53 protein-coding genes, 5 tRNA genes and 2 pseudogenes (1 of these 60 running past the window's edge) are annotated in these 57671 nt (G+C 67.9%); 53 read left to right on the top strand and 7 right to left on the bottom strand.

Annotation, left to right across the window (positions count from 1 at the left end; genetic code table 11):
• The 5 genes from EAD89_RS21580 to EAD89_RS21560 all read left to right on the top strand — a co-directional run.
• Positions 1-599, top strand: the final stretch of a protein-coding gene (locus EAD89_RS21580) for an NADH-quinone oxidoreductase subunit L (protein WP_121676987.1). It extends 1339 nt beyond the left edge of the window; only the last 599 of its 1938 coding nucleotides appear in the window; its start codon lies off the left edge, out of view; the stop codon is at positions 597-599.
• Positions 596-2104 (top strand): NuoM family protein, encoded by a 1509-nt coding sequence (locus EAD89_RS21575; RefSeq protein WP_121676986.1) that lies wholly within the window; start codon positions 596-598, stop codon positions 2102-2104. Before EAD89_RS21580 ends, EAD89_RS21575 begins: the two co-directional genes overlap by 4 nt.
• Positions 2101-3591, top strand: a complete 1491-nt coding sequence (locus EAD89_RS21570) for an NADH-quinone oxidoreductase subunit N (RefSeq protein WP_121676985.1) — start codon at positions 2101-2103, stop codon at positions 3589-3591. Before EAD89_RS21575 ends, EAD89_RS21570 begins: the two co-directional genes overlap by 4 nt.
• A gap of 135 nt (positions 3592-3726) precedes the next feature.
• Positions 3727-4602, top strand: a complete 876-nt coding sequence (gene htpX / locus EAD89_RS21565) for a zinc metalloprotease HtpX (RefSeq protein ID WP_121655420.1) — start codon at positions 3727-3729, stop codon at positions 4600-4602.
• Positions 4603-4744: 142 nt separating this feature from the next.
• A complete protein-coding gene (locus EAD89_RS21560) occupies positions 4745-6004 on the top strand; it encodes an MFS transporter (protein WP_121655414.1) in 1260 nt (419 codons plus the stop codon).
• A gap of 53 nt (positions 6005-6057) precedes the next feature.
• Here EAD89_RS21560 and EAD89_RS31130 read toward each other — a convergent pair whose 3' ends face one another.
• The gene (locus EAD89_RS31130; RefSeq protein WP_233578902.1) at positions 6058-6819 is read right to left on the bottom strand and encodes a MerR family transcriptional regulator; all 762 of its coding nucleotides are present in this window, start codon (positions 6817-6819) and stop codon (positions 6058-6060) included.
• 95 nt (positions 6820-6914) lie between these two features.
• Here EAD89_RS31130 and EAD89_RS21545 point away from each other — a divergent pair, with 95 nt between their 5' ends.
• Entirely contained in the window at positions 6915-7442 is a 528-nt protein-coding gene (locus EAD89_RS21545) for a dihydrofolate reductase family protein (protein ID WP_121676984.1), read from the top strand.
• Here EAD89_RS21545 and EAD89_RS21540 read toward each other — a convergent pair.
• A complete protein-coding gene (locus EAD89_RS21540) occupies positions 7436-8077 on the bottom strand; it encodes an SAM-dependent methyltransferase (RefSeq protein ID WP_121676983.1) in 642 nt (213 codons plus the stop codon). The two genes, EAD89_RS21545 and EAD89_RS21540, sit on opposite strands and share 7 nt — an antisense overlap.
• 111 nt (positions 8078-8188) lie before the next feature.
• Positions 8189-8683 (bottom strand): YajQ family cyclic di-GMP-binding protein, encoded by a 495-nt coding sequence (locus EAD89_RS21535; protein ID WP_121676982.1) that lies wholly within the window; start codon positions 8681-8683, stop codon positions 8189-8191.
• A 147-nt stretch (positions 8684-8830) separates the two neighbouring features.
• Here EAD89_RS21535 and EAD89_RS21530 point away from each other — a divergent pair.
• The 5 genes from EAD89_RS21530 (at position 8831) to EAD89_RS30285 (ending at position 14429) form a co-directional block, all read left to right on the top strand.
• Positions 8831-8914: transfer RNA gene (locus tag EAD89_RS21530), tRNA-Tyr, on the top strand.
• A 766-nt stretch (positions 8915-9680) separates the two neighbouring features.
• Positions 9681-11174: an Eco57I restriction-modification methylase domain-containing protein gene (locus tag EAD89_RS21525; protein WP_121676981.1), complete on the top strand. Its 1494-nt coding sequence runs from the start codon at positions 9681-9683 to the stop codon at positions 11172-11174.
• Positions 11149-12186, top strand: a complete 1038-nt coding sequence (locus tag EAD89_RS21520; protein ID WP_121676980.1) for a BsuBI/PstI family type II restriction endonuclease — start codon at positions 11149-11151, stop codon at positions 12184-12186. The genes EAD89_RS21525 and EAD89_RS21520 overlap by 26 nt, the downstream gene beginning before the upstream one ends.
• 227 nt (positions 12187-12413) lie before the next feature.
• Positions 12414-13487, top strand: a complete 1074-nt coding sequence (locus EAD89_RS21515) for a DUF262 domain-containing protein (protein WP_199733584.1) — start codon at positions 12414-12416, stop codon at positions 13485-13487.
• A gap of 3 nt (positions 13488-13490) precedes the next feature.
• Positions 13491-14429, top strand: coding sequence for a HEPN domain-containing protein (locus tag EAD89_RS30285; protein WP_158610764.1), 939 nt, complete (start codon positions 13491-13493; stop codon positions 14427-14429).
• Between the two features lie 83 nt (positions 14430-14512).
• Here EAD89_RS30285 and EAD89_RS31375 read toward each other — a convergent pair whose 3' ends face one another.
• Positions 14513-15004 carry a GntR family transcriptional regulator gene (locus EAD89_RS31375; RefSeq protein WP_158610763.1) on the bottom strand — a complete coding sequence of 164 codons (492 nt, stop codon included), beginning with the start codon at positions 15002-15004 and terminating at the stop codon, positions 14513-14515.
• 880 nt (positions 15005-15884) lie between these two features.
• Between EAD89_RS31375 and EAD89_RS31125 the strand changes: the two genes are divergently transcribed.
• The 3 genes from EAD89_RS31125 to EAD89_RS21490 all read left to right on the top strand — a co-directional run bounded on the left by EAD89_RS31125 (position 15885) and on the right by EAD89_RS21490 (position 17964).
• The gene (locus EAD89_RS31125; RefSeq protein WP_233578900.1) at positions 15885-16229 is read left to right on the top strand and encodes a precorrin-4 C11-methyltransferase; all 345 of its coding nucleotides are present in this window, start codon (positions 15885-15887) and stop codon (positions 16227-16229) included.
• A 149-nt stretch (positions 16230-16378) separates the two neighbouring features.
• On the top strand, positions 16379-17200 hold the full coding sequence (locus tag EAD89_RS21495) for a GntR family transcriptional regulator (RefSeq protein WP_121676978.1): 822 nt from the start codon (positions 16379-16381) through the stop codon (positions 17198-17200).
• Positions 17188-17964 carry a glycosyltransferase gene (locus EAD89_RS21490; RefSeq protein WP_233578898.1) on the top strand — a complete coding sequence of 259 codons (777 nt, stop codon included), beginning with the start codon at positions 17188-17190 and terminating at the stop codon, positions 17962-17964. Before EAD89_RS21495 ends, EAD89_RS21490 begins: the two co-directional genes overlap by 13 nt.
• Here EAD89_RS21490 and EAD89_RS21485 read toward each other — a convergent pair.
• On the bottom strand, positions 17954-18397 hold the full coding sequence (locus EAD89_RS21485) for a hypothetical protein (RefSeq protein ID WP_121676976.1): 444 nt from the start codon (positions 18395-18397) through the stop codon (positions 17954-17956). The genes EAD89_RS21490 and EAD89_RS21485 overlap by 11 nt on opposite strands.
• A 985-nt stretch (positions 18398-19382) precedes the next feature.
• Between EAD89_RS21485 and EAD89_RS21480 the strand changes: the two genes are divergently transcribed.
• The 18 genes and pseudogenes from EAD89_RS21480 (at position 19383) to EAD89_RS30530 (ending at position 35047) form a co-directional block, all read left to right on the top strand.
• Positions 19383-19778 (top strand): transcriptional regulator, encoded by a 396-nt coding sequence (locus tag EAD89_RS21480; RefSeq protein ID WP_121676975.1) that lies wholly within the window; start codon positions 19383-19385, stop codon positions 19776-19778.
• Between the two features lie 175 nt (positions 19779-19953).
• On the top strand, positions 19954-21549 hold the full coding sequence (locus tag EAD89_RS21475) for an FtsK/SpoIIIE domain-containing protein (RefSeq protein WP_121676991.1): 1596 nt from the start codon (positions 19954-19956) through the stop codon (positions 21547-21549).
• Positions 21546-21812, top strand: coding sequence for a hypothetical protein (locus tag EAD89_RS21470; RefSeq protein WP_121676974.1), 267 nt, complete (start codon positions 21546-21548; stop codon positions 21810-21812). The genes EAD89_RS21475 and EAD89_RS21470 overlap by 4 nt, the downstream gene beginning before the upstream one ends.
• A gap of 3 nt (positions 21813-21815) precedes the next feature.
• Positions 21816-22004, top strand: coding sequence for a hypothetical protein (locus tag EAD89_RS21465; RefSeq protein WP_121676973.1), 189 nt, complete (start codon positions 21816-21818; stop codon positions 22002-22004).
• Positions 22001-22543: a DUF2637 domain-containing protein gene (locus tag EAD89_RS21460; protein ID WP_121676972.1), complete on the top strand. Its 543-nt coding sequence runs from the start codon at positions 22001-22003 to the stop codon at positions 22541-22543. The genes EAD89_RS21465 and EAD89_RS21460 overlap by 4 nt, the downstream gene beginning before the upstream one ends.
• Positions 22540-24294: a replication initiator gene (locus EAD89_RS21455; RefSeq protein ID WP_121676971.1), complete on the top strand. Its 1755-nt coding sequence runs from the start codon at positions 22540-22542 to the stop codon at positions 24292-24294. Before EAD89_RS21460 ends, EAD89_RS21455 begins: the two co-directional genes overlap by 4 nt.
• Positions 24291-24476, top strand: a complete 186-nt coding sequence (locus tag EAD89_RS21450; RefSeq protein WP_030329852.1) for an AlpA family transcriptional regulator — start codon at positions 24291-24293, stop codon at positions 24474-24476. Before EAD89_RS21455 ends, EAD89_RS21450 begins: the two co-directional genes overlap by 4 nt.
• Entirely contained in the window at positions 24473-25108 is a 636-nt protein-coding gene (locus tag EAD89_RS31120) for a hypothetical protein (RefSeq protein WP_233578896.1), read from the top strand. The genes EAD89_RS21450 and EAD89_RS31120 overlap by 4 nt, the downstream gene beginning before the upstream one ends.
• Positions 25078-25908 carry a tyrosine-type recombinase/integrase gene (locus tag EAD89_RS31115; RefSeq protein WP_233578894.1) on the top strand — a complete coding sequence of 277 codons (831 nt, stop codon included), beginning with the start codon at positions 25078-25080 and terminating at the stop codon, positions 25906-25908. The genes EAD89_RS31120 and EAD89_RS31115 overlap by 31 nt, the downstream gene beginning before the upstream one ends.
• Before the next feature lie 125 nt (positions 25909-26033).
• Positions 26034-27674 carry a pentapeptide repeat-containing protein gene (locus tag EAD89_RS30280; protein WP_147458849.1) on the top strand — a complete coding sequence of 547 codons (1641 nt, stop codon included), beginning with the start codon at positions 26034-26036 and terminating at the stop codon, positions 27672-27674.
• Positions 27675-27944: 270 nt separating this feature from the next.
• On the top strand, positions 27945-28109 hold the full coding sequence (locus tag EAD89_RS30535; protein ID WP_158610762.1) for a hypothetical protein: 165 nt from the start codon (positions 27945-27947) through the stop codon (positions 28107-28109).
• A 13-nt stretch (positions 28110-28122) separates the two neighbouring features.
• Entirely contained in the window at positions 28123-28896 is a 774-nt protein-coding gene (locus EAD89_RS21440) for a DUF6338 family protein (protein WP_121676970.1), read from the top strand.
• Between the two features lie 490 nt (positions 28897-29386).
• Positions 29387-30223: an IS481 family transposase gene (locus tag EAD89_RS30805; protein WP_199733583.1), complete on the top strand. Its 837-nt coding sequence runs from the start codon at positions 29387-29389 to the stop codon at positions 30221-30223.
• Between the two features lie 182 nt (positions 30224-30405).
• Positions 30406-31026, top strand: a complete 621-nt coding sequence (locus EAD89_RS30800; RefSeq protein WP_199733582.1) for a hypothetical protein — start codon at positions 30406-30408, stop codon at positions 31024-31026.
• Positions 31027-32773: 1747 nt separating this feature from the next.
• A pseudogene (locus EAD89_RS31110) lies at positions 32774-32980 on the top strand (site-specific integrase); the annotation flags it as partial.
• A gap of 170 nt (positions 32981-33150) precedes the next feature.
• Positions 33151-34488, top strand: coding sequence for a hypothetical protein (locus EAD89_RS21425; RefSeq protein ID WP_121676969.1), 1338 nt, complete (start codon positions 33151-33153; stop codon positions 34486-34488).
• Entirely contained in the window at positions 34475-34846 is a 372-nt protein-coding gene (locus EAD89_RS21420; RefSeq protein ID WP_121676968.1) for a hypothetical protein, read from the top strand. The genes EAD89_RS21425 and EAD89_RS21420 overlap by 14 nt, the downstream gene beginning before the upstream one ends.
• A gap of 96 nt (positions 34847-34942) precedes the next feature.
• Positions 34943-35047, top strand: a tRNA-OTHER gene (locus EAD89_RS30530).
• Between the two features lie 157 nt (positions 35048-35204).
• Here EAD89_RS30530 and EAD89_RS21415 read toward each other — a convergent pair.
• Positions 35205-35678, bottom strand: coding sequence for a hypothetical protein (locus EAD89_RS21415; protein ID WP_199733581.1), 474 nt, complete (start codon positions 35676-35678; stop codon positions 35205-35207).
• 197 nt (positions 35679-35875) lie between these two features.
• Positions 35876-36196, bottom strand: a complete 321-nt coding sequence (locus tag EAD89_RS21410; protein WP_121676967.1) for a hypothetical protein — start codon at positions 36194-36196, stop codon at positions 35876-35878.
• A 214-nt stretch (positions 36197-36410) separates the two neighbouring features.
• Between EAD89_RS21410 and EAD89_RS21405 the strand changes: the two genes are divergently transcribed.
• From EAD89_RS21405 to EAD89_RS21310, 21 genes and pseudogenes are all read left to right on the top strand, one after another.
• On the top strand, positions 36411-37601 hold the full coding sequence (locus EAD89_RS21405; RefSeq protein WP_121676966.1) for an epoxide hydrolase family protein: 1191 nt from the start codon (positions 36411-36413) through the stop codon (positions 37599-37601).
• Positions 37602-38295: 694 nt separating this feature from the next.
• Positions 38296-38424, top strand: a complete 129-nt coding sequence (locus tag EAD89_RS31245; RefSeq protein ID WP_255421233.1) for a hypothetical protein — start codon at positions 38296-38298, stop codon at positions 38422-38424.
• Positions 38425-38485: 61 nt separating this feature from the next.
• The gene (locus EAD89_RS21400; protein WP_121655385.1) at positions 38486-41014 is read left to right on the top strand and encodes a bifunctional diguanylate cyclase/phosphodiesterase; all 2529 of its coding nucleotides are present in this window, start codon (positions 38486-38488) and stop codon (positions 41012-41014) included.
• 93 nt (positions 41015-41107) lie between these two features.
• Positions 41108-41180: transfer RNA gene (locus EAD89_RS21395), tRNA-Thr, on the top strand.
• A 24-nt stretch (positions 41181-41204) separates the two neighbouring features.
• A tRNA-Met gene (locus tag EAD89_RS21390) sits at positions 41205-41277 on the top strand.
• A gap of 132 nt (positions 41278-41409) precedes the next feature.
• The gene (gene rpmG / locus EAD89_RS21385) at positions 41410-41577 is read left to right on the top strand and encodes a 50S ribosomal protein L33 (protein WP_007073056.1); all 168 of its coding nucleotides are present in this window, start codon (positions 41410-41412) and stop codon (positions 41575-41577) included.
• Positions 41578-41703: 126 nt separating this feature from the next.
• Positions 41704-42150 (top strand): MaoC family dehydratase N-terminal domain-containing protein, encoded by a 447-nt coding sequence (locus EAD89_RS21380; RefSeq protein WP_121676965.1) that lies wholly within the window; start codon positions 41704-41706, stop codon positions 42148-42150.
• A 1-nt stretch (position 42151) separates the two neighbouring features.
• Entirely contained in the window at positions 42152-42544 is a 393-nt protein-coding gene (locus EAD89_RS21375) for a MaoC family dehydratase (RefSeq protein WP_121676964.1), read from the top strand.
• A 128-nt stretch (positions 42545-42672) separates the two neighbouring features.
• Positions 42673-42745, top strand: a tRNA-Trp gene (locus tag EAD89_RS21370).
• Positions 42746-42956: 211 nt separating this feature from the next.
• Positions 42957-43349, top strand: coding sequence for a preprotein translocase subunit SecE (secE, locus tag EAD89_RS21365; RefSeq protein WP_121676963.1), 393 nt, complete (start codon positions 42957-42959; stop codon positions 43347-43349).
• Between the two features lie 41 nt (positions 43350-43390).
• On the top strand, positions 43391-44113 hold the full coding sequence (gene nusG, locus EAD89_RS21360; RefSeq protein WP_121676962.1) for a transcription termination/antitermination protein NusG: 723 nt from the start codon (positions 43391-43393) through the stop codon (positions 44111-44113).
• A gap of 188 nt (positions 44114-44301) precedes the next feature.
• Positions 44302-44733, top strand: coding sequence for a 50S ribosomal protein L11 (gene rplK, locus EAD89_RS21355; protein ID WP_053653970.1), 432 nt, complete (start codon positions 44302-44304; stop codon positions 44731-44733).
• Positions 44734-44810: 77 nt separating this feature from the next.
• On the top strand, positions 44811-45527 hold the full coding sequence (gene rplA / locus EAD89_RS21350) for a 50S ribosomal protein L1 (RefSeq protein WP_121655380.1): 717 nt from the start codon (positions 44811-44813) through the stop codon (positions 45525-45527).
• An 85-nt stretch (positions 45528-45612) separates the two neighbouring features.
• The gene (locus EAD89_RS21345; RefSeq protein ID WP_121676961.1) at positions 45613-46458 is read left to right on the top strand and encodes an ABC transporter ATP-binding protein; all 846 of its coding nucleotides are present in this window, start codon (positions 45613-45615) and stop codon (positions 46456-46458) included.
• Positions 46455-47144, top strand: coding sequence for a hypothetical protein (locus EAD89_RS21340; RefSeq protein WP_121676960.1), 690 nt, complete (start codon positions 46455-46457; stop codon positions 47142-47144). The genes EAD89_RS21345 and EAD89_RS21340 overlap by 4 nt, the downstream gene beginning before the upstream one ends.
• 344 nt (positions 47145-47488) lie before the next feature.
• Positions 47489-48034 (top strand): 50S ribosomal protein L10, encoded by a 546-nt coding sequence (rplJ, locus tag EAD89_RS21335; protein ID WP_074314622.1) that lies wholly within the window; start codon positions 47489-47491, stop codon positions 48032-48034.
• 55 nt (positions 48035-48089) lie between these two features.
• Positions 48090-48473 carry a 50S ribosomal protein L7/L12 gene (gene rplL, locus EAD89_RS21330; RefSeq protein WP_007465324.1) on the top strand — a complete coding sequence of 128 codons (384 nt, stop codon included), beginning with the start codon at positions 48090-48092 and terminating at the stop codon, positions 48471-48473.
• Between the two features lie 571 nt (positions 48474-49044).
• Positions 49045-52476: a DNA-directed RNA polymerase subunit beta gene (locus tag EAD89_RS21325; RefSeq protein WP_121655377.1), complete on the top strand. Its 3432-nt coding sequence runs from the start codon at positions 49045-49047 to the stop codon at positions 52474-52476.
• Positions 52477-52556: 80 nt separating this feature from the next.
• The gene (locus tag EAD89_RS21320; protein WP_121676959.1) at positions 52557-56447 is read left to right on the top strand and encodes a DNA-directed RNA polymerase subunit beta'; all 3891 of its coding nucleotides are present in this window, start codon (positions 52557-52559) and stop codon (positions 56445-56447) included.
• A gap of 94 nt (positions 56448-56541) precedes the next feature.
• The gene (locus EAD89_RS21315; RefSeq protein WP_121655375.1) at positions 56542-56910 is read left to right on the top strand and encodes a hypothetical protein; all 369 of its coding nucleotides are present in this window, start codon (positions 56542-56544) and stop codon (positions 56908-56910) included.
• A 557-nt stretch (positions 56911-57467) separates the two neighbouring features.
• Positions 57468-57671, top strand: a pseudogene (locus EAD89_RS21310) (hypothetical protein); the annotation flags it as partial.

The following is a 57671-nucleotide window of genomic DNA, read 5'->3' as shown; positions in this document are numbered from 1 at the left end:
CCTGGTACGCGGGCCGACTGCTGCTGCGGGCCTTCTTCGGCGAGCCGCGGCTGCCGCTGGTCCGGCCGCACGACCCGCCGGCGGTGCTGCGCTGGCCGGTGCTGCTCCTGGCCGTGCCGGCCGCGCTGCTCGGCCTGGCCGGGTTCCTCGGGGCGTTCGCCGACCGGCTGCGGTTCGCCACCGTGCCGGTGGCGGGCGCGGAGGACGGCCTGGTCCACCTCGGGCCGGGGCTGCTGCTGCCGCTCGTGCTGCTCCTGGTCGGCGCGGGGCTGGTGCTGCTGGGCTGGCGCCGGGACACCGCCGCCGACCCGGCGGCCGCGCTGGGCCCGCTGCGGCCGCTCTTCGCCCGCGCGTTCCGGCTCGACGACGTCCAGCACGCCCTGGTGGTACGCCCGTTCCGGGCACTTGCCCGGGCCGCGCGCACCGGCGACGAGGTGGTCGTGGACGGCGCGGTCGAGGGCAGCGGTCGGGCCGCGTCCGGCCTGGGCGCCGGGCTCGCCGCGCTGCACCGGGCGGCACTGCCGCGCGCCGCGGCCGGGGTGCTGGCCGGTGCGCTGTTGATCGGGCTGGCAGCCGCCCTGATCGGAGGAAACCGATGAGCTTCGGGCAGGTGCTGCTGGTCGCTGTGCTGGTGCTGCCGGCGCTCGGCGCGGTCGCGGTGGCGGCGACACCGCGGGACCGGGCTGCCCGGCTGGTCGGCACGGTCGCGGCGGCGCTGACCCTGCTGGCCGCGGTGCCGCTGGTGTTCGGGGGCCGGAGCTGGTTCGCCTGGTCGGCAGGGGCGCCGGCGGTGCGGCCCTGGCACGAACTGGACCTGCCGTGGGTGCCCGGCCTGGATCTGCGCTTTCACCTCGGCGTCGACGGCATCTCCTGGCCGCTGGTGGTGCTGACCGCGCTGCTCACGCTGCTGTGCTGCGCGTACACGCTGTGGCGGGTGCCGGGCGGCGGCAGCGGTCGGGCGCTGGTGGCGCTGCTGCTGGTGGTCGAGGTGGGCATCCTGGGCACCTTCCTCGCCCTGGACCTGGTGCTGTTCTTCCTCTTCTTCGAGGTCGTCCTGCTGCCGATGTACGCGATCATCGCCGGCTGGGGCGGCGCGGACCGGCGTCGGGCGGCCCGCAAGTTCGCGCTCTACACCCTGCTCGGCTCGGTGCTGCTGCTCGTCGGCGTGTACGTCGTGGTCGCCGCCGCGGGCACCGCCGACGTGGTGGCGCTGACCGGTGGCGGCGGGTTGTCCCGAGGCACCCAGATCGCCGCGTTCACCCTGCTCGCGCTCGCGTTCGCGGTGAAGAGCCCGCTCTGGCCGTTGCACTCCTGGCTGCCCGACGCGCACACCCAGGCACCCACGGTGGGCAGTGTCGTGCTGGCCGGGGTGCTGCTCAAGATGGGCACGTACGGCCTGATCCGGGTGGCGGTGGGGGTGGCGCCGGAGGGCGCCCGCTGGGCGGCGCCGGTGCTCGGCGTGCTGGCCGTGGCCGCGATCCTGATCGGCTCGCTGGTCTGCCTCGCGCAGGACGAGATCAAGCGGCTGATCGCGTACTCCAGTGTCGGTCACATGGGCTTCGTGCTGCTGGGCGTGGCCACGCTGACCACGACCGGCATCCAGGCGGCGCTGATCGGCAACGTCGCGCACGGCGTGATCACCGGCCTGCTGTTCTTCCTGGCCGGCGCGGTGAAGGACCGTACCGGCACGGGCAGCCTGGCCGAGCTGTCCGGGCTGCGGGAGACCGCGCCCCGGCTGGCCGGCCTGCTCGCGTTCGCGGCTGTCGCGTCGCTCGGCCTGCCCGGGTTGGCCGGCTTCTGGGGGGAGGCGTTCGCGGTGATCGCGGCGATCCAGGTGGGTGGCCCGCTCTGGACCACCCTCGGGGTGCTGGCCGCGTTCGGTGGCGCGCTCACCGCCGCGTACTTCCTGCGGCTGCTGCGCCGCGTCACCCATGGCCGGCCGAGCACCGCCGTCGGCCGGGTCGGTCCCGCCCTCGCGGGGGCGGAGCTGACCGCGTGGGCGCCGCTGGTGCTGCTCGCGCTGGCCATCGGGCTGGCCCCGGCGTTGGTCCTCGGGGTCGCCGAGGCCCCGGTCAACGCCCTGGTGGGGGTGATCCTCCCGTGAACGTCGTGCAGAGCGTGGACAGCGTGGCGCTGCTGCCGGCCTATCTGGCGGCCGGCACCGCCGTGCTCGTGCTCATCACGGACCTGCTGCTGGCCCGACCGCGGGCCACGGTCGTCGTGGCCGCGCTCGGCGCGCTCGGCACCGCCGTCGGTGCCGCCCTGGTCGGTGCGGGTGGGGAGCGGCGGACGTTCTGCGTCGGCGCCGACTGTTCCTGGATCTTCGGCGGCCGGGCCGCCCTGGTCGGCGCGGTGGTGGCGCTGCTCACCCTGGGCGTGCTCGGGTTGTCCGTGCCGGCGCTGCGGGCCGGCCGGTCGCCGGTGGGGGAGTTCTGCTTCCTGCTCGCCTGCTCGATGACCGGCGGCGTGGTGCTCGGTGCGGCCGGTGACCTGATCACCCTGATCGTCGCCCTGGAGACGCTGACCCTGCCGCTGTACGTGCTGGTCGGTCTGCGGCGGGGGAGCCTGGCCAGCGCCGAGGCGGCGGTCACCTTCTTCGTGGTCAGCGTGGTGGCCACCACGCTGAGCCTGCTCGGCGCCGCGCTGCTGTACGCGGTGACCGGCGGGCTGCACCTGGACCGGCTGGGCGCGCTGCTCGCCGAACGGGCGGAGCTGCGGGACCTGCCGCTGACCACCGCCGCGGTGGCGTTGCTGCTGCTCGGGCTGGCCTTCAAGGTGGCGGCGGTGCCGTTCCACGCCTGGGCGCCGGCCACCTACGACGGCGCTCCGCTGCCGGTGGCCGCGTACCTGTCCACGGCGTCGAAGCTCGGCGGGGTGGCGGCGCTGCTCGCCGTGGTGCAGCGCGCGTTGCCGGCCGACCAGACCGGTCCGGTGCTCGCGCTGCTCGCGGTGCTCACCATGACCGTCGGCAACCTGGTCGCCCTGCGCCAGCGGCGTACCGTCCGGCTGCTCGCCTGGTCATCGGTCGCGCAGGCCGGCTACATCCTCGCCCCGCTGGGCGCGCTGGCGCTGGCCGCCGGTCGTACCGTCGAGGCCCGGGATGCCGCGTACGCCGCCGCCGTGGCGTACACCGTGTTCTTCGTGGTCCTGGAGCTGGCCGCGTTCGCGGGGGTGACCGCGTTGCGCCCGGCGGGTGCGGACGGCGGCACGCTGGACGACCTGCGCGGCGCTGCCCGCCGGCACCCGTGGCGGGCGGCGGCGCTGGGTCTCGCGCTGGTCGGCCTGGCCGGTCTGCCTCCCGGGCTGGCCGGGCTGTTCGCGAAGGTGACCGTGGTCCGGGCGCTGCTGGACGGCGACGCCGCCTGGTTGGCGCTGGTGGTGGCGGTGAACGCGGTGATCGGGCTGGCCTACTACCTGCGCGTGACCGCGGCCCTGTGGGCGCCGACGCCGGCGCCGGCCCCGACGCTGCCCGGTGGCGCGGCGGCCGTACCCCTGGTGGGGGTGGTGGGCGTGGTGCTGGCGGTGGCCACGGTGGCCGCCGTGGTGCTCGGTGTCGCCCCGCAACTGGTGCTGGACCTGGCCGGCCGCTGACCCCCGCCGGCCCGCTCCGGCGGCTCGACCGGGCGGATCTCAGCCAACTCTCAGCGTTGAGACGGATGGTTGGCGGGTACCGGGTTGTTGCACCGGTCAGCGGATCCCGGCGATCCGTGCACCGAAGGAGTGATCGTGCACCACAACCGTCTGAAGACCGCCGCGCTGCTCGGCCTGCTCACCGCCCTGATCCTGGCGGTGGGCTACGGGTTCGGCGGCAGTGGCGGCCTGGTCATCGCCGTCCTCGTGTCGTTGGTCATGAACGGCGTTTCCTACTTCTACTCCGACAAGCTCGCGCTGCGCTCGATGCGGGCGCAACCGGTCAGCGAGGCGGAGTTCCCCGAGCTGTACCGGATGGTTCGGGAACTGGCGACCGAGGCGCAGAAGCCGATGCCACGGCTCTACGTGAGCCCGACCGCGCAGCCCAACGCGTTCGCCACGGGTCGCAACCCGGAGCACGCGGCGGTCTGCGTGACCCAGGGCATCACCGAGATCCTCGACTACCGCGAGCTGCGCGGTGTGATCGGGCACGAGCTGTCACACGTCTACAACCGGGACATCCTGATCTCCAGCGTGGCGGCCGGTCTGGCCGGCATCATCACGTTCCTGGCGAACATCGCCTTCTTCATCCCGCTGGGCGGTGGGGACGACGAGGACCGGCCGAACCCGGCCGTGCTGCTGTTGACCCTGATCCTGGGGCCGATCGCGGCCACCGTCATCCAGTTGGCGATCAGCCGGAGCCGCGAGTTCCAGGCGGACGCCTCGGGCGCTGAGTTGAGTCGTGACCCGCTGGCCCTCGCGAGCGCGCTTCGCAAGATCGATGCGGTGGCCCGACGGCGGCCGCTGCCGGCACAGGGACAGCTCACCAGCACCGCGCACCTCATGATCGCCAACCCGTTCCGGGGCGGCGGTGTGGCCGCGCTCTTCTCCACCCACCCCAAGATGGAGGACCGGGTCGCCCGGCTGGAGCAGATGGCCGCCAACGCGGGGCCGGTGCAGTTCCAGCGCTGACCCGCTGATTGCCCACCTCCGCCCGCACCCGCTCTGGGTGCGGGCGGAGTGCTGTGTCGACCGCGATATCCGGTACCTCTCGACCATCGCCGGCGTTAGGGTCGTAACGGCTCACGCTCATTACATTCCTCGGAGGTTCACGGTGTCCGCACTGCGCCAGTATCTGGGTGTCTGGCGGATCCCCGGCGCGCCGATGCTGCTGGTCACCGGCATCATCGGCCGGCTCGGGATCGGTATGACCCCGCTGGCGCTGCTGCTGGTGGTCGAGCAGGTGACCGGGCGATACTCGCTCGCCGCCGTGGCCGGCGGGATCTACGCCGTCGCCGGTGCCGCGCTCAGCCCGGTGGCCGGTCGGATCGCCGACCGGGTCGGCCCGAGCCCGGTTCTGCTGGTCACCGCCGTGGCCCACCCGCTGGCGCTGATCGGGCTGCTGCTGGCCAGCCGGTCGGGCGACGACGCCCTTGCCGCCATCTACCTGGCCGCCGGCGTCGCCGGGGCGACCTACCCGCCGCTCACCGCCGCGATCCGTGGCGCGTGGAACGACCTGACCGGCCCCGGCTCCGACCGGTTCCACCTGCGCAACACCGCCCTGGCCGCGGAGACCTCGTTGTTCGAGATCGTCTTCGTGCTCGGCCCGCTGCTCGTCGCCGGGTTCGTGCTGTTCGCCGACGCGGCAGCCGCGCTCATCGGAGCGGCCGTGGTCACCCTGGTCGGCACCACCGCCGTGGCCCTCGGCCGGGTGATGCGCGGCTGGCGTCCGCACTCGCGCGAGCACCACGCTCGTGGGCTCGGCCCGCTGCGGGTGGGTGGCTTCCCGGCCCTGCTGGTCTGCGTGGCCAGCCTCGGCATCGCGTTCGGCGCCGCCGGCGTGATCGTTCCGGCGTACGCCGGCAACTACACCGCCGACGACCCGGAGAGCCTGGCCGGGATCCTGCTGGCGGTCTGGGGGATCGGCAGCGCGATCGGCGGATTCTGGTTCGGTGTTCGCCGGCCGTCACCGAACATGACCCGGCAGTTCGCCATGCTGCTCGCCGCGCTCGCCGGCACCTTCGTGGTGTTCGCGGTCATGCCCACGCCACTGGCGCTGGGCGTCGCCCTGGTCGTCGGCGGGGCCACCATCGCACCCGCCCTGACCCTGGAGAACACCCTGGTCGGCCGGATCGCGCCGGCCAGCATGCTGAACGAGGCGTACACCTGGGTGGTGACCATGTCGGTGGCGGCGAGCGCCGCCGGCGGCGCGGTGGCCGGCCTGATCGTGGACCACGCCGGCGGTGTGCCGTGGGCGTTCCTGTTCGCGGGGGCGTCGGTCGCCGTCGGGGCCGCGGTCGCCGCGCTGCCCGCCGGGCCCATCGCCCGCGCGGAAATCTCGACGGTACGCACCGACGAGCCCGTCGCCGCCTGACCCACCTGCCTGCCCGTCACCGCCTGACCCCCCTGCCTGCCTGCCTCGTGCGGTCAGGCCTGCTCGAACGGCAGCGGGCAGCAGGAGCTGCCGGCGCATTCGACCAGGTCGTCACAGCCCGCCGAGATCGCCGCCCGCAGGGAGTCCCGGACGGCCGTGAGGTCGGCCAGCCGTTGTTCCACCTCGGCCAGCTTCACGGCGGCCTGAGCCGGCAGTCCGCCGTTGCTCGGGCGGCGCTGGCGCTGACCGGCGTGGAGCAGGTCGGCGACCTCGCCGAGGGTGAAGCCGAGCCGCTGCGCGGTCTTGATGATCCGCAGCCGGGTGACCGCCTCCACCGGGTACAGCCGGTGCCCACCGGGCGAGCGCCGTGGTGCCGCCAGCAGGCCGCGACGTTCGTAGTAGCGCAGCGTCTGCGGGTTCACACCCGCGGCGCTGGCCAGCTGACCGCTGCGCAACCAGGACCCGGGCACCCCGGCGGGGCGCGCCCGCTCCGCGAGGGCGTCGAGGACACCCACATGCGAGGCCGGCACCCGTACGTCGAGCGTCAGCGCGTCCGGGCCGGACCGGGTGACGTCGAAGGTGAAGAACGAGCAGCACGCCGACTCGCGGGCGGACAGATCCCGGGCGCTGCGCTCGGCCTCCGCCGTGCCGACCAGATGCAGCCGCAGGAGCTGCGCGGACGGCCGGTCGAGCCGTCGGACGACGTCGGCGAAGAAGCGGTCGAACTCGGCGAGGCGGACGGGTTGCTCGGCCGCGGGCAGGCGGCAGGAGTCGGGAACCCACGTATCGTCCGTTCCGGGGTGTCGGTCGCTCACCACTCGACGGTAAGCCCGTACCCGGGTACCGGATGCAAGCCCGCACCCGGTGCGGCTCCAGACGGTCTACCGGACCGACCGGTGGAAGGAGACCCATGGCGAAGCTGCTGTACTCCGCGACGGCGTCGCTCGACGGCTACATCGCCGGCCCCGGCGGTGACATGTCCTGGCTGACCGAGCACCTCGTCGGCGAGAACCCGACGGCGGACCACCTGTTGGCCAACGTCGGCGCGATCCTGGCCGGCAACAACACCTTCGGCGGCGACGACCCGAACCGCGGCACCGACAGCGAGGGGGCCTTCGGCGGCCAGTACCACGGACCGGTCGTCGTGCTCACCCACCGGCCGCCGGCCGAGCCCGTCCCGGACGTCACGTTCGCCGGCGACCTGCACACCGCCGTCGCGCAGGCCAAGGATGCCGCCGGAGACAAGTATGTGAACGTGCTCGGCGCGAACGTCGCCAAACAGTGCATCGAGGCCGGGCTGCTCGACGAGATCCTGATGTTCTTCGCCCCGGTGCTGCTCGGTGACGGGGTGCGCATGTTCGACCAGCCGGGAGGGACCACGGTGCGGCTGGCGCCGATTCCCGGCGAGACCGCGCACTGGTACCGCGTCACCTACTGAGCCGGGAACGTGAAGACGGCTCCCGGCGGGTCCAGCGGCCGCGGAGGACCTTCGAACCGGTGGACGCCGACAGCGAACCGAACGTCGTCCGGAGCGTGGAACGCCTGCTCCACGAAGCCGGCATCCCGAAGCCACTCCCGTACTGCTGGGGTCAGGTCCGGGTCTCGCCGCGTCCTGGTCCAGATCACGGTGGCGCCCTCAGCACACAGCCGGGGCAGGGCGGCAATGGTTTGCTCGACGTCGGCGTCCGAGATGTTGCCGAAGACCCCGACCATGAGCACCAGATCAGCCGGAACCGCCCCCGCATACGAAGACAGCTGGCCCGCGTCCGCCTGCCTGATCACCATCTTGGAGAGCCCGGCCTGATCAGCGGCGGCCCGAGCGGCAGTCACATTGCCGGCGTCGTACTCAAGCAGGGTCCCGTGTACGCGCTGAGCATCAGACCTTGACGCGAGGACACCGATGAGGTCATGACCCTGCCCCGCACACGCGCTCACCACAGTCAGCCGCCCGTCGGGACGCCCATCAAGCCACGAGGCGATGTGCTGCTGGACCAGCCGCAGCCGACGCGACAGCGGAGAGCTCGCGTCGGCGTAGGGCTCATGCCACGCCTGCCAGTGCGTCTGGGCGGTCATCCGGGCTACCTAGCCAGAGCGAAGCTCACACCGATGCCCCGCCGGGGGACCCGATGCGTGCCCAGGTCACAAGGCATGGTCGATCCGTCCAACCGGCCGGCTGTCGCCGTCCTACCGGTAGTTAGTGAACTGGAGCGCGACGCCGAAGTCCTCGCCCTTGAGCAGCGAGATGACCGCCTGGAGGTCGTCCCTCTTCTTGCCGGTGACGCGGAGTTGGTCGCCCTGGATCTGGGCCTGGACGCCCTTGGGGCCCTCGTCGCGGATCTTCTTGCTGATCGCCTTGGCCTTGTCCGTCTCGATGCCCTGGATCACCTTGCAGTCGATCTTGAACACCTTGCCCGACGGGCGCGCATCGCCAGCATCCAGCGACTTCAGCGAGATGTTCCGCTTGACCAGCTTCTCCTTGAACACGTCCAGCGCGGCGCGTACCCGCTCCTCGGTCTCCGCCTGGAGGCCGATCGCCTCCTCGCCCGACCAGGAGATCTCCGCACCGGTGCCGCGGAAGTCGAACCGCGTCGAGAGCTCCTTCTCCGCCTGGCGGAGGGCGTTGTCAACCTCCTGGCGGTCGACCTTGCTCACGATGTCGAACGACGGGTTCGCTGCCATGCTCTGCTCCTGCTGTCCGGCGGTCTGGGCCTGCCGTCGGCCGCCCTACCGGCGGCACGACCCCCTGACCGTACCCGGTTGCGTCGGTGCCGGGTGGAGCCGCTATCCTTGCTTCCGCCGCCGCGTTGCGACGCGGTGGGGTGCCCTGGCGGGTTGCCCGAGCGGCCAATGGGAGCGGACTGTAAATCCGTCGCGAAAGCTACAGAGGTTCGAATCCTCTACCCGCCACCAGGTGCAGATGCGGCCCCTGACCAGCAGAGATGCTGATCAGGGGCCGTTGTCGTTGGTCTGGCCGGGTCCGGCTGAGTCCAGCCGTTGACGACTGGTTGTGGGCAGATCGTGGGCAGGTCGATCTTGCCCTTCAGGGCTCCTCTGGGGCTGCGAACGCTCGTGCTCCGAGGAGTTGCCGGCCCGGTGCAAACCACGCCTGGAGCGACCGGCTGAGGCTGCCATGAGGCTTACCTGGCCTCGGAGGTAGCCCGGGGGCAAGCCAGTCCTGGGGTTGGACTGGCGCGGCAGTCGGAAGCCCTGGCCGTCGATCAGGTCGACCTGCCGGCTTCCGTGCCGCCTGGCCGTGGTCGTCCTGTGTCTGGGTCAGTGGAGTTCGGGGCGGCGGTCCGGCGGCAGTCGGTGGCTCTCCGCGCCGGCGCCGGAGGCGGCCGGGGCGGCTTGCCGCCGGCCGGCTCACCGCCCGCGCCGCGCGAAGCGCGGCGCCTTGATCCATAACAGGCGAAATCGGCAGTGCTGGTTCCTTGGATCCAAGATTCCTGTCACGCGGCTTCCAGCGAGAGCGCGAGGACCGCGCGATCCAGGCAACCTGGGTCCAGCTAGTGCCGCCTTTGCTCGAACAAGTTTGACGCGCCGTCAGGCTGCTGTCTGTTCCTTGTCCGCTGCTGACGCCAGTCGTGCCGCTCGCCGGCCGTGTCGGGCCGAGACACACGCAACTTCGCTCCGGCCCTATCTCGCTCCTGCCGCTACGACCCGGCAGACTTGAGGCATGACGACCACGCCCAACGACCTGATCGTGCGCGCAGAGACACGCCGACTGGCATGTGGTGCGAAGCTCAGCGCGACACGTACGAAGCTCGGGCAGTTCTTCACACCCGCGCCGATCGCCGACCTGATCGTTGGTCTTGCCGACATCCCCGACAAGGGAAGCATCCGCAACCTCGACGCGGGCGCTGGTACGGGCTCGCTGACCGCAGCCCTAGTCGCCCGCGCCGCCCGTCAGGCACCAGATTTAAAGCTGAACCTGACTACTTTCGAGGTGGACCCTGACGTCAACGCTAGCTTGACCGCCACGCTGGGGGACTGCGCTGATGTTCACCCCGTCACCATTGATCAGCGTACTGACGACTTCCTCGTCTGGGCCGCCGAACAACTGCGAACCGGCTCGGACCCCCAATTCGATCTTGCGATTTTGAATCCGCCCTACCGCAAGATCCGCGCCAATGGTCCCGAGCGGGCCGTCTTAGACCCAGTAGGGGTAGAGACGACGAACCTCTATACAGCTTTTGTCCTCCTAGCGTTGCGCTTACTCGCGCCTGGTGGCCAGCTTATCGCCATTACGCCGCGGAGCTTTGCGAACGGCACCTACTTCTACAAGTTCCGCCAAGAGTTGCTGAGCAGGGCAGGGCTGCGCAATCTGCATGTCTTTGACAAGCGGAACACTGTATTTGCGGACAGCGATGTCCTTCAGGAGAATGTAATCTTCCGCGCCGTCGTCGGACACACGCCGAGCACTGTGCGGATCTCGACTAGCCAAGGGAATATCGATGAACCGGTCTCGCATGAGGTGCCATACGGGCAGGTGGTAAGCCCCAGCGACCCCAAATCTTTCATCCGTATTACAACAGACGTGGCAGGGCTCAACCTGGCTGAACGGATGGGTGCGCTACCCGCCTCGCTCGCGGACCTTCAGCTCAAAGTCAGCACGGGACGTGTGGTCGACTTCCGGACCCGGGAGAACCTGCGGGCTGAGTATGAAGCGGACACGGTGCCGCTGCTCTATCCGGGGCATCTGAGCGCGGGGCGCATCAGCTGGCCAATGCGGGCTGGCCGGAAACCAAACGCCTTGGTCGAAAACGCCGATACCGCACCATTGCTGCTTCCATCGGGTGCGTATGTACTCGTAAAGCGGTTCAGCGCAAAAGAGGAGCCGAGGCGCGTCAGCGCAGCGCTACTTATGTCGAGCGATACCCCAGGTGCGCTCGTCGCGATCGAAAACCACCTGAACGTCTTCCATGCGGACAATGCCGGGATCGACCTCGAGGTAGCGGCTGGTCTAGTCGCCTTCCTGAACAGCACACCGGTCGACCAGTTCGTACGACTGTTCAGCGGGCATACGCAGATAAATGCGGGCGATTTGCGTAGCCTTCGGTATCCATCCCTCGAGCAATTGCGCCAGATCGGCGCGACGGCTGGGCAGTCTGTCGGCGTTGGCAAAGTGGACTCAGTGGTGCAGGATGTGCTACCAGACCTGTACCCATGATCTTGGAGTTCTTTTGTCGGTGGGAGATCAGCAAAATGCCCGAGTCGACGAGGCGCGGACCGCGCTAAAGCACTTGGGGCTACCTGCGCAGCAGCAGAACGTTCGCACGGCCCTGGTGCTCTTGAGCATGCTGGACCTGGACCCGGACGAACCCTGGTCGACAGCACGACAGACAACACGGGGAATCACCGAGAGCATGACCTGGATGGCAGAGCGCTATCCGTTTGTCAAGAAGGGCCGGAAGGACCCTGTCCGATACGCCCCGAATAGCCGTGAGAGTGTCCGCAAGCAGAGCGTCCACCAGCTCATGGCTGCGGGCATCCTCGAGGCAAATAGCGACGCGCCGGACCGCGCTGTGAACAGCGGCGACTATTCATACCGTCCGACGGAGATCGCGCTTACTGCGCTACGGACCTTCGGCACGCCTGATTGGTCGTCTGCTCAAGCCACCTTCATGCAAGAGCTCGGGTCACTCCGGCACCGTTGGGCAGCAGAAAGGGAGCGGCACCGGGTTCCGGTGCGGTTGCCGGACGAGTCCAAGGTGACGCTTAGCGCTGGCAAGCACAGCGCTTTGATCGCAGCCGTCGTAGAGGATTTTGCTGCCTACTACACCCCGGGCGCTAAGGTCGTCTATCTGGGTGACACGGGGGCCAAGTGGGTTGTGAACGAGGATGCGTATCTAGCGGACCTCGGCATCAAAGTTGACCCGCACGGCAAGATGCCAGATGTTCTCCTGCATGACATCGAGCGAGACTGGCTGGTGTGCGTGGAGGCATACCAGTCGGTTGGGCCAGTGGATGCGAAGAGGGTTGGCGAGCTGCGCACGCTGCTTGCGGGATGCCGTGCCGGCTTGGTCTTCGTGACTGCTTTTCCAGACAGGGCAACCTTCCGGGCTGCATCCGCCGACATCGCCTGGGAGACAGAGGTTTGGATCCGGGATGCGCCCACTCACTTGATCCACTTCAACGGCGAGCGGTTTCTTGGTCCCTACGAGACATCCCCGGGAACGTAGAAGTCGTCTCTGCCCGCGGCGCAACACCTTCTTTAGGTTCGGCGGCCAAGCTCGCTGCATGACTACTTCGCCCATCGACCTTGACGCAAAGCCAGCGAGACTTTGCTCGGCGTCCGGCTCGCGCTCTGCCGTCCCGTCCGCTTACTCGCCGCACCCTAGACTCGGACACTCTTCGTCGGTACGGTGGTCTGTCTAACATGCTGATGCGCGATGTCCATAGGAGTACGATGCGCACTGACGGTGACGTCACGCGGAGGTTCGAACTGGCGCAAGATGCGCTGGTTCTTCAGGCTTCTGACCTGTCTCTTGAAACTGTGGCCTCGATGGTTGAGAGTGAAGCTATCGATGTGCGCCCTCAATTTCAACGTCGCGAAAGATGGGATCCCGCTAAACAGTCGGCTCTAATCGAGTCTTTCCTGCTTAACATTCCCGTGCCTCCTGTGTACCTGGCCGAGGATGATTTCGGAAGCTATTCTGTTATTGACGGAAAGCAGCGACTTACAGCGATTCATGAGTTCATGAGAAACCGCTTAACACTCTCGCTGCTCGGCAGGTTCGATGAGCTCAACGGTTACCGATTCCGGGACCTTCCACCCCCGCTCAAGAACGCACTTCTTGTCCGCCCGTATATTCGGGCGGTGACACTTCTGCGTCAAAGTGACCCTGCAACTAAATATGAGGTTTTCCATCGCCTCAACTCAGGGGGTCAACCGCTCAACGCTCAAGAGATTCGTAACGTCATATACCGAGGCACCCTTAACGACCTGCTCGTGAAGCTATCCGAGAATGCCTTCCTTCGCCACCAGCTGAAGATTCGTGATACAAAGTCTCCGGCTTACAGGGCCATGCTGGATGTCGAATATGTTTTGAGATACTTCACCCTGATGGACGCTTGGCAGCAATTTTCGGGCGACTTCCGCTGGTCCATGGACGTTTACATGCAGAGGAATCAAGACCCTGATCCGAAGTCGCTGAAGAGCCTATCATCTAGCTTCGTGAATGCAATAAACGGGTGCGAGCGGCTCTGGGGAGTGAATGCGTTCAAGCGACCCGATCGAGGCGCGTGGCGAGATCAAGCTCTAGCCGGGATGTACGACAGTCAGATGATCGCCGTCAGCCTTGTTCCCGCTGCCGTGATTGAAAAACTGGGACGCAAGAGGGGGCGTGCGGAACAAGTAACGCGAGAGCTTTTCGAGGACGAAAATTTTGAGGATGCGGTCCGCGTCGCGACCAATACACCGTCCAAGGTGAGATACAGAGTGAGTCAGATGGCGGATGCGCTGCGCGAGGCGGCTGGATAGCTTATGTCGGTAACGCGCCGCAATTTCCTGGACAGAGTCGTTGCCGTACAGGATGCACTTGGCCAATCACTTCTAATTGACCAATCGCTTACTGATATCTCCCACAACAACCGAGCTCGAATTCTACGCAACGGCTTGATGGTCGTGACATTCAGTGCGCTCGAAGACTTTATACGCGAGCGATCGGCAGAGGTATTAAGCTACATCAGCCGAACCGCGCTCGCTTTTTCCGATCTTCCCCGCGACTTAATCCTTGCGGCAACTGAGGAGGTCATGCGAGCAGCTCACGCTCACGCGAAGATGGCTAGCCGCCAAGGTGATGACCCGGTGCCTCTGCTCCAGCAGGCCGCGTCCGAAGTGGCGAGCACTCTCAGCGGTCCGCTGCACATATCGAAGTTCTCATTGGGTTACAACGGTTCAAACGTGGGTGCCGAAGAAGTGAGCAATATTCTAAGGACACTGCACGCTGCGGATCCCTGGAATGAAATGACAAGACTCGGATCTCGGGTAGGTCTGGGTGGAGTGCCTCTCAGGGACGCATACGCCCAAGGGCTGAGACTGCGCAACCGGGCAGCGCACAAGGCAGATTCCAATATTCAGCCAAGCGAGTTGCTGACCTTCTGTCAGCAGGCTAAGGCAATTGCTCTTGGATTCGATCTCCTTGCGAGCAGGGCGGCACGTGTGATTCACGACAGCGGCACTAGTTTCGCACAAGCTTCACGTCCGAAGCTGACGGACGCTATTTCCATTGTTTTTGTCGACTTCGATGGAAGGCGGTACGTCTGCAAGAAAGAGAACGCCCGCCGAGCGCTGAAGACCGAACCCGACAGAGATGCTGCCTGGTTGTATGCAATGTCGAAGGCTAGGCCCAGTTACGACGCTGTCGTGGAACGAGATAAGAGCGGAACGGCAATCCGTTGGGAGAGCACAGACTGCGCTTGAGCGAACGGGCTCGAATTGCACCTGGCAGGCGGCTGGCGCCGCGTCGCCACTCGTAGCGTGGGCCACGTGAGGGTGTGCCGGCATTACGACTGCTGCGCGAGCCCTTCGCTGATCAAGGAATTGTCGCTAGCTCCCACCTCATTGTGGTCACTCCAATGGTCGGTCGATCTGAGCCGATAGACTCGGGCGACCCTCTCAACTCCCCTATCTCTCCGTGTAACGCTCTCGTCTTCGATCAAGGTTGCCCCGACCTCAATGCCGAATAGGGACGCTAGCTCTGCATCCGCAGCGACCTCACGACGCTTCGTTTCTGAGCCGCTGCACCTATCCGGATCATGATCGTAGGAGTAGGCCCGAACGAAAGTTCCCCTGCCATGCTCGGTATGCGCCAGGCCCTCCTTTCGAAGAGCATCTATGGCTTTGCGGACTGTGCCGCGGCTCGCCCGGAACTCGCTGGTTAGTGCGCTCTCGGCTGGCAAGAGGGCTCCGGGTGGAATCACGCCGCTCTCGATGCGTTCTCTCAGCTTGTCCGCGATGACGCGGTACCGGGGCTGTCCGTGGTGCGGGGTGGGCACGTGCTCACCGTACCTGGCACTTGTCTTGCCAAGTGCCAACCAAGTGAGCTGTTTGATGCCTAGACAACTCGTCCACTTGTAGATACGTTTCTTGGTGTGCAGTCGGGGTGACGGCTCGTGTCAGCGGTGGGCGCGCGCCGACCTTGGTCGCACCTGATGCGCGGCGTTTTGTCGGACCGGTTGCGGTAGCCGCGCGCACAAGTTGGCTCGGCGATACCCGACCCGTCTGCGTCGTCGGACGGTGCGCCGTGCCTTCATCCGGGCCGGTGGCCGGCCGCATTCCCCCGTGGTTGGCCACCGGTCCCCGCCTACCTGTGGAGGTGCGATGTCCGGCTCTCAACGTCGGCACCGTTGGTGCTCGTCCTGGTGGTCTCGGAGGCGCCCATCTGCCCGGCGTGCCAGCAGCAACGTTCAGTCGAGTTCACGCGCAGGATCTACGACCTCCTCGCCGCGGTGGTCGACGGACGCCACCCGCGAACTGCCTGCGCTCCGGTATGCGCTCTTGATGACGCGAGCCCAGCTCTTCCGAGGCAACGGCGGGCGGTGGCCGCGATGAGTCGTACGAACAAGCTGGCCGCAGTCGCGAGCCACCCGGATTGGTGCGCCCCGGATCGCTGCGGCTACCTGGTGCCGCCGGTGATGACTCATATGGCCCGCCGTCATCGCGGCCCAATGCAGCGGGCGGGCGACAGTCGAGCGGGCGGGCTCGTCGTCACGTACCTCATCAGCAGTGAGGCTCTGGGTGGCCCCATGGTCGGTGTCCACGTGACGTGCCGGGCCGGGAACGCCTGGGCGGAGTTGTCCTTGCCGCAGGCGGCCCAACTGGTCGAGCAACTTCGCGGATCGCTTGCACAGGCCACCGGGCAACAGGGGGCCGGCGATGAGTAAGGGTGCTGACATCCCCGAGGGCCCGTCGCCGTCGTCGATCGCACCGGTCGTGTGCCCTGTCTGGTGTCGGGGCTGCGGGCCGAACGACCCGATGCACCGCGGGCTACTCACCACGATCGGGCGGGAGCGGTCCGGCTGGGTCACCGTCCAACTGGTCGTTGATCGGTTCGCGCGCCGGGACCTGGCCGTGAAGCTCGACGCGACCCGCTATGGCGCGACGCAGACCGTGCTCCTGTCGTCCGCGCAGGTGGACCGGCTCATTGACGAGTTGGTATACGCCCACCTGGAGATGCTGACACCGGTAGATAGCGACGAGCGGGCGGGGGAGGCGCGGTGAATGCCAACAGCCGTCGGGGCCTAGCCGTTCCACGTACTCCCGTCCCACGCCCAGCGCGGCCACCGCGAGCAGCGGTAGCGGTGCCTCCCGTTCCCGAGCGGCCCGCTGGCGGGACCACCTGGCAGACGTTGGAACGTCTAGGGGGTACGGTGACCGGTGTGCATGGCCGGGACTGGCGCCCTCGCTACCTGCAACTCGCGGAAGAGTTGCGGGCGAAGATCGTGAGCGGTGAACTTGCGCCCGGAACGCTGATGCCCAGCGAGACCGAGTTGGCCGACACCTCGGGCCTGTCGCGCACCAGCGTCCGCAACGCCATCCGGCAGCTCCGCGAATGGGGCCTGGTCCGCGCGGAGCAGGGGCGCGGCACCTACGTGCGGGCACCCCGCCAGCGGGTACGCCGTCGCAACACCGAGCGGTACCAGTGGGAGAAGGATCGCGTCCTGCTCGACGAGGACGAGCGGCTGAAGACTGGCGCTACCGAGCACGACACCGGCCTGACCGTCGACGATCTGAAGTTCCACGCCGAGTACTCCCGGGTAGAGGCGGATGCGGAGATGGCGGCGGCCTTGCAGGTCGAGCCGGGTACTTCGCTGTTGCGCCGGGTCTACTGGACGTCGTCGCGGCACGAGAACGCGCCGCTGACCGTGTCGTACTCCTACCTGCCGTACGACCTTGTGGCCGCGAACCCGGACCTGCTCGACGCGGGCAAGGAGCCGTGGCCGGGCGGCACGCAGCACCAGCTCTACACGCTTGGCATCGAGTTGGACCGGATCGACGACGAGATCCGCGCCCGTCCGCCGTCGCCGGATGAGGCAGAGCTGCTGGACATCGACCCTGGGGTCTCGGTGCTAACGGTTCGGAAGACCTCGATCGACACCGCGGGCCGAGTCGTCGAGGTCGCCGACGTGGTGATGCCGGGGGACCGGACCGAGCTTGTCTACTCCCACAAACTCCAGCGGTGGAAAACTTGACGCAGCTCGTCTCGGTCATCACTCCGGTTCACGCGCCCAGCATCGAGTACCTGGCTGGCGCCTACGAGTCGCTGGCCAAGCAGGAGATGCCGGCCGGGTGGGACTGGGAATGGCTCGTCCAGGAAGACGGGCAGACCGGCGCCCTGGTCGACGCGCTTCCCAACGATCCCCGGATCAGTCTGGGCACCGGCCGTCCCGGTGGACCTGGTGTCGCCCGTACCCTCGCGCTTTCCCGAGTCTCCGGGCAACTCATCAAGGTCCTGGACGCCGACGACCAGCTGACACCCGGTGCGCTCGCCCGGGACATCGCCGCGTTCGACGCGCACCCGCAGATCGGCTGGACCACCTCGCGGGTACTTGACCTGCTGCCCGACGGGTCGACCGCCGGGTGGGACAAGGACCCGGCTGGCGGGGTCATCGACCGCGGTTCGGTCCTGTCGTTCTGGCAGGCCAACGACTACCGGGCATCGGTGCACCCGGCGACCCTGTGCCTGCGCCGGGATCTCGTCTTCGCCCTGGGCGGCTGGATGGCGCTGCCCGCCTCCGAGGACACCGGTCTCCTGCTCGCCGCCAACGCGGTCACCGCGGGCTACTTCACCCGGGAGTACGGCTTGCTCTACCGCAAGTGGCCCGGCCAGGTCACCAGCCAGGCCGCGCACCGGGAACCGGCCGAGTACCAGGCACGAATGAGGATCATCGAGGCCCGAGCCAACGCCCTGGCCTCGATGATCCCGAACGGCTTCGCCGGCGGCGCTACGGCGTAGCCTCGTGCCCCGGCATCCCGTGCGTACGCCGCCGCTCCTTCATCTCCGCCTCGAAGATGTGCCGTCGGCCGCCGGCTAGCTTCTCCCGCGCATCCCGCTCGATCTCCTGGAACGCGGCGTAGTAGCCATCGTCGAACTCCTCCATGATCTGGAAGGTCCACCGGCCGGGTAGCACGTTGCGCCCCAACAGTTCGCGCTCGACCCGGTCGGCCGTCTCGTCGTGCCCGGCCTCGCGGAGCAGCTTCACCACCCGGTCAAGGGTGAGATCCGCCCCGCCCACCAGTTGGTGCGCCGAGTACAGGTGACCTCGTACCCGGTGGATCGTCTCAAGAGCCTTGCTCAAATCACCCAGGGCCTCGACGGTCTTGTCATCCACACCCGCCGGTCGCGAGTGCTCATGATCGACAGCCTGGCCCTCCTGCTCGTACGCCATGCCTGCCCCGATACCCAGCCAGTCAGATTTGACGCTTCCCCGGTCACTGACGGCCCGGCGCCGAGGCGTTACATACAATCGCAATCAAGGTCAAGCAAGGACGCGGTCCTTATTGCGCGAATCCCTGCAATTATTTTTGGCCCGCTGGGACCTGGCGGACTTCGCTTGCAACTAACCCCGGCGGTGTGCCTATGATCTCGGCGAGGTCAAACTCAACCGACCGTGCGCGCACAACCGGTGACTCGCTTTCAACCACCAGTGTTGAAAGCGGTGAACTCATGTCCGCATAGGGAAGGTGGAGTATGGCCAAACCCGCAAAGGGCTCGAAGCCTCGGAAGCTTAGAGGCAGAGCCCCGAAGAGCCGTGCCTGGCGACCTCGGCCTGGTATGGAGCGCCTGAGCTGGTACTTCAAGCTCATCGCACCTACCTTGACATGGTTGATCATGGATTGGCTCAGAGGCGGGGGAGCGGGTCGACCCGCCAGTTAGGCGAGCCGACCCATCCCACGGACCTCCACCCTTCGCTCTGTCCGGGGCACGGGTGGGGGTCCGTTCTCCGTGTTGGTGCAGGACCATCGAATCTTGACCAACACATCTGCAGTTGAGTTTCGAACGCGGCGAACGTTCAACGCACCTCAACTTCCAAATCTAAGTAATTTAGAAGCGCTGCTACACCTTACAACGTCATCCGTGCAGTATCTACTGCGCTACTGCAGTGCCGACTGCAGTAGTTGAAGCCAAGCCGCCGACGAACACCAGCGCGAGCCGGTCATCTGCAGTGCCGGTTTGCAAACATGTTTGCAAACCCCCAGGGCTTCGCTCGCTTCCGCCGGCACGCCGGGCCTGACGGCTTGCGCAGATGGCCGTGGGCTTGCCCCACAGCAGAGCCCTTAGCCCGCCTTCACCACGGTTTTTGACTTGTCTGCCAAGTGCCGTCTACCTTGGATCGCAACTTGGCAGACAAGTTAACAAGTGGAGGTTGAGCGATGGCTCTGCGAGGCGGCACGAGGTTCGCGGTGCGGTGTGAGGACGTGTTCCCGGCGGGGTGCGTGTTGGTGCCCGAGTCTCTGGGCGAGGTCGAGGACTACGACGAGAAGACCGGCCGGCGTAGCCCGGCGAAAGACAAGCTGACCGGCCAGCGGGTGTGGCAGGTCCGGGTGATGGACCTGGATCCGGAGCTGGGGAAGCGGTCGCGGGAGACGACGGTGAAGATCTCGGCGGACTACCAGCCGGTGCCGCCGACGGGTGGCCTGTTCGAGGCGGTGGAGTTCGACGGCATGACCGTCACGCCGTACGTGGGCAACAACGGTCGGATGGCGTATTCGCTGCGGGCGACCGGGATGCGTGCCCCGGCGGGCGTGGCCGCGAAGGCGGCGCAGTAGCCGCATCTGGTGGGGGCGGGGCTGTCAGGTCTTGGCGGACGGCAGCCCCGCCCTCTGTCTCTTTCCCCTGCTCTGTCGAGAGAGGTAGTGACATGTCCAAGCGTATGCCTGCCGTCCTGCGGCGGCCCGTCGTGGCGGGTGCGCGATGATGCGCCGGCCGCGCGGCGAGGTCGTGATGACCACCGCCGGAGACCTGATGGTGATCCGGCCGCGCCGGTTGGAGCTGCCGTTCTGGCTGATCGCGGTTGGCCTGGTGCTGCGGTGGCTGTGGCGGGGTCTGTGGTGGTGTCTTCGCCATCCGGTCGCCGTCGGCCTGGTCGTGGCCGGGGTGAGCCTCTACCGGGAGTTCGGTCGGGCCGGCGTGATCGTGTCCGTGGTCCTGGCCGCTGCCGTGTCGGCGGTGTGGCGGTGGCGGCACGAGTCGTCCTGGTGGACCTGGTGCGCCGGTCCGATCCTCGGACGGTTCCGTCAGCTCTTCGTCTACCGGCGAGCCTGGCGCGAGGCAATGACCCTCTGCGGCCTGGCCAAGGTGTACGACCATCGCACGGTCCTGCCGGAGCTGCTGCGGGTCCGCTCAGATCAGGCGCTCGACGTACTGACCATCCGCATGGTCCGCGGCCAGACGCCCGAGGAATTCCAGAAGGCAACGGCAAACCTGGCGTACGCCTTCGGCCGGCGGCACGCCCGGGTCTACTCCGAGCGCCCCGATGACCCGCCGACCCGGTCGGGCTACTGGGCGCTGGTCCTGGGCGCGGTGGACCGGCTGCGGTTCCGGGACCGACCGTCGGTGGTCTACCTGGTGGTGGTCCGCACGGACGCGCTGCGGACCCTGGTCGACCCGTTCGACGTCCCATCGGTGCCCGACTTCACCGCTCTGCCCCTGGCTCGGCGGGAAGACCTGCGGCATTGGTGCCTGCACCTGCTCGCCACGCACGTACTGATCGGCGGCGCCACCCGCTCCGGGAAGGGCTCGGTGCTGTGGTCGCTGGTCCGCGTCCTAGCCGGCGGGATCTCCTCCGGGCTGGTCCGACTCTGGGTGATCGACCCCAAGGGCGGCATGGAGTTTGCGATGGGTCGGCCGCTGTTCGCCCGCTTCGCCTGCAAGTCGTTCGAGGCCATGGCCGACCTGCTCGACGAGGCCGTGACTGTGATGCGGGAGCGGCAGACCCGGCTTGCCGGCGCGGTGCGGGTGCACACTCCGACCCTGGCTGACCCGCTGGTCGTGGTCGTCATCGACGAGATGGCGGCACTGACCGCGTACCTCCAGGACGTCGACCTCCGCAAGCGCATCGCTGGCTCACTCGGGCTGCTGCTGTCGCAGGGGGCCGGTGTCGGTGTCCTGGTGGTGGCGGCGTTGCAGGACCCCCGCAAGGAGGTGCTGCCGTTCCGGGACCTGTTCCCGACCCGGATCGCGCTCGGTCTGACCGAGGCCGCTCAGGTCGACCTCGTGTTGGGCGACGGTGCCCGCAACCGGGGCGCTCTCGCCGACCAGATGCCCCGCTGGGCCAAGGGCGTCGGCTACGTGATCCTCGACGGCACCCCCGAGCCGGCCCGGGTCCGCTTCTCCTACATCTCCGACGACCACATTCGCGAGCTGGCCGCCGAATACCCGGCACCGGCCGACGCGGCGGACATCCTCGCCCAGGTCGGCCGGGAAACCGCCACCGAACCGGCCCGGCGGCACTTGCCCCGGCAGCCTCGCGGGCCACTGCTGCCCGACTCGTTGCTGAACATCCTCGACCGCGACACCGACAGGGGTGAGCCGCGGTGACCGCACCGACCGACGGCCGAACCTTCTACCGACTCCGCGCACCCGGCACCGACGGCGCCACCAGCACGGCGGTGTCCGTCCGCGTCGACCCCGCCCGGCCCGATGCGTACCCGGTCTATCTGGCCGTCGGTGGCGGCCGGCGCCGCATGTACCTGACCCCCGACGAGGCGTGGGCACTGTGGCGCTGCCTCTCCGAAGCGGTGGCCTCCCTCGGCGAGCCACCCGACCACATCCGTACCCGCGTCGCCCCGGCCCGGAGGTAACCGATGTCCCTCAAAAGCTTCTTCCTCGGCACCCACCGCCTCAAGCCGCTGCACGTCGAACTCAACGGCTCCCCGGACCGACTCGCCGGTGCCCTGCACGGCCTGGCGCACATGGTCAACCGCCGCCGCGACCTCAACGGCCAGCGAATCTGCATCACCCTGACCATCCGCGACAACGGCAGCGGCCGATGATCCGCGAACGCGCCGAGTCCGGCGTCCGGGTGCTGATCCTGCTCGCCATCGGCACCATGGCCGGCGCCGCCGCCTTCACCCACGTCCACGACCTGACCGTCGCCCACGGCCAGCCCGACTGGATCGGCTGGGCCAACGCCGTAGCGGTCGAGCTGATGGCCATCTACCTCGGCCTGGAGATCCGCGCCCGCCGCCGCGACGGTCGACCCGTCGGCCTGGTCGGCGTCCTCCTGATCGCGTTCGCGCTGCTCTCCCTCGCCGCCCAGGTCGCCGAAGCCGAACCATCCGTCTGGGGCTGGATCGTCGCGGCGGTGCCGTCGCTGGCCTTCCTCGCCCTGGTGAAGGTCGTCCTGTCCAGCGCACCCACCACCCCGCCGGCCCCGGAGCCCAATCAGCCGCAGGGCGATTGGTACGACGAGCCGCAGCCTGTCGAACCCGCGCCGCCGGCTCCGGTGATGCCGCCGGCATCACCCGCGGTGCTGCCTCCGATCGGCGTCGTCCAGCCCAACCGGCCCCAGGTCGTCGGGATCATCCGATGACGGCTCCGACCCTGCCCGGTCTCGAACCCGCCCCGACCCCGGTTGCTCCTCGGCCGGGTTCACGGGCGGCCCGCATGGCGCTACCCCGCTCGATCGACGTGCTCAAGGACATCGCCATCGAGTACGGCGTCTGCGTCCGCCCGCTCGCCATGCGCCGGACCGACCTCGACACCGGCCTGACCGAGGTCATCGACCTGCCCTGCGGCGCGACCCGCGAGGACAAGTGCCCGCCGTGCGCCAAGAAGAACCGCCGGCTGCGGCAAGCCCAGATTCGCGAGGGCTGGCACCGCGACGACGAACCGCTACCCGGCCCGGAACCCGCAACCGAGGCGCAGAAGTCTCTGATCCTGTTCCGCGCACACCTGGAGTTCTCCCGCGACGAGGCGGTCAGGGCGGCCCAGTGGGATCAGGTGGCCGACCTCGACGAGGCGATCCGCGAGGTAGAGGAAGCCATCGCCGCTGAGGGCCTACGCGGGCGCGTCGGGCCACCCCACACCAGCGACGACGAGGACCAGGACGACGAGCCCGGCCAGCGGCGCAAGCGCTCCACCAAGCGGCGCCAGGATGCCCCCGAACTGCCCCGGCGCAAGGTCGAACGGCGCACCGTCGGCAAGACCTACACCGCCCCAGACGGCTCCACCTACCAACCGTCCATGTGGCTCACGCTCACCCTCGACTCGTACGGCCCGGTCCGCCCCGACGGCACCCCCGTCAACCCGGCCAGGTACGACTACCGCCGCGCAGCCTGGGACGCCGTTCATTTTCCCCGGCTTCTCGACCGGTTCTGGCAGAACCTTCGGCGGTGCGAAGGATGGAACGTCCAGTACGCCGGCTGCGTCGAGCCGCAACGCCGTCTCGCCCCGCACGCCCACTTCGCCATCCGGGGCACGATCCCTCGGGACGTGCTCCGCACCGTGGCGGCGGCGACCTATCACCAGGTGTGGTGGCCCTCGGTCGACGTCCAGCGCTACACCCTCGACCGGCTACCGATCTGGGACGAGCAGGCAGCGGCATGGGTCGACATCGACACTCGCGAGCCACTGACCACCTGGACGGAAGCCCTCGACACCATCGATGACAACCCGGACGCAGAGCCTGTGCACGTCGTGCGCTTCGGCGCCCAGGTCGACGCCCGCGGCGTCATGCCCGGCACCGAGGACGCCGAACGGACCATCCGGTACGTCACGAAATACATCACCAAGCACACCGGCGACTGCCACAAGGCGAGCACCGATCGGCAACGCAAGCACCTCGACCGGCTCTGGCAGCAACTCCAGCTGACCCCGTGCACCGACCGGTGCGCCAACTGGCTGCTCTATGGTGTCCAGCCCCGCAAGGCACACGCCAAGCTCAAGCCCGGCCGCTGCAAGGGCAAGGTCCACCAGCGCGACACCCTCGGCATCGGCGGCCGGCGCATCCTCATCTCCCGCGACTGGTCCGGCAAGACCCTCGCCGACCACAAACACGACGCGCGGGCCTGGGTCCGGGCACTGCTCGGCGTCACCACCGACGGTGCCCAGCTCGTCGACGACCAGGGCGCCACCACCGAACGGGTCCGCCACGCCTGGGAACTCGCCCGACCCGACGACCCGGACGTCGGCCCGATGACCCACCGGCTCATGCGGTCGATCAGCGAACGCGCCCGTTGGCGGTCCGAACTGCTCGCCGCAAAAGACCGGGCCGCGCAGGGCTCCTCAGATCTTTCGGCAACTCAGCACAGCGCTCAGCACGACGGGGAGGAAACGCAGTGAACGAAGAGTTGTTGACCGTGCCGGAAGTGCTCGCCGAGCTGCGCGTACCGCGCTCGACCTGGTTCTACTGGCGGCAGACCGGCAAGGGACCACGGGTGATCAAGCTCCCGAACGGGCAGCTTCGGGTCCGCCGGTCGGCGCTCGGTCGCTGGCTCGGCGACCTGGAGCAGGACGCCGCATGAAGAGCTACGAGGTCCAGATCTGGGAGATCGCCAAGCGCGCCGACCGGAAAGCTCGGCCGTGGCGGGTCCGTTGGGCGGTGAGCGGCCAACGCTTCGAGGACATGTTCCGTACCAAAGCCCTGGCGCACTCGTTCCGCGCCGAGCTGGTCCAGGCGGCCAACGCGGGGGAGCCCTTCGACCCGGCCACCGGCCGCCCGGTCTCCGAGGCCAGAACCAAGAACCCCACCACCTGGTACGCGCACAGCCGCGCCTATGTCGAGATGAAGTGGCCCCGGGCGGCAGCCAAGACCCGGCGCTCGATCGTCGAAGCGCTGACCTCCATCACGGTGACCCTGACCCGGCCGGCGAAGCGGGGCCGACCGACCGACGCTCTGCTCCGTGAGGCCCTGTACCTCTACGGCCTCAACCCACGCCGCTGGTCCGACGAGATCCCGCCCGACCACGCGGCGGCGCTCGCCTGGCTGGAAACCGCGTCCCTCCCAGTAGTCGAGCTGGACTCGCCCGCGATGGTCCGCCGCGTCCTCGACAGCCTGTGCGTACGCCTCGACGGCAAGCCCGCGGCTGCCTCCACCGTCCAGCGAAGCGGGCCACCTTCTACAACGTGCTCGGGTACGCCGTCGAGCTGGAGCTGATCGCCTCCAACCCGGTCGACCGGGTCCAGTGGACCGCCCCCGAGGTCGCACAGTCCATCGACCGGCGGGTGGTGGCGAACCCAGCCCAGGTCGCCACGCTGCTGGAGGCGGTCAAATCTCTCGGCAAACGGGCCGACAAGGTCACCGCGTTCTTCGGCTGCCTCTACTACGCGGGTATGCGTCCCTCCGAAGCCGCAGACGTACGGCGGGAAGACTGCGACCTTGCCGGCCGGTGCGCAGACTGCGGGGCCGACTTCGACGACCTGGCGGCGGTCAAGCCTTCCCGGTCCTGTGAGCACGAGAAGATCGAATATCGCTGGGGCCGCCTGGTGCTCGCCGGCACCACGCCGCGCGCCGGGTCGCACTGGACCGATGATGGCGGCTCCCACGAGCGGCGCGGACTCAAGCACCGGGGGAGGGCCGAGACTCGTACGGTCCCGATCCCACCCCGGCTCGTCGAGTTGCTGGCCTCGCACGTCGACAACCACGGGGTCGGCCCGGACGGGCGGTTCTTTCGGGGCCTGCACGGTGGGCCACTGTCGGAGTCGGTTTACGACCGGTGGTGGAAGCTCGCCCGCGAAAAGGCGCTGGCCGAATCGCAGGTCGCCTCGCCGCTCGTTCGCAGGCCCTACGACCTACGGCACGCGGCGGCGTCGCTCTGGCTGAATGCCGGCGTCCCGCCGACCGAGGTAGCTCGGCGCCTGGGCCACGGCGTCGCCGTCCTGCTCCGCGTCTACGCCAACTGCATCGACGGCGGCGACGACACCATGAACGACAAGATCGGCGACGCCCTCGGATGACTTGCGCAATCGGTCATACGGAGCTCGACGGCGTCCGATCATGTGGCGGAGCACGTCCTTCGATCCGATGTCGCCGCCCTTTCGCGGCTCCTGCCTGGTAGACGACCTGCGCTAGAAATGTGAGGGTGGAGTTGTTCCCAAGGCAGAAGTCGTATCCGAACGATCACGGGGTCTCGGTCAGTTCGAGCCCGCAGGCCGACGCTACGTTACCCGCGTTGCGGCTCTGGAGCATCCATCGGTCGATCACCGTGGCAGTGATTGCAGCGCTGTTGTTGGTCAGCGCCATGATCGCCGCAGCCTTTTGGTATGCGGGTTGGCCCACCTTCCAACGAGACGCAACCGTTACTGCAGGTATGTTGTTCGACCTCTTAAAGCTCGTCTTTGTAGTTGTGGCAGGTGTCGGCGGTGTTGGAGCCCTGGTGGTCGCCTACCGGCGGCAGCGAGTCGCAGAGCATGCAATCGCATTGGCCGAGGGTGACCACCAATTGGCACGTGCTGCGGACTTACGAGCCGAAATAGCACGAGCGCTCGCTCAGGCGGCCGACGAGCGGGCGAAGGTTGAAACCGACCGCAATGGCGTTCGACTTTTTAATGAGCGGTTTGCTAAAGCATCTGAGCAGCTTGGTTCTGAGAAGGCGCCGAGCCGTTTAGCAGGGGCTTATGCAATGGCGAGCCTTGCTGATGACTGGATCGACGGACGGCAGGTGTGCATCGATGTTCTCTGTGGCTACCTGCGCATGCCGTATACGCCTCCCCTCTCTATAGGTAATGCCATACCTGGTGAGAGGGGAAGAGGTCCTGCCGAGGTCACGAAGTCCTTCAATTCGGCTCGCGAGGAGCGTGAGGTGCGCCATACCGTGATGCGACTTATAGCTAAGCGCCTTCGTGCTGACGTGAAGGGTGTCCTGTCCTGGCGCGGCCTCGACTTCGATTTTACAGGCGCGGTTTTCGACGGTGGAGACTTTTCCAAAGTTGCATTCGATGGAGGTGTGGTCTCCTTCGCGAAATCGGAATTTTGTAGCGGTGATTTCTCGTTCGCCGAAGCAGCGTTCCTGGGAGGAGATGTCTCCTTTGATGGTGCCAGATTTGGTGGTGCTCGGGTGTCCTTCTCCAAGGCGGATTTCCGCGGAGGGCGGGTTTCTTTCTGCGATGCGAGCTTTGACGGCGGAGAAGTGTCATTCGTCAAATCGAGGTTCACGGGCGGGAAGGTCAACTTCGTTGATGCCCGTTTTTCCGGTAGTGAAGTTTCCTTCGAGGCCGCGAACTTCAACGGCGGCGGCGGCGCCCTAGGTCTGTCTATGAATGGAGCGGAATTCAAGGATGGGTTTGTGTCATTTGACGGGGTGTGGCTTGAGCATGTAGATCTGTTTTTCAACGACATCGTGCTAAGCGGGGGCCGTATATCGTTCAATCGAGCACAATTCGTACGGTGTGATCTTCTACTTCTAGGGGCTATTGTGGATGGCGGGCTCCTTTCCTTTGAGCGGGCGGCACTCCGCAGTGCCGTAGTGGCGTTCCCTGGGGCCAATTTCGCTGGCGGTGAAGTGTCCTTCCAGGAAATTAGCTCTGACGTCTCGGGCGCTGCGGATGAAGTCAGATCGATGGTGACCTTCGATCAAGCTACGTTCGATGGCGGAAAGGTCTCATTCGACGGCGCAGTGCTCGACATGCCGATTGATTTTGATGAGTGGCCAGATGGGCAACCCCCGCTGGGCGTGCACGTGTCGGCTGGCTTGCGCGTCTCCGTTCCCTTTTCCGACCTGTAGGCGTGGGCGGATCGTGGGCAAGTGACCGCTGGCGCCTGCCCGGGCAAGACTTGCCGGCAGCTCAGCGGTGCTGGCCGAGGAGGACCGCGGACGCCCTGTAAATCCGTCGCGAAAGCTACAGAGGTTCGAATCCTCTACCCGCCACCAGGGATGGCGAGGCCCCTGACCTGCGGAAACGCAAGTCAGGGGCCTTCGCTGTCTTTGTTGCAGTTGACCTTGGTTGCCCGGTCCAGGGGGCACGCAGCGGGCACGAGTCTCCGGAGGCCCAACATGGCAAAAGGCAGCGACAAGTCGAGTGGCAAGCAGCACGTCAGTAAGCCGAGCGGCGAGTTCCGGCAGGAGACGGTGTCTACGGCCCAGAAGCCTCCGCGGTCCACGAAACTGAGCCCTGAGGCGCAGGCGTCCGGCAAGTCCGAGTCGAAGAAGACGAAGTAGCAGAGGCAGTCCGGTGGTCCCGTCCAACCTCGTCGGGTTGGTGCTGTTCGTCGCACTGCTTGCACCCGGCTTTGCCTACGTTTTGCTTCGAGAGCGGACGACCCCGAGGGGTGCCTTCTCACCCTTCCGCGAGTCGCTAACGGTGGTTTTCGCCAGCGTCGCCTGCCTGGCCGCCGTTGCCCTGCTTCATACGGGTCTACGGGCGCTAATTCCGGATCACACCCTGAACGTTCGCGAGCTGGTCAGGGATCCGGCGAGCTACGCCCGAGAGCACCACGTCAGCGTTGCCTGGTGGTCCTTCGCTCTACTTGTCGGTGCGGTCGTGATCGGCGTGGCTGCTGCTCACCCTCGCGTCCTCGGCCTAAGCAAGAGGCTCGGGTTCAGCCGGGTGTTGGGCTCGGTGACGGGCTCAAACGGCGGCAGTATCGACACCAGGTCTGCTTGGTACAAGGTCATGCATATGTATGACGAAGAGGGCGCCGGACGCATCTTCGTGGGTGCTCACATGGACGATGGCAGCTACGTACAGGGCAGGCTGTATTCCTTCAGCCCCGTGCCTGAGGAGACTCAGGATCGGGAGATCCTGCTGTCGGCTCCAATCTCCTTGACCTCCAAGGAGGGGGTGACAGGTCGAGTAGATGCCCAATTCTCGGTGCTCTCTGCTCGTCGCATCGTCCGCTTGGACGTGAAGCACTTCGAGCAGGGCGAGGAAGTGGATGAGGCTTGGGTGGGCCCTGAATCGAAGGACGGAGACAACGTCCGCCGGTGGTGGCAGTTCAAGGGATGAGGATCTGAGCTACCAGCTTGGCTAGCGGATCTCCTCGTTGGGCAGTCGCCAGACCGTCCAGCCTCCCCGGACGGGGACAAGGTGGAGCGCCCTACCGGACGAACGACCTTGGCCCCGTCCAGGGAGGCTGGTAGCCCTTGTGGTGCCCGTCGAGGTGATCCGCGGGGGCATCTCTGAGGAGGGTCGGGGTTCGGGGCGGAGCCGCGAGGTCTTCTGATCCTGCGACTCCCAAGCGTGGCCGGCCGGCCCGGCCGATGCCGGCCGGAGGTCGCCAGCAGGCCGGGGCCGGGCCGGCGCGGCCCGCTTGCGGGCCGCCTTGATTCATAAGAGGCCAATTCGGCAGTCTCCACCATCCAGCACGGTGTCCCCGTCACGGTTGATGCTTGACACTCGCGCCCCACCTGATGCTTGACATGATCACCGTTCGGCTTCTTGATCACGTGTTGTTGCGGCAGCACTCGATCTGGGAGCGGGATTGGCACTGGTGGGAATGTCGATCGTGGAACAGCGGTATCAGGCCGTGATGGCGGTCCTGGCCGGTGATCCGGTCGTGGACGTGGCCGAGAAGGTCGGGGTGTCGCGGCAGAGCGTGCATGGGTGGCTGCGCCGTTATGCCGACGAGGGCCTGGTCGGCTTGCAGGACCGGTCTCATCGCCCGGACGGGTGTGCTCATCAGGCGTCGCCGGAGGTGGAGGCATTGGTGTGTGAGCTGCGCCGGCACCACCCGAAATGGGGCTCGCGGCGGATCGCGTTCGAGCTGGGCCGTCATGGCTGTCCCGAGCCGGTGCCGTCGCCGATGACGGTCTATCGGATCTTGATTCGTCACGGGCTGATGACCCCGGCCAAGCGTCGTCGGGGCCGCAAGGACTACATGCGCTGGGAACGTGATCGGCCGATGGAGCTGTGGCAGATGGACATCGTTGGGGGGATCTTCCTGCCCGACGGTTCGGAGGCCAAGGTCGTCACCGGCGTTGACGACCATTCCCGGTATTGCGTGATCGCCTCGGTGGTGCGCCGGGCCACCGGCCGTGCAGTCTGTCTCGCGTTCGCCGAAGCGCTGCGGGAGTTCGGCGTGCCCGAGGAAGTGCTGACCGACAACGGCAAGCAATTCACCGCCCGGTTCGGCAACGGCGGTGAGGTGATGTTCGACCGGATCTGCCGGGAGAACGGCATCTTGCACCGGCTCACGCAGCCCGCGACACCGACCACCACGGGCAAGGTGGAACGGTTTCACCAGAGCCTGCGGCGCGAGCTGCTCGATGACGTACCGGTCTGGCCGGACATCGACACCGCCCAAGCGGCGATCGAGGTGTTCCGGCACGAATAAAACAGTGACCGGCCGCATCAGTCCCTCGGCATGGCGTTTCCCGCCAGCCGCTTCCGGCCGGCCGAACCCGGCGTGGTGCCGGTCAAGTTGCCCGCCTCGGTGACGACACCGGCGCCGAACCACCGGCCTGGCCGGAGCTGGTCATCGCCCCGCAACCGGTGGAGCACTGGTCGCCGTCAGCGGTGCAGTTCGACCGGGTCGTCCCACCGTCTGGCAATCTGCAGGTGGCCGGGAAACAGTTCTGGCTCGGCCCGGCCCGCTCCGGAGTCACGGTGACGTTCTGGGCCGACACGGACGTCATCCACCTGCTAATCGCCGGCGCCCGGATCAAGTCAATGCGTTCGCACCTGTCGGTCACCGACCTCGCTGCTCTGATGCGCCACGGCGGCCGCCCGGCCGGCCCGGCACCGCTGCCGCCGGCCGAGCAGAGTGAAGCGGTCGAGGTGGATCGGACCGGGAATCGGGCCGGCAGCGTGTCGCTGGGTCAACACCTGGTCCTGGCCGCGGAAATCCTCGGCGGGCGCCGGGTCGGGATCCGCATCGAAGCAGCGACGCTGAGCTTCTTCGACCTCGACACCCGTCAGCTGCTACGGACCCGACCAAGCCCGCTGACCCCAGCCGACATCAGCCGACTGCGAGGTGTCCGCCCAGCCGGCCCGCCACCACAACCAGCAACCGGACCGGTGCCCGTTCACGCCGGGCATCGAACTCCGGCGTGGTCATGGTCGTCGGGCAGAAAGTCGCACTCGGCCGAACCCACGCCGGCAAGACCGTCACGATCGAAGTCACCGACACCGACCTGACCATCCACACCGACGCCGGACCCCGCACCGTCAGACGCACCAACGACCAACCCGTCCGTAGCATAAAAGCCCACCGGCCCGGCAAGGTCAGCAACAAAACCTAGACCAACCGTCAAGCAACACCTGGGACGGATCCGTCAAGCATCAGGTGGGACTAGACAATCACCGGTAGCGTCCCTGGCCGACCCTGGCCGACCCTGGCCGACCCTGGCCGACCCTGGCCGACCCTGGCCGACCCTGGCCGACCCTGGCCGACCCTGGCCGACCCTGGCCGACCCTGGCCGACCCTGGCCGGCCCGACACACACCCGCCCGGCCCTCGCCAACCAAAGAGCCGCCGCGGAAGCTCTCGGTCGTCACCTCGTCCGCCTGGCCGCGCAGGGCCGTCCAGGGCGTCAGGCGCTGCCGCCTAGTTGTCCCGCTGACCTGGGTTGCCCTGCTCAACGATTCCTCGACGCATGACACGGCTTCTCCCTCGCTGCAAATGCCAGCAGAGGGTTGGGCCGTATTTGCAGAGGTTTGTCGTCGACGTCGGCGCGATGATCGATGGATTGATAGCATCGCCTTCCCGCTCACCGAAGGAAGCAGGTTCAGTGTCCAAGACAAGAGGGCGTAGCCGCAATTTCCGGGTCGGAACTAGGCTCACCGCAGCACTCTCCATCATTCTTCTTTCGCTTACAATTAGCCCAACGCCAGCGAACGCGGCAGCCACTTCCTACATCAATAGAGACATCTACCTTGGAATCCAAGGCCAAGACCGTGTTTACCTGCCCTCCGGCTCTACATGGGAGACCGGGAGAAGGATTCTCCTTGACGCAGGCACCTACAGGTGGGGCCACAAATTTGTTGGATACAACGACGCCCCGGGAGCGGACGAGGAAGTAGGTCGCACGATCACCCTAGCCCGCGGGTACTACTTGTGGGTTTGTTGGGCTACCCCTCGGGGTGACAACGACGCCGATTTCAACTATTACGCGACCTGCACTCTGGACCCAGAAAACCCGGTATACCATACGGTGCGACTGCCGTCGGAATCCCAATCGACTTGGTTCTTGTGGGGTGACTATCACTGGCAAAGCTACCTCGACCCGCAGTTCTAATTCGTAGCTATCCCGTCTGCCCTGTACCCGCCTACCTGGGCGCGGGCCGCCCGCCCGCCCCGCCACGTCAAGCGGACCTTGGCGGCTCGTACGGACGCTGGTAGGTCGGGCGGCGGTCTGCTCGGCTCGCCCGGGTCGAGGGCAGGCGGGGTGGCTCCTACCGCAGCCGCCTACGGACCGCGACCAGCCGGTGGAGCCCCCGCCCATCCCAAGGGCAGCACCGGCGGCGGGCCTTGAGCCTTCGAAAAGGTGACCTACCGCAAGCGCAATTAGAACGCCTGTACGATCCCGGTGGGAGCAAGAGCTGGTGTCGCGCTGGTGGAACGGCGTTTGGGGCCGACTTACTCGGCGTGACGTGTGGCTTGCCCGTGAGGTCCGCTGGCATGTCGTTGCCAGGGCTGGCGACTCGGAGACGGGCAAGGTGCTCCGCTGGCACTTCGACACCGAGGAAGACGCCCGACAGCTGGTGCAGCGCCTCATGCGCGTTGATGGCGGCCAGTGGCGCGAGATGAATGGTGACGCCCGCTAGCCAGCCCCCGCAATGACCCTGCTCCGACCATGACCGTTCGGGCTTACGTCCTGGCCGGGCAGAGGTCGGCTCAGACGTGGACCCCGCACCACGGCGGCAGGTCTAGGACCAGATGCGCCACCAAATCGCAGGTTGCCTCGCCGCTCGTACGTCGACCCTACGACCTACGGCACGCGGCGGCCTCGCTCTGGCTGAACGCAGGCGTCCCGCCGACCGAGGTCGCCCGGCGCCTGAGCCACGGCGTCGCCGTCCTGCTCCGCTATGCCACCTGTATCGACGGGGGAGACGACACCATGAACGACAAGATCCGCCACGCCCTACGGTGAGTTGTCGCGTTCATTGGCGCAGCGGTCGGGCGGGTCTAGCTGTCTTTTTTCGGACAGTGGCTCGATCCGAACGACCGATTATCGCTACAGGGCACCGTTGGCAAGGTCCCCATATGCGCTCGCGAGAGACAGCTGCCTACCGGAGGTACTGCGCTGATGCCCCCGATCGGATGGAGCAGCTGCGCGCCCGTATCGCTAACGCTCGGGAGCAGGATCAGCCGCTGGTGGTCGCTGCCCTCAAGGAGATCCGCAAGAAACTGAGGGACTTCGACGACCCGGATGTCATGACTACGGTCTGCAACCTCATTGCAGATGATCTCACTGATAGCTTCGCAAAAATGGGTTTCGATCGTGAAAGACTGAACCGTTTTTGGATCGGTACTTCGGTGACGGTTCCGAGCGAGGCCGAAACCTGGTGGTTCGATGACGGGTCCGCTCTAATCCAGATTCAAGACGATTTCTGGGGCACGCTCACTGCTTTTGCTGAATATATCGCCTACCCGATGTCGCGCTTTCGGGGCAAGGGCTTGCTGGCGTCGTTTAGAAAAGCGTCGCACCTGCGAAGCGGCGATGATATCGAAATCGCGATGTTCGCCGCCACGCTTCGGTACTACATGTTGCACCGGCGTACGTGGGATTCAGTGACCAGGGTCCCCTTACGCCTAAACGCGGAGGGCAAGGACTACCGTGAGTACCTAGCCTATATTGCTCTTAGGTTCGCCGTTGCTCACGAGATGGCCCACTTCGTTCTCGATCATCCACGGTTGGACCTGACCAGGGATGACCACAGCCTCTACTCCGACAACGTCGACATCGAACTGGCTGCCGACGATCTCGCTTTCCAAGCCCTCGCCTGGGGTGAGCCAGTCCGGTCACGGCAGATGATCCACCTCGGCGCAGTCATCACCATCTGGGCTCTAGGCTGCGAGGAGCGTGCGTTCTACGTCCGGCTCGCGCGCTCGCACCCACCTGCATTGACTCGCGAGGAGCAGATCGGGCGGCATGTCCCACCCGCCATGCGGCAGGCCGCTGTCGGGATGGCTCTTAGCTTCCGCGTCGCCGTGGAGATGGCCGCTGACTTCGATCACCGGTTGGACGATGACTGGTGGCGAATCTCCTTCACTCATCCGGACACGATTACTGAGTCCCAGGGCTTTGAATACCTGAAAATGATTACGAATCTGGACGCATTTCACAGTTCGTCGCCTCGCGGCCTTGAGCGCTTCGCAAAACAGCATTTCGACAGCGACGAGCGAGCCCAGGAACTGTTCGGTCGTCTAGCGCGTGGTGATGTGCCCGGCGTTCTGGTTGCTGCCGGTGTCGAAACGAACATCGCTGACGAGATAGTTGATCCGCGACGGCCGCTGAAGTTTTACCGACTTCAGAGTTCGATAACGAGCGCATTGCGGCTCCGGCCGGAAACAAGTAGTACGGTACGCCAAATGCTAGGCCTAATGTTTGCGCACCAAATTCAACCTCAGCTAAGGACGCCTGATGTCGTCAGTTGACGAAGCTCTCGCTGGGTACCTAACCCGCAGCGATGACGAACTCTACGCTGAGATCGGTGCCCAGCTCCTTAAGGAGGGCCGAGGCCTTGGTCCTTCCGATGACGATCGGCAGCGGAAGTTCGGCAAGGACTGGTTTACGAACCAGCTGGGCCGGTTGCGCCGAGTGGTGTGTGCGCACCAGGCCGTCAGCGTCTTCGTGGGAGCACCGACGGGTGACCGTACTGCGGAGGCCCTAGCCATCTTCGAGGCGCTCGCCAACGAGAATGACCTGCCCGTCAGCCGGTACATCCTGGCGGTTTTGCTCGCCCGCCTCGGACTCCAGCAGTTCTGCGCGGTCGACGAAGACGACGAGGACTGAGGGAGAGCCTTCCTAGCCCTCGGTGCCCCCGGAGAAGCCAATTCACGGATGCTGACGGGCATGGGCGGATAGCGGGTCGGCGAGTGGGGATGCACTGGCGTGGTTAAACAGCACGTCAGATTTATCAGCAGGCTTGGATCGCGAACGCTCTGTAAACCCGTCGCGAAAGCTACAGAGGTTCGAATCCTCTACCCGCCACCAGGTGCAGATGCGGCCCCTGACCAGCAGAGATGCTGATCGGGGCCGTTGTCGTTCGTCCGGCCGAGTCCGGCTGCGTACAGTCGTTGACGACTGGTTGTGGGCAGATGGTGGGCAGGTCGATCTTGCCGCCGTGAACTCGTCGTGCGGCCAAAGCGGCTCAGGCAGGCGCGAGCCAGCGGGAGACCGCGTCGGTCAGGACCACCCCGTACGGAAGCGCTCGTAGGTCTTCCGCGGTTACCGCCAGCCCGCGAGCCTGTGCCAGCTCGGCCAGCCATGACCAAGGATGTTCCTCTACGCACTCCTCGCCGTCGGGAAGCACGGCATTCAGAACGTGCTGGGTGATGCTGTCCCGAGTCTCGCGGAGCGGAACAGCGCCATTGCCCGGGGCGCCGGTTGATCTGGCAGTGACAGTGAACCCACGTTCGGCGTGGAGAAGCACGCGCCGGCCGTCGTGCAGCATCGCGACCTCACTGACAATGAAGCTCCGCGTGCTCGCATCCTCGGGATACGTCCCTGCGAGATCGCAGACGGCAGCCAGGCCGACAACGCGGCCGGGCTCGACCGGGGGGAGATCGTGGGGAGCACGATAGGCGCCCGGATACGGGCGCCAACCGGCTTCCCCGCTGCCCACTGTCCCGCTCCCGAAGTCCCCGCGATCGCTCCTGCTGATGGCAGCTAGACAACCGTGCCGGCTGACCAGCGGTTACGGCGTCGCCGGGGCAGCGGCGGTTGGTGATTACGCCCCTCCAGCCGACGAGCGTGCTGCATGAGCGGTCGGTCGCACAGGGCTGTTGCGGGAGCCGCGCACCGGCACCTCACCACGCTCAGCTAACGACGGAACAGCGCGAACGATCCCGCCGCCGTCACCAGTAACAGCAGTGACACCGCGAGCAGGACGACTCCCGCCGAATAGGGCATGGGGATGAGGAACGGCGCCTGTTGGATCAGCAGGCCCGCGCCGATCATGGCCTGGGCGCTGCCCGTCCGCACGGGCTCTGACCGCTCTCGCGGTCCCAGGCGTGCGAGCCGAACCCAGGCTGCGGGAAACCGTCGTGACACGGCCACACGAACCCCGAGTACGACCGAGCCAAGCCCGAGGACCACGGCCACCACGCGCAGAGCGATCGTGACCGGGTCGTCCATGCTCATGCGCCCATCATCGGCGGGGCGTCAAGGTCGCCGTCGGAGCGCAGATCGCACGGCAGCCTGCGTCGGCTCCGTGGCCAGCGCACTCTTCCCGGGGGCCGGAACCGAGCGTGTATTCGCATTTCGATCCGCCGGCCCCGGGGCCGCTGCGAGACTGGGCCCGTGCCAGCTCCGCCGGCGTTTCGGCGCCGGTCGTCCCGACCCGGAGGTGGAGAACATGTCTGACGACAGCGAAATCCGTCCCTTCCGGCTCGACACGCCGGAAGAAGTGATCGACGACATGCGTCGCCGGATCGCGTCCACGCGTTGGCCCAACCGGGAGCTGGTCAAGGACCGCTCCCAGGGCGTGCAGCTGGCGACGATCCAGGAGCTGGCCCGCTACTGGACGACCGACTACGACTGGCGCGCGTGCGAGGCGAAGCTGAACGCCCTGCCGCAGTACACGACCGTCATCGACGGCGTCGAGATCCACTTCATCCACGTACGGTCGCAGCACGAGAACGCCCTGCCGTTGATCATGACGCACGGCTGGCCAGGCTCGGTCGTCGAGCTGCTCGGGGTCGTCGGCCCGCTCACCGACCCGACCGCGCACGGCGGCAGCGCCGAGGACGCGTTCCACCTGGTGCTGCCGTCCCTGCCCGGCTACGGATTCTCGGGCGAGCCGGTCGAGCTCGGCTGGGACTCCAACCGCATGGCCGGCGCGTGGGCGCAGCTGATGAGCCGTCTGGGCTACACGCGCTACGTCGCGCAGGGGGGTGACGTGGGCGCCAGCGTCACGGACGCGCTGGGGCGCCAGGGACCCGGAGGGCTGCTCGGCATCCACGTCAACCTGCTCGCCGGGGCGATCGGTATCAAGGACAAGCTGCCGGCGAAGTCCGACCAGGAACGCGCGGCGCTCGACGCGCTCAACACGTTCACGATGGACGGCTTCGGCTACTTCCTGGAGCAGACGACCCGGCCGCAGACGATCGGCTACTCCCTGCTGGATTCACCTGTCGGGCTGGCGGCCTGGATGCTCGACCACGACACGGACAGCTACTACAAGATTTCCCGCGCGTTCGTCGACGGCAAGCCGGTCGGCAACCTCACGCGGGAGAGCATCGTCGACAACATCACGCTGTACTGGTTGACGGGCACCGGCGCCTCGTCCGCCCGGTGGTACTGGGAGTTCGGGCGGTTCGTCGCCGCGGCCACCGCCGCCGGCCAGGCGCCTCCACCGGTTTCGGTTCCGGTCGGCTTCACGACGTTCCCCGACGAGATCTGGGCCGCCCCGCGCAGCTGGGCCGAGACGGTCTACCCCGGCCTCGCGTACTTCAACGAGGCCGATCGCGGCGGCCACTTCGCCGCCTGGGAGGAACCGGAGCTCTTCGCCACCGAGGTGCGGGCGGTGTTCCGGCCGCTCCGGTGATCGTGAGCCGTCCCGACCTCGGGTGATCCTGGTCACTGCCGCCGTACGCGTAGGGGAGCAGTTCGGGGGTCGGACTCGGCGGCGGCACGTCCTCCCCGGACAAGGTTGATCCAGCCGGCTCCGCCGCTTCCGCAGGGCGGCGTGGGGCGGATGGTGGCACGGACCGGCCGGCCCGGGATCGGCTCAGCGCGTGGGGAAGGCCGCGACTGTGGACGGCCGTCCCGGAAGCTGTACGGGTTGAAGCCATCCAGCTGCCGTCATCGATGCGTCGACTCTGTTGAGCTGTGCTGAGGTCTCTCCGGGTGCGGCTGCCGGGTCGACGCTCGTACCCGGAACGGTGCCCGCCGAGGGGCTGGCGCGATTGAGATGAACCGGTATGGTGGTCGATGGCCGGGCGGGGAGTGGAGGCGTTGGCGCCAGCTCGAAACGTTACGCACAGTGGCCGCCGCACCAATTAGGTGACTGCTTCACGGCTGGACCGAATTGCCTTGAAGGTCGTAATCAACGCTGTACGAAGCGGTGCGGGGCCCGCAAGCTCGTCATCTGGCCCAGTGTGATGACGGGGTGGGCCGAACGGCGGGAAGTCACGGACGGTGGGGCCAGTCGGGGCCTCCGCCACTTCTCTCGCTGCCCGCACTGTGGCACGATCGTGGAATCTTCACCATCCCCACGACACTTTCCGACAGGAGCAATCATGTCTGGTCGTAGGTTGGGCCGGCTGTTTGGCTCACTCTTCATCCTCGCTGCCGTCGCCAGCGTCGTCGTTGCCAACCACGGTGGCGTCCCGGCGGAACTGCACATGGCGGACATCATCTGGGTCTGACAACTCCGCCTGACGGGCTGTCGATCCACTTCGGACATACGTCAGACCGACAGGGAGCGGGATGATCGCGCGCGACCAGTTGAGGCGTAGGTCGTCGGAGGACGCCTGGATCATCACGGCGCCGCTGATACTCCTCGCGGTCGTCTGCGCGACTCTCACGGGTCTGGTCGCCGACCGGCCGTTCGGCGACTGGCACTGGGCAGCGCTTCTTCTCGCGGCGATGATCGCCGCGGGGCTTCCGCTGCTGGTGCTGGTCGTCCGTCGACAGTCGGTGGCCATGACGCTCACCGAGCTGCCGCTCGTGCTCGCGCTCTACTTCCTGCCGCCGTTGACGGTCGTGGTCATCTACACGCTCGCGTCCCTGGTCACGCAACTACGGCACCGGATAACGGCGCCCAAGGTCTGGTTCAACGTCGCACGGGCGGCCGCCGGAACGTCGCTCGCCACACTGGTTCTTCAGGCGTTGCCACCGAGGTCGGGTGTCGGCCCGGCGACCTGGGTGAGTCTCTGCTGCGCGATCGGCGTGGTGATCCTGGTCAGCCTCACCGCCGTCGCGTCGGTGCACACCCTCCTACAGGGATGGCAGGCCGGCCGGGAGACGCTCCGTGCGGTGCCGTCCCTGTTCCTGACCGCGGGCATCAACGTGGCAGCGGGTCTGATCGTCCTGATCCTGATCCGGGAGTCCTGGTGGTCGCTGGTGCCCCTGGGCGCGTTGGCGGCCGGGCTCGCGCTGGTCTACCGCTCGTACACCCAGTTCTTCCGCCAGCACCGCACGCTCACCGACATGTACGAGCTGAGTCGGGCGGTGGCCGCCAGTGGTCAGGACGGGACCCTCGTCGACGCCCTGCTCGGGCGGGTGCGTGCGCTGATGCAGGCCGAGTACGCCACCCTCTGGCTGCCGGCACAGGGACGACACCCCGAGATCCTGCTCACCGCGCGGGTCGAGGATTCGGGCCTGCTGGATTTGTCCCTGACCCCGTCGGCGCTGCGGGAGAAGGTGCTGGAGACCGCTCGCCCCGTCACGGTCGGCCGTGGGGTGACCACTGATCCCGAGTTCCGGGCCAGCCTCGCCGAGCGGGGGGTCAAGGACACCGTCGTTGTTCCCCTGCGGTCGGGTGGTGTGGTGATCGGGACCCTTGAGGTCACCAACCGGCTCGCCGACACGCTCTACTTCACCCAGCGCGACATCTCGGTCTTCGAGACGGTGGCCGCGCACGCGGCGGTGGCGTTGGAGAACTCCCGACTGGTGGACCGGCTGCGGCACGACGCGTACCACGACGCGCTGACCCGGCTGCCCAACCGGCGGCGGATCACCGGAGCGCTGGAGGAGTCGGTCAAGATCCGCGCGCCCGGCGAAGTGGTGGCGCTGCTGCTCTTCGACGTCGACGGGCTGCGCCAGGTCAACGAGTCCCTCGGCCACGCGGCCGGGGACAAGGTCCTCGCCGAGGTCGCCAACCGGTTGCGCGCAAGCGCGCCGTCGTCGGCCCTGGTCGGCCGGGCCGGTGGGGACGAGTTCCTGGTGACGCTGCGGTTGGAGAGCGCCGACGCGGCACTGGAGCTGGCCGGCCAGCTGCGCGACCAGATCCGTGACGAGATGGTCTTCGACGCGCTCACCCTCGACGTGGACACGGCCGTCGGGGTGGCCGTACACCCGGATCACGGCAGCGACGCGGCGACCCTGCTGCTCCGGGTCGACCTCGCCGCCACCGCCGCCAAGTCGGTGCCGGGCAGCGTGCAGCTGTTCAACCCGGCCCTGGAGTCCCGGTCGCTGCGCCGGCTGGGCCTCGCCGGCGACCTGCGCCGGGCGCTGGACCAGGACGAGATCGAGGTCTACTTCCAGCCGAAGGTGACATTGCGGGACCGCCGCCTGGTCGGTGTCGAGTGCCTGGCCCGGTGGGAGGACCCGACGCACGGCACCGTCGCCCCGGAGGATTTCGTCGCGGTGGCCGAGCACACCGGTCAGTTGAGCCGGCTCACCGAGGTGGTGCTCCGCGAGGGGCTGCGGCGCAGCCGCGACTGGGCCCAGGCCGACCAGCCGCTCTCCATCGCGGTCAACCTCGCCGCCCGTACGCTCAACGACCAGCATTTCCCGGACCGGGTGCACGAGCTGCTGACCGAGTACGGGGTGCCGGCGCAGCGCCTCACGCTGGAGATCACCGAGGCGGGGGTGCTGGACGGCACGGACCGGCCCATCCCGACCCTGCGCCGGCTGCGCGACCTCGGCGTCCGCCTGTCGGTGGACGACTTCGGGACCGGCGACTCGTCCCTGGCCCACCTCCGCCGGCTGCCGGTGCACGAGGTGAAGGTCGACCGCTCCTTCGTGCAGGGCATGGCGACGGATCCGGGTGACCTGGCGATCGTCAACGCGGTGGTGACCCTGTCCCAGCAGTTCGGTCTGACCGTGGTCGCCGAGGGCGTGGAGAGCGAGCTGACCCTGGAGCTGCTCCAGGACATCGGGTGCGAGATCGGTCAGGGCTTCCTGTTCAGCCGGCCGCTGCCGTACGAGCGGTTGGCCGCCTGGTTCGGTGCCCAGGTCGACCCGGAAACGATCTCCAGCGGAGAGCTCCCGCGCCTTCGTGTCGTGCCCTGAGCTGGGCGCGGACGATCACCGGGGATCCGATTTCACCTGTCGAGCCGGGCCGTGTACTCTTACTTCTGCGCGCCTCCAGGGGAGATCGCGCAGGCCCCCTTAGCTCAGTCGGCAGAGCGTCTCCATGGTAAGGAGAAGGTCTACGGTTCGATTCCGTAAGGGGGCTCGAGGGTTCAGCTGGACCCACCGCGGCGGTGTAGCTCAGATGGCAGAGCAAGCGGCTCATAATCGCTGTGTCGCCGGTTCAAGTCCGGCCACCGCTACTCTCGTCTTCCGGGCCAGGTCCCGGTGGTCGTGGGGATGGGCGCCACTGGCGCCCACTTTGCATGTCCGCGCAGTCAGCGACTAGGCTGACGCGTCGTAGTTGTTTCCGTTAGCGAGGAAGGCACTCCGCCGTGGCGAAGGCTACCGATGTCCGGCCGAAGATCACTTTGGCGTGTGTGGAGTGCAAGGAGCGCAACTACATCACGCGCAAGAACCGCCGTAACGACCCCGACCGCATCGAGCTGAAGAAGTTCTGCCCGCGCGACGGTCGGCACACGGTTCACCGCGAGACCCGCTGACCTGCGGCCGGCCCCGCGCCGGCCATTGTTGACGCTTTCCCGATCGCCGATCTGACCGGGCCGGCGCGGCTCCGCCGCCGCCGACCGAGCAGATCGGCGATTGCGTTTTCCGTGTAGGTTCGCGGCATGTCTCTGGACCCTTCCTTCGTCGGCCGGACCTATCCGCCGACCGCCCCCTACCAGGTGGGCCGAGAAAAGATCCGTGAGTTCGCCACCGCCATCGGCGCCACCGACCCGGCCCACCACGACCCCGCGGCGGCCCGGGCGCTGGGCCACCCGGACGTGGTCGCCCCGCCGACCTTCCCGGTGGTCGTCACGATGGCCGCGAGCCGCCAGATCGTCGAGGACCCGGCGCTGGGCGTCGACTACAGCCGCGTGGTGCACGGCGACCAGCGGTTCGCGTACACCCGGCCGGTGGTCGCCGGCGACGAGCTGGTCTGCGCGAGCACCATCGAGGACGTCACCACCCGGGGTGGGCACGGCTTCCTGACCACCCGCACCGACGTGAGCACCGTCGCCGGCGAGCCGGTGGTCGCCGTCTGGTCCAAGATCGTCGTACGCGGGGAGGCGTGAGATGGAGCTGCCAGCCAAGACGTTCCAGGTGACCCGAGCGGACCTGGTCCGCTACGCGGGCGCCTCGGGCGACTTCAACCCGATCCACTGGAGCGACCGGTTCGCCACCAAGGTCGGCCTGCCCGGGGTGATCGCGCACGGCATGTTCACCATGGCGCTGGTCAGCCGGGCCATCACCGAGTGGGCCGGGGCGCCCGACGCGGTGGTCGACTACGGCGTCCGGTTCACCCGGCCGGTCGTGGTCCCCGACGACGACCAGGGGACCGAGATCGAGGTCACCGCGGTGGTCCGCGAGGTGACCGAGGATGGCCTGACCCGGCTCGACGTGACCGCCACCTGCCTGGGAGAGAAGGTGCTCTCGCAGGCCCGGGCGACCATCCGGACGGCGCGCTGAATCTCCCCGCCACGCGTGGCGGGGAGACCGGTTGGGAAAGTCGGGCGGCTACCCGTACACTGGTCCGCCGTGGGGCAAGTGACCCCTGCTCGGTCGTCTGTGGCCGCGTGGGGCGAGAGTTGCCGCACAGGGGTGTAGCTCAATTGGCAGAGCAGCGGTCTCCAAAACCGCAGGCTGCAGGTTCAAGTCCTGTCACCCCTGCGCCTCAGGCCTGACCGTTCCCGTGGGTCGCGCCGCCGACATGGCGGCGTCCGGCCCGTGGTGGTGGCATTGGCGGGGTGGCTCCGAGGCATCGGGCCCCCCGGTTGATCCACCGGCCGCGGCCCGTCGCGGGACGGTTGGTCCGGCCGGCGTGACCAGCGCCGCGCACGCCTCCCGGCGTGCGACCCGAGATTCCGCGACGGAGGGCGAAGTGGCCGACAACAAGCGGCGCGGCGAGGACGCCGGCGACGATCGTCTGGACGACGAGCTCGTCGACGACGTAGCCGACGACGACGCCACCAGCGCGGACGAGCCGGTCTCCCGGGGAGGCACCGCGACGCGGTCCCGCGCCCGGGCGGAGTCGGCGGACAGCCGGCCGACCACCCGGTCGGAAACCGGTCGGGTGGGCGTGTTCGGCCGCATCGCCCGGTTTTTCCGCGAGGTAGTGGCCGAGCTGCGTAAGGTCATCTGGCCGACGCGCAAGGAGTTGCTGACATACACCGCAGTGGTGGTGGCGTTCGTCGCGGTGATGCTGACGATCGTGGGAGTGCTGGACTTCGGCTTCGCCAAGGTCGTGCTGTTTGTCTTCGGCAACTCGAGCTGACCGGCTGCCTCCAGAGCCGATAGTGACGGAAGTGAGCGAGCGTGCCTGAGTACGACGAGACCGCCGGACCGGTGGACGAGCAGTCCACGGTCGCGACGGCGGCTGGTGACGAGTCGGTTGAGGCCGCCAGCGAGCCGGAGTTCCCAACCACCGAGCCCGAGCCGGACGAGGAGTACGACCCGGTCGCCGAGCTGCGCCAGAAGCTGCGTTACGCACCGGGTGACTGGTACGTGGTGCACTCCTACGCCGGCTACGAGAACAAGGTCAAGACCAACCTCGAGACCCGGATCACGAGCCTCGACATGGAAGACTTCATCTTCCAGGTCGAGGTGCCGACCCGGGAAGAGGTCGAGGTCAAGAACGGCAAGCGTTCGCAGATCCAGGCCAAGGTCTTCCCGGGCTACATCCTGGTTCGGATGGAGCTGACCGCCGAGTCCTACTCCTGCGTCCGTAACACCCCGGGTGTGACCGGCTTCGTCGGCGCGACCGACCGGGCCGACCGGCCCGCGCCGCTCTCCCTCGACGAGGTGCTGAAGTGGCTGGCGCCGGCCATCGAGACCGAGCAGAAGAAGGCGAAGCCCGAGATCAAGGTCCTCGACTTCGAGGTCGGCGACTCGGTCACCGTCACCGACGGCGCGTTCGCGTCGCTGCCGGCCACGATCAGCGAGATCAACGCCGACCAGCAGAAGCTCAAGGTGCTGGTGTCGATCTTCGGCCGGGAGACCCCGGTGGAGCTCAACTTCAACCAGGTCGCCAAGATCTGACCGGTCGTCGGCGGCGGGCCCGGCCCGCCGCTGACGTCGGCGTACGCCCTCCCGCTCGACCTCGGCGGACGAGCGGGCTGCGGCCTGCGCTACTCTTGAACGTCGCCGCTGTCGCACCGCGCTGACCGTGCGCGCCCGCCAGGGCGGCGTCAGCCGCATTTTCCCAGCTCCAAGCCCCAGGAAGTGACATGCCTCCGAAGAAGAAGCTCGTCAAGACGTTCACGCTTCAGCTGCCGGCGGGCCAGGCCACGCCGGCGCCGCCGGTCGGCCCCGCGCTCGGCCAGCACGGCGTGAACATCATGGAGTTCTGCAAGTCCTACAACGCGCAGACCGAGTCCCAGCGGGGCGACATCGTCCCCGCCGAGATCAGCGTGTACGAGGACCGGTCCTTCACCTTCGTGCTGAAGACCCCGCCCGCTGCCCGGCTGCTGATCAAGGCCGCCGGTGTGCAGAAGGGCTCGGGCGTTCCGCAGAGCGAGAAGGTCGGCTCGGTCAGCCGCGCCCAGCTGCGTGAGATCGCCGAGAAGAAGATGGCCGACCTCAACGCCAACGACCTGGACCAGGCCGAGAAGATCATCGCCGGCACCGCCCGGTCGATGGGCATCACCGTCAACGACTGACCTCGGCCCCGGCCGACGACCCATCGTGGGAGGGCCCGCGCCGAGCGGCCCGCCAGAGACCACAGGAGTAATCAGCAATGCAGCGCAGCAAGAGCTACCGCAAGGCCGCCGACGTCATCGACCGGTCCAAGCTCTACACCCCCGCCGAGGCCGTGAAGCTGGCCAAGGAGACCACCAACGTCAAGTTCGACGCCACGGTCGAGGTCGCCATGCGCCTCGGCGTCGACCCCCGCAAGGCGGACCAGATGGTCCGCGGCACGGTCAACCTGCCGCACGGCACCGGTAAGACCGCCCGCGTGATCGTCTTCGCCGCCGGCGCGAAGGCCGATGAGGCCGCCGCGGCGGGTGCGGACGAGGTGGGCACCGACGAGCTGGTCGCCCGGATCCAGGGTGGTTGGCTCGACTTCGACGCGGCGATCGCCACGCCGGACCAGATGGCCAAGATCGGCCGGATCGCGCGGATCCTGGGCCCGCGCGGTCTCATGCCGAACCCGAAGACCGGCACGGTGACCATGGACGTCACCAAGGCGGTGCAGGACATCAAGGGCGGCAAGATCACCTTCCGGGTGGACAAGCACTCCAACCTGCACCTGATCATCGGCAAGGCCTCCTTCTCGGAGAGCCAGCTGGTGGACAACTACGCCGCGGTGCTCGACGAGGTGCTGCGCGCCAAGCCGTCCGCGGCGAAGGGCAAGTACCTCCGCAAGGTCATCCTGACCACCACGATGGGCCCGGGCGTCCCGGTCGACCCCAACCTGGTGAAGAACCTGACTGAGGACTCGGTCGAGGCCTGAGCCGAGCCGACACTTCGCTCCACCGGGGCGCCGCCACCACCGTGGCGGCGCCCCGCCGCGTCTGCGGTGTGACACGCTCGACCCCATGCGGCTGGAGAACGTCTGGTTGCGGTACCACCGGCGTGGTCCGTGGGTGCTGCGGGGCGTGGATGTGCGGATCGGTCCGGGTGAGGTTGCGGTCGTGCTGGGCCGCAACGGGGTGGGCAAGTCGACCCTGCTCCAGGTGGCTGCCGGGGTCCTCCGGCCAGCTCGGGGCCGGGTCGCCGACCGGCCGCGGCGGGTGGGCTGGGTGCCGGAGCGCTTCCCGGCCGACCAGCCGTTCACCGTCGCGCGCTACCTGACCGGGATGGCCCGGATGGCCGGGCTGGGCCGCGCGGCGGCCGACGAGGCCGTCGCGGGCTGGACCGACCGGCTGGGGCTGGCCGCGTTCCGCGCGGTCCGGCTGCCGGAGCTGTCGAAGGGCACCGCGCAGAAGGTCGGCCTCGCCCAGGCGATGCTGCGCCCGCCGGGCCTGCTGGTGCTCGACGAGCCGTGGGAGGGGCTGGACGCCTCCACCCGGGAGCTGGTTCCCGAGCTGATCGACGAGGTCCTGGCCGCCGGCGGGTCGGTCCTGGTCAGCGACCACCGTGGCGAGACGGTCCGGCTGCCGGGCGCGCGCCACTGGGCGGTGGCCGACGGCTCGGTGACCGAGGAGACCCCGCTGCCGGACGGGACGGTCGCGGTGATCGAGGTCGCGGTGCCGGCCGCGCGGGTCGCCGGCACCGTCGCCCGGTTGCGCGCCGAGGGCCACCAGGTGCTGCGGGTACGCCCCGACGCCCGGCCCGCCCCACCGCCGGCCGGACCGGGCGGTGCCGACCGGACACCGGACGAGCCGGTGGCGGTGGACGGCGCCGGCCTGGCGGTCGACCGCGCCGCGGGGGAGGCCCGATGATCGCCCTGATCCGGCTGCGACTGGCCGGTTTCCTGCGGACCGGGCGGGCGGTCGCGCCGCTGCTCGTCGGCCTCGTCGCGCTCGGCATCCTGTACGGCGGCGGCCGGGCCCAGCCGGCGGAGGCGTACGGCGTGTCCGCGGTGGTGCTCTTCCCGGTGCTCGCCTGGCAGACCAAGATCCTGCTGGACGTCGAACCGGACGTGCAGCGCCGGCTCGCCCAGGTGACGGTGGGGGTGGCCCGGGAACGCCTGGCGGGGCTGCTCGCCGCCGGCGGGGCGGCGCTGGTCACGGTGGCCGTCGCGCTGGCCTTCCCGTGGTTGGTCGGCGGGGTCACCGGCCCGGTCGACCCCGCGGACCGGTCGGTGCCGGTCGGCGTCGCGCTGGGGCTGTGGGCGCATCTGCTGGTCGTACCCGCTGCGGTGGCTCTCGGGGCGCTGGCCAGCCGGGCGTCCGTGGGCGGTGCCGGGTACGGCGTCGCGGTGCTGGCCCTCGGCGGCGTCGGCGCGGTGGTGCTCGGCCTGACCGGGTCGGTGGCCCCCTGGTTGGCGCCGCCGATCATGGCCGCGGCCCGGACCACCGCGGGCGACGCCGCAGCCCTCACCATGGTCGGGCTCACCGCCTGGGCGCTGGCGTGGAGCGCCGCGGCGGTCGGCGGCTACCTCGTGCGGCGGCGGGCCCGGGGTTGAGGCGCCCGGAGCCGAGACGGCGGTGGCCCGGCTCACAGGGAACGATTTGGTGCTGGTCACGGGGTCGCGTACTCTTCAGACGTCATCCGTGTTCTCACGGATGAGGAACCACCCAGAGACCGCTGGTCACCGTGCTTCGGCACGGTCGAAGGTCCCGCGACAACGGGCGACCCGCGTAGGGCGGCAAGCGTAACTCGGCAGTGAGCATGGTCCGCCGACCGTGATCCGCCGGCCCTCGCCCCGTGCGCCCTGCGCCGGGGCTTTTTCGTTGTCGTGCTGCCTCCGCCCCCGTTCCGGCTCCGGCCGCGACGGGGACCAGCCTCGAGTAACGAGAGAGGAGGGACATGGCGGACAAGCCGATCCGGGCCGACAAGGCCACGGCCGTCGCTGAGCTGACCGAGAGCTTCCGCAACGCGGGCGCCACCGTGCTGACCGAGTACCGCGGTCTGACGGTTTCCCAGCTCACCCAGCTGCGGCGCTCGCTCGGCGCCGAGACCAGCTACACGGTCGCGAAGAACACGCTGGCGAAGCGTGCTGCGACGGACGCGGGCATCAACGGCCTCGACGAGCTGTTCACCGGTCCTACCGCGCTGACTTTCGTTTCGGGCGACGTCGTCGAGGCGGCGAAGGGGCTTCGCGACTTCGCGAAGGCCAACCCGAAGCTCGTCATCAAGGGCGGTGTCTTCGAGGGCAAGGCCATTTCCGCGGCCGAGGTCACGAAGCTCGCCGACCTGGAGTCCCGCGAGGTGCTGCTGGCCAAGCTGGCCGGCGCGATGAAGGGCAACCTGAGCAAGGCCGCGGCCCTGTTCCAGGCCCCGCTGTCGAAGACCGCCCGTCTGGCGGCCGCACTGCAGGACAAGCGCGAGAAGGAGAGCGCCGAGGCGGCCTGACGGTCTCCCGGCGCACCACGTTCTTACTTAACAGATTCAGGAAAGGACGCCAGACATGGCGAAGCTCAGCACCGACGAGCTGCTCGACGCGTTCAAGGAGATGACGCTGATCGAGCTCTCCGAGTTCGTGAAGCAGTTCGAGGACACCTTCGAGGTCACCGCTGCGGCTCCGGTCGCCGTGGCCGCCGCCGGTGGGGCTCCGGCCGCCGCCGAGGCCGAGCCGGAGAAGGACGAGTTCGACGTCGTCCTCGAGGCTGACGGTGGCAAGAAGATCCAGGTCATCAAGGTCGTGCGTGAGCTGACCGGCCTGGGCCTCAAGGAGGCCAAGGACGCGGTCGAGTCCGCGCCGAAGGCCATCCTGGAGAAGGTCAACAAGGAGACCGCCGAGAAGGCCAAGGCCAAGCTCGAGGGCGAGGGCGCCAAGGTCACCCTCAAGTGACCTGACGCTCCACCAGCGCGTACCCGGCTCGGTGAGCTGGGACACGATCGCGTCGCGGCGGGCGGCGATCCGACACGGATCGTCGCCCGCCGTGTTGGTGAGCCCCCGTCGGCAGCCGTCCTGAGCTGGGCGCCGACGCCCCCTCCCGGGGACCCGAACGAGCGCGGCGGGTCGCCCTTCGGTGGGAAAGACGGGCCGACCCGGATACCGGCCCTTGACGCGGCCCCGGGCTGCCAGGCACGCTGACACCAGCAAGACACCGCGCTTGCGACGGCCACGACGTGGGTATGACAGCGGCGGCACCATCGGCCGCAGCAACCCGAGCGGCCCAGCGGGAACGTTGCGTTCCGAGCGGCCCGGCAGACCCCGGTTCACGGGGGCCGAGGCACGTTCCGCGACGACCTGCGGGGTGGGCTGGACAGCGGTTAGCCTCTCGGCTACACTGCTAGTTTGCGCTGCCTTCCGACTTGACCCCTGCTCGGAAATGTCCGTTTACGGATAATTCCGGTGGGGTCATTGGAGTGCACGCGTACCAGCCGTTCTGCAGCACCGGTCCTCGGAAGGACGCATCTTGGCAGCTTCCCGCCCTGCGAAGACCAGTCGTACGTCGAGCGCATTCGCGCCCCGCCGAGTTTCATTCGGCAGGATCACCGAACACCTCGAGGTCCCCAACCTCCTCGCCATTCAGAACGAGTCCTTCGACTGGCTCGTCGGCAACGAGGGTTGGCAGGGCCGGTCGGCGGACGACCCGCACGCACGCTCGGGTCTCGCGGAGATCCTTGAAGAGATCAGTCCCATTGAGGACTTCTCCGGCACCATGTCACTCTCCTTCTCGGCGCCGCGCTTCGACGAGGTCAAGGCCTCGATCGAGGAGTGCAAGGAGAAGGACCTGACCTACTGCGCTCCGCTCTTCGTGACCGCGGAGTTCACCAACAACACCACTGGCGAGATCAAGAGCCAGACGGTGTTCATGGGTGACTTCCCGATGATGACGCCCAAGGGCACCTTCGTCATCAACGGCACCGAGCGCGTCGTGGTCAGCCAGCTCGTCCGGTCCCCGGGCGTGTATTTCGACAAGCAGCCGGACAAGACCTCCGACCGCGACCTCTCCAGCGTCAAGGTCATCCCGAGTCGGGGTGCCTGGCTGGAGTTTGACATCGACAAGCGCGACACGGTCGGCGTACGCATCGACCGCAAGCGTCGGCAGGCCGTCACGGTCCTGCTCAAGGCCATCGGATGGTCGGCTGAGCGGATCCGTGAGCGGTTCGGCTGGTCCGAGCTGATGATGACCACGCTCGAGAAGGACCACATCGCCGGCCAGGACGAGGCCCTGCTCGACATCTACCGCAAGCTCCGCCCTGGCGAGCCGCCGACGCGCGAGAACGCCCAGACCCTGCTCGACAACCTCTTCTTCAACCCGAAGAGGTACGACGTCGCCAAGGTCGGGCGCTACAAGTTCAACAAGAAGCTCGAAGTCGACGTGCCGATCACCACCGGCACGCTGACCGAGGACGACATCGTCGCCACCGTGGAATACCTCTGCCGGCTGCACGCCGGTGAGGAGGGCTACGAGGCCGACGACATCGACCACTTCGGCAACCGGCGCCTGCGTACCGTGGGTGAGCTGATCCAGAACCAGGTTCGGGTCGGCCTGTCCCGGATGGAGCGGGTCGTCCGCGAGCGGATGACCACGCAGGACGTCGAGGCGATCACCCCGCAGACCCTGATCAACATCCGCCCGGTGGTGGCGGCGATCAAGGAGTTCTTCGGGACGTCGCAGCTGTCCCAGTTCATGGACCAGACCAACCCGCTGGCGGGTCTGACCCACCGGCGCCGGCTGAGCGCGCTCGGCCCGGGTGGTCTGTCCCGGGAGCGGGCCGGCTTCGAGGTCCGCGACGTGCACCCGTCCCACTACGGCCGGATGTGCCCGATCGAGACGCCGGAAGGCCCGAACATCGGCCTGATCGGCGCGCTGTCCACCTTCGCCCGGGTCAACCCGTTCGGCTTCATCGAGACGCCGTACCGGAAGGTCGTCGACGGTCGGGTCACCGACCAGATCGACTACCTGACCGCGGACGAGGAGGACCGGTTCGTCAAGGCCCAGGCCAACGCGCCGCTGAAGGCTGACGGCACGTTCGCCGAGGACCGGGTCCTGTGTCGTCGTAAGGGTGGCGAGACCGAGGACGTGGTCCCCGCCGCCGTCGACTACATGGACGTGTCGCCGCGGCAGATGACCTCGGTCGCGACCGCCATGATCCCGTTCCTCGAGCACGACGACGCCAACCGGGCACTGATGGGCGCGAACATGCAGCGCCAGGCGGTGCCGCTGGTCAAGGCCGAGGCGCCGCTGGTGGGTACGGGCATGGAGTACCGGGCCGCGGTCGACGCCGGCGACGTGGTTGTCGCCGAGGTCGGCGGTGTGATCGAGGATCTCTGCGCCGACTACGTCACCATCCACCAGGACGACGGTCACCGCCGGACGTACCTGCTGCACAAGTTCCGCCGCTCCAACGCCGGCTCCTGCGTCAACCAGAAGCCGGTCGTCTTCGAGGGCGACCGCGTCGAGGCCGGTCAGGTCATCGCCGACGGTCCCTGCACCGACGAGGGCGAGATGGCGCTCGGGCGCAACCTGCTCGTGGCGTTCATGTGCTGGGAGGGTCACAACTACGAGGACGCGATCATCCTGTCGCAGCGCCTCGTGCAGCAGGACGTGCTCACCTCGATCCACATCGAGGAGCACGAGGTCGACGCCCGGGACACCAAGCTCGGTCCGGAGGAGATCACCCGCGACATCCCGAACGTCAGCGAGGAAATGCTCGCCGACCTCGACGAGCGCGGCATCATCCGGATCGGCGCCGAGGTCGTCCCCGGCGACATCCTGGTCGGCAAGGTCACGCCGAAGGGCGAGACCGAGCTGACCCCGGAGGAGCGGCTGCTCCGCGCGATCTTCGGTGAGAAGGCGCGCGAGGTCCGGGACACCTCGCTGAAGGTGCCGCACGGCGAGACCGGCACGGTCATCGGTGTGCGTACCTTCTCCCGCGAGGACGGCGACGAGCTGCCTCCGGGCGTCAACGAGCTGGTCCGGGTCTACGTCGCCCAGAAGCGGAAGATCCAGGACGGCGACAAGCTCGCCGGCCGGCACGGCAACAAGGGCGTCATCTCCAAGATCCTGCCGATCGAGGACATGCCGTTCCTTGAGGACGGCACGCCCGTCGACATCGTGCTGAACCCGCTGGGTGTACCGAGCCGGATGAACATCGGCCAGGTGCTGGAGACCCACCTCGGGTGGGTGGCCAAGACCGGCTGGAAGGTCGAGGGCGACGACGCGGCCTGGAAGAAGCAGCTGCGCTCGATCGGCGCCGACGAGTCCGAGGGGGACACGAACGTGGCCACCCCGGTCTTCGACGGTGCCCGCGAGGAGGAGATCTCCGGTCTGCTCTCGTCGACGCTGCCCAACCGGGACGGCAACCAGCTGATCGGCGCCAGCGGCAAGGCGCAGCTGTTCGACGGTCGCTCCGGCGAGCCGCTGCCGGACCCGATCGCGGTCGGCTACATCTACATCCTGAAGCTCAACCACCTGGTCGACGACAAGATCCACGCACGGTCGACCGGCCCGTACTCGATGATCACGCAGCAGCCGCTGGGTGGTAAGGCGCAGTTCGGTGGTCAGCGCTTCGGTGAGATGGAGTGCTGGGCGATGCAGGCGTACGGCGCCGCGTACGCCCTGCAGGAGCTGCTCACGATCAAGTCCGACGACGTCCTCGGCCGGGTGAAGGTCTACGAGGCCATCGTCAAGGGCGAGAACATCCCGGAGCCGGGCATCCCGGAGTCGTTCAAGGTGCTGCTCAAGGAGCTGCAGTCGCTGTGCCTCAACGTTGAGGTGCTGTCCAGCGACGGCGTGGCCCTGGAGATGCGCGAGACCGACGACGAGGTGTTCCGGGCCGCTGAGGAGCTGGGCATCGACCTGTCCCGGCGCGAGCCGAGCTCGGTCGAAGAGGTCTGAGGTGAGCGGTCGGGGGCCGGCTCGCCGGCCCCCGACCTCGCCCGAGTATTAGCAGTACAGACGACGACATAGGGGACATAGTGCTCGACGTCAACTTCTTCGACGAGCTGCGCATTGGTCTCGCCACGGCCGACGACATCCGTCAGTGGTCGCACGGCGAGGTCAAGAAGCCTGAGACGATCAACTACCGCACCCTGAAGCCGGAGAAGGACGGGCTCTTCTGCGAGAAGATCTTCGGTCCGCAGCGGGACTGGGAGTGCTACTGCGGTAAGTACAAGCGCGTCCGGTTCAAGGGCATCATCTGTGAGCGCTGCGGCGTCGAGGTGACCCGTTCCAAGGTCCGTCGTGAGCGGATGGGGCACATCGAGCTCGCCGCTCCGGTGACCCACATCTGGTACTTCAAGGGCGTGCCGAGCCGGCTGGGTTACCTGCTGGACCTCGCCCCCAAGGACCTCGAGAAGATCATTTACTTCGCCTCGTACGTCGTGACGAGCGTTGACGCGGAGTCGCGTCACCGTGACCTCTCGACGATCGAGAACGAGATCCTGGCCGAGAAGCGGCAGTCCGAGAACAGCCGCGACTCCGAGATCGAGAAGCGGGCCGCCAAGCTCGAGGCCGACCTGGCCGAGCTGGAGGCCGAGGGTGCCAAGGCGGACGTCCGGCGCAAGGTCAAGGAGGGCGGAGAGCGCGAGATGCGCCAGATCCGCGACCGGGCCCAGCGCGAGATCGACCGCCTGGACGAGGTGCTGGACACCTTCCGCAAGCTGGAGCCGAAGCAGCTGGTCACCGACGAGCTGCTCTACCGCGAGCTGCGCGACCGGTTCGGTGAGTACTTCACCGGTTCCATGGGCGCCGAGGCGATCAAGGCGCTGGTCCAGAACATGGACCTCGACGCCGAGGCCGAGAGCCTGCGGGAGACCATCCGGTCCGGCAAGGGCCAGCGGAAGATCCGTGCGCTCAAGCGGCTCAAGGTCGTGGCGGCGTTCCTGAACACCCGCAACTCGCCGCTCGGCATGGTGCTGGACTGCGTCCCGGTCATCCCGCCGGACCTGCGCCCGATGGTGCAGCTCGACGGTGGCCGCTTCGCCACCTCGGACCTGAACGACCTGTACCGCCGCGTGATCAACCGGAACAACCGCCTCAAGCGGCTGATCGACCTCGGCGCGCCCGAGATCATCGTCAACAACGAGAAGCGGATGCTCCAGGAGGCCGTCGACGCGCTGTTCGACAACGGCCGTCGCGGCCGGCCGGTCACCGGTCCGGGTAACCGCCCGCTCAAGTCGCTGTCCGACATGCTCAAGGGCAAGCAGGGCCGGTTCCGCCAGAACCTGCTGGGCAAGCGCGTCGACTACTCCGGCCGTTCGGTCATCGTGGTCGGCCCGAAGCTCAAGCTGCACCAGTGCGGCCTGCCCAAGCAGATGGCGCTGGAGCTGTTCAAGCCGTTCGTGATGAAGCGGCTGGTCGACCTCAACCACGCGCAGAACATCAAGTCCGCCAAGCGGATGGTCGAGCGGCAGCGCCCGGTCGTGTGGGACGTGCTGGAAGAGGTCATCGGCGAGCACCCGGTGCTGCTCAACCGGGCGCCGACCCTGCACCGCCTGGGCATCCAGGCCTTCGAGCCGCAGCTGGTCGAGGGCAAGGCGATCCAGATCCACCCGCTGGTCTGCACCGCGTTCAACGCCGACTTCGACGGTGACCAGATGGCGGTGCACGTGCCGCTGTCCGCCGAGGCCCAGGCCGAGGCGCGGATCCTGATGCTGTCGTCGAACAACATCCTCAAGCCGGCCGACGGCAAGCCGGTCACCATGCCCACCCAGGACATGGTCATCGGCCTCTACCACCTCACCCACCTCACCGCCGGTGAGAAGGGCGAGGGCCGGGCGTTCAGCTCGGACGCCGAGGCGCGGATGGCGTTCGACAACGGCGAGCTGCACCTGCAGGCGCCGGTGCGGATCCGTCTGCGTGACGTGATCGGTGTCGACAACGGCGCCGGCGCCGAGCCGTGGACCGCCCCGGAGGGCTGGGTCGAGGGCGAGCCGCTGACCGTGGAGACGACCCTCGGTCGGGTGCTGTTCAACGAGACGCTGCCGCAGGGCTACCGCTTCGTGAACTACGAGATCCGCAAGGGTCAGCTCTCCGCGATCGTCAACGACCTCGCCGAGCGCTTCCCCAAGGTGGCGCTGGCCGCCACCCTGGACGGGCTCAAGGAGGCCGGTTTCCACTGGGCCACCTGGTCCGGCGTGACGATCGGCATGGAGGACGTCATCGCTCCGCCGCGCAAGGCGGAGATCCTGGCGAAGTACGAGAAGGAAGCCGACCGGATCGACAAGCAGTACCAGCGTGGTCTGATGACCGCCGAGGAGCGTCGCGGCGAACTCATCGAGATCTGGACCAAGGCGACCAACGAGGTCGCCAAGGAGATGGACACCGCGCTGCCGCAGGAGAACCCACTGTGGAAGATGATCAACTCGGGTGCCCGCGGTAACCTGCTCCAGCTCCGGCAGATCGCGGCGATCCGTGGTCTGGTGGCCAACCCCAAGGGCGAGATCATCCCGCGGCCGATCAAGGCCAGCTACCGGGAGGGTCTGTCCGTGCTGGAGTACTTCATCTCCACGCACGGTGCCCGTAAGGGTCTCGCCGACACCGCGCTGCGGACCGCCGACTCGGGTTACCTGACCCGTCGTCTGGTGGACGTCTCGCAGGACGTGATCATCCGCGAGGAGGACTGCGGCACCGACCGGGCGATCCCGATGCAGATCGGCGAGCGCCTGGAGGACGGCAGGCTGGTCGTGCACGAGCACGCCGAGACCAGCGTGCACGCCCGCACCCTGGCCGACGACATCAAGGGGCCGGACGGCACCGTCGTCGCCGAGCGGGGTCAGGACATCAACTCCATCGGGGTCGACAAGATCGTCGCCGCTGGTGTGGAGACGGTCCGGGTGCGCAGCGTGCTCACCTGCGAGTCGAAGCTGGGTGTCTGCGGTGCCTGCTACGGGCGCTCGCTGCCGACCGGCAAGACCGTGGACGTCGGCGAGGCGGTCGGCATCATCGCCGCCCAGTCGATCGGTGAGCCGGGTACGCAGCTGACGATGCGTACCTTCCACACCGGTGGTGTCGCGGGTGAGGACATCACCCAGGGTCTGCCGCGTGTCCAGGAAATCTTCGAGGCCCGGGTCCCGAAGGGTAAGGCGCCCATCGCCGACACCCCCGGCCGGATCCGGATCGAGGACGGCGAGCGCTCGCGGAAGATCATCGTGGTGCCGGACGACGGCAGCGACGAGATCGTCTACGACAAGATCTCCAAGCGGGTTCGGCTGCGGACCCACGACGGCGGTCACGTCGAGGTCGGCGAGAAGCTCACCGAGGGCACCATCGACCCGCACGAGCTGCTGCGCATCCTCGGTCCGCGCGCGGTCCAGGTCCACCTGACCCAGGAGGTCCAGGAGGTCTACCGCTCGCAGGGCGTGCTCATCCACGACAAGCACATCGAGATCATCATCCGCCAGATGCTCAAGCGGGTGACGGTCATCGACTCCGGCTCGACCGAGTTCCTGCCGGGTGTGCTGGTCGACCGGGCGCTGTTCGAGTCGGAGAACCGCCGGCTCGTCTCGGAGGGCGGCGAGCCCGCCGCCGGTCGTCCGGTGCTGATGGGTATCACCAAGGCCTCGCTGGCCACGGACTCCTGGCTCTCGGCGGCCTCCTTCCAGGAGACCACCCGGGTGCTGACCGACGCTGCGATCAACTCGCGCAGCGACTCGCTGGTCGGCCTCAAGGAGAACGTGATCATCGGCAAGCTCATCCCGGCCGGTACCGGCATCAGCAAGTACCGCAACGTCCGGGTGGAGCCGACCGAGGAGGCCAAGGCCAAGGTCTACTCGATGACCGGGTACCCGGAGACCGACTACGGGTTCGGGCCGGCCAGCGGGCAGGCTGTGCCGCTGGACGACTTCGACTTCGGGTCGTACCGCTAAGCACCAACCACACGACGAGGCCCCCGGCATCCGCCGGGGGCCTCGTCGCGTCCGGAGCGGCCCACCCGCGGACCGGGTTCGGCATGATGGAGGCATGACGACCGCACCCGGGCAGGTGTCCGTCGCGCAGCACGGCCTGCGCCACCCGCTCGATCCCGACCCGGTCCGTGCCACCAAGGCGCGGGCGGTCTTCGCGCTGGGGCTGCTCGGCATGCTGACGGGCCTGTTCATCGGCGGGGTGGTGCCCGCCACGGTGGCACTCCACCTGGCGCGCCAGGCGCGCCGGGAGGCGTACGCCTCGGGGGGTTTCCTGACCGGTGGCGCCTGGCTGCGGCGGGGGGAGCGGCTGGCCTGGGCCGGTCTGGCTCTGGTCGCGGTCACCGTGGTGGCGGCGGTGGTGATCGGGGTGGTCCGGCTGGCGGGCGCGCCGTTCGGCCACGACTACCCCTCGAACATGGACTGAGTTGCCCGCGTACGCGCCCAGCGGGGGCGGCTGCGCCCCCGGCGGTAGCCTGGCGGTTGTCGCCGCGTGGCGGCTGGCGGCCCTGTCGACTGGAGGACCTCGTGACGGAACCGGCGCGCCCCCCGGCGGATGATCCGGCCGGGCATCCTGGCGCGCCGGCCACCGGTCCGGGCGCGTTCGAGCCGAGCGGGTGGGCGCGACCCGACCCGAGCGCGCAGCCCGACTCGCCCGCGGCCTCCCCTGACCCGGGTACGCCGCCGGCGTCCCCGCCCGACTGGGGCAACCCGCAGAGGACCGCTCCCGGTTGGGACGCGTCGCCCCCCGGCTGGGATGCGTCGCCCCCCGGCTGGGATGCGTCGCCCCCCGGCTGGGGTGCGCCTCCGCCCGGTTCCGGTCAGCCGTACCCGGTGCCGCACGGCTGGGGGCAGCCGTCGTCCGGCCCGGCGGGCGGGCACGGTGCGCCGGCGGGATGGGGGCAGCCGATGCCGGGTCACGGCCCCGGCTGGAGGCCGGTGCCGCCGCCACCCACCGACGACCAGCGTCGGCCGCCGAAGCGGGTGGAGTCGGTGTCGGGCACCCCGTTCGGTGTCGTCTACCTGGACGTGCCTCCGGTCACCTCGGGGCTGGCCGTCGGGGCGCTGGTGGCCGGGATCGCGTCGATCCTGGTCTCGCTGCTGGTGATCTGTTTCGGGGCGCTCGGCGCGAACGCCGGCGGGGTCTGGGCGTCCGGGGCGTTCGCCGTGCTCGGCCTGTCTCTTATA

Origin of the sequence: Micromonospora sp. BL4, from assembly GCF_003667505.1 — a bacterium.
GTDB lineage: Bacteria > Actinomycetota > Actinomycetes > Mycobacteriales > Micromonosporaceae > Micromonospora.
The sequence above is the reverse complement of the archived record's forward strand: the minus strand, read 5'-3'. Positions and strand labels throughout refer to the sequence as shown.

Coding starts and splice junctions, on each gene's coding strand:
- EAD89_RS31125 (WP_233578900.1), top strand. CDS start 15,885: ATGAGTAAGGGTGCTGACATCCCCGAGGGCCCGTCGCCGTCGTCGATC.
- EAD89_RS31245 (WP_255421233.1), top strand. CDS start 38,296: ATGTCTGGTCGTAGGTTGGGCCGGCTGTTTGGCTCACTCTTCATCCTC.
- EAD89_RS21410 (WP_121676967.1), bottom strand. CDS start 36,196: ATGAGCATGGACGACCCGGTCACGATCGCTCTGCGCGTGGTGGCCGTG.
- EAD89_RS21380 (WP_121676965.1), top strand. CDS start 41,704: ATGTCTCTGGACCCTTCCTTCGTCGGCCGGACCTATCCGCCGACCGCC.
- EAD89_RS30805 (WP_199733583.1), top strand. CDS start 29,387: ATGTCGATCGTGGAACAGCGGTATCAGGCCGTGATGGCGGTCCTGGCC.
- EAD89_RS30535 (WP_158610762.1), top strand. CDS start 27,945: ATGGCAAAAGGCAGCGACAAGTCGAGTGGCAAGCAGCACGTCAGTAAG.
- EAD89_RS21345 (WP_121676961.1), top strand. CDS start 45,613: ATGCGGCTGGAGAACGTCTGGTTGCGGTACCACCGGCGTGGTCCGTGG.
- EAD89_RS21475 (WP_121676991.1), top strand. CDS start 19,954: ATGACCACCGCCGGAGACCTGATGGTGATCCGGCCGCGCCGGTTGGAG.
- rplL (WP_007465324.1), top strand. CDS start 48,090: ATGGCGAAGCTCAGCACCGACGAGCTGCTCGACGCGTTCAAGGAGATG.
- EAD89_RS21340 (WP_121676960.1), top strand. CDS start 46,455: ATGATCGCCCTGATCCGGCTGCGACTGGCCGGTTTCCTGCGGACCGGG.
- EAD89_RS21520 (WP_121676980.1), top strand. CDS start 11,149: ATGTGCTACCAGACCTGTACCCATGATCTTGGAGTTCTTTTGTCGGTG.
- rplK (WP_053653970.1), top strand. CDS start 44,302: ATGCCTCCGAAGAAGAAGCTCGTCAAGACGTTCACGCTTCAGCTGCCG.
- EAD89_RS21375 (WP_121676964.1), top strand. CDS start 42,152: ATGGAGCTGCCAGCCAAGACGTTCCAGGTGACCCGAGCGGACCTGGTC.
- EAD89_RS21485 (WP_121676976.1), bottom strand. CDS start 18,397: ATGGCGTACGAGCAGGAGGGCCAGGCTGTCGATCATGAGCACTCGCGA.
- EAD89_RS21545 (WP_121676984.1), top strand. CDS start 6,915: ATGGCGAAGCTGCTGTACTCCGCGACGGCGTCGCTCGACGGCTACATC.
- EAD89_RS21405 (WP_121676966.1), top strand. CDS start 36,411: ATGTCTGACGACAGCGAAATCCGTCCCTTCCGGCTCGACACGCCGGAA.
- EAD89_RS21455 (WP_121676971.1), top strand. CDS start 22,540: ATGACGGCTCCGACCCTGCCCGGTCTCGAACCCGCCCCGACCCCGGTT.
- EAD89_RS21315 (WP_121655375.1), top strand. CDS start 56,542: ATGACGACCGCACCCGGGCAGGTGTCCGTCGCGCAGCACGGCCTGCGC.
- EAD89_RS21425 (WP_121676969.1), top strand. CDS start 33,151: ATGGAGCAGCTGCGCGCCCGTATCGCTAACGCTCGGGAGCAGGATCAG.
- rplJ (WP_074314622.1), top strand. CDS start 47,489: ATGGCGGACAAGCCGATCCGGGCCGACAAGGCCACGGCCGTCGCTGAG.
- EAD89_RS21400 (WP_121655385.1), top strand. CDS start 38,486: ATGATCGCGCGCGACCAGTTGAGGCGTAGGTCGTCGGAGGACGCCTGG.
- EAD89_RS21480 (WP_121676975.1), top strand. CDS start 19,383: ATGGCTCTGCGAGGCGGCACGAGGTTCGCGGTGCGGTGTGAGGACGTG.
- rplA (WP_121655380.1), top strand. CDS start 44,811: ATGCAGCGCAGCAAGAGCTACCGCAAGGCCGCCGACGTCATCGACCGG.
- EAD89_RS30285 (WP_158610764.1), top strand. CDS start 13,491: ATGTCGGTAACGCGCCGCAATTTCCTGGACAGAGTCGTTGCCGTACAG.
- EAD89_RS21525 (WP_121676981.1), top strand. CDS start 9,681: ATGACGACCACGCCCAACGACCTGATCGTGCGCGCAGAGACACGCCGA.
- EAD89_RS21535 (WP_121676982.1), bottom strand. CDS start 8,683: ATGGCAGCGAACCCGTCGTTCGACATCGTGAGCAAGGTCGACCGCCAG.
- EAD89_RS31120 (WP_233578896.1), top strand. CDS start 24,473: ATGAAGAGCTACGAGGTCCAGATCTGGGAGATCGCCAAGCGCGCCGAC.
- EAD89_RS21515 (WP_199733584.1), top strand. CDS start 12,414: ATGCGCACTGACGGTGACGTCACGCGGAGGTTCGAACTGGCGCAAGAT.
- EAD89_RS21465 (WP_121676973.1), top strand. CDS start 21,816: ATGTCCCTCAAAAGCTTCTTCCTCGGCACCCACCGCCTCAAGCCGCTG.
- EAD89_RS21420 (WP_121676968.1), top strand. CDS start 34,475: ATGTCGTCAGTTGACGAAGCTCTCGCTGGGTACCTAACCCGCAGCGAT.
- EAD89_RS21540 (WP_121676983.1), bottom strand. CDS start 8,077: ATGACCGCCCAGACGCACTGGCAGGCGTGGCATGAGCCCTACGCCGAC.
- EAD89_RS21460 (WP_121676972.1), top strand. CDS start 22,001: ATGATCCGCGAACGCGCCGAGTCCGGCGTCCGGGTGCTGATCCTGCTC.
- EAD89_RS21575 (WP_121676986.1), top strand. CDS start 596: ATGAGCTTCGGGCAGGTGCTGCTGGTCGCTGTGCTGGTGCTGCCGGCG.